The following is a 56,111-nucleotide window of genomic DNA, read 5'->3' as shown; positions in this document are numbered from 1 at the left end:
ATCCCTGCCGATTCGTTTTCAGAGGGCCTACATGGTGAGTGTTGATTCCCCTCCCGGCCGACGTGAACTTCCCTATGCGCGCGTGCTGTTGCTGCCGGCCATACTCATGGCCGCGGCGACCGGGGCCGCCGTCGCCCTGGTGACGGAGCAGGCCCGGCCGGCCGTCGTCTGGTGCGGTGCCGTCGCCACGCTCCTGGTGATCGCCGCGGCGGGCGAAGCGGTCCGCCGCGGCCGCACCCTGCGGGCCCTGCGTGCCGAGCACGCCCGTCACACCGCGTATCTGGAACGGCGCATCGCCGGCCACCAGGAGGAGATGGCCCGCATCGGCGGCGAGATCCTGCCCGCGGCGATCCGCTACATGCGCACGGGCAACACCCCTGAGGAGGTCCTCAGGCACCTCGGCGACCTGGACCCCTCCTACGCCGACCTCGGCGAACCCCAGCGCAGGCTGATCCACATGATCTGCCGCATCGTCGACCACGAGATCGAGATGCGCGAGTCCGGTGAGCGCTCCTTCGTCGACATCGCCCGCCGGGTCCAGGCGATCGTCCACCAGCAGAATAAGGAACTCCGCGAGATGGAGGAGGACCACGGCCGCAACCCCGAGGTCTTCGACGACCTGCTGCGCATCGACCACGGCACCGCGCTGATCGGCCGCCTCGCCGACTCCATCTCCGTCATCGGCGGCGGACGGCCCGGACGACAGTGGCCCGAGCCCGTGGCGCTCTACAGTGTGCTGCGCGGCGCCATGTCCCGGATCCTGGAGTACCGCCGGATCAAGCTCACCTCCATCGCCAAGGTCAACATCAAGGGCACCGCGGTCGAGCCGGTCATCCACGCCGCCGCGGAACTCCTCGACAACGCCACCCGCTACTCGCCGCCCCACGCCAAGGTGCACGTCACCGCGACCGAGGTGCAGAGCGGGGTCTGCATCGAGATCGAGGACGCCGGCGTCAGCCTCAGCGAGGAGTCCCGCGCCCGTATCGAGGGCCTGCTGGAGGACGCCAAGCGCGGCACCGACGTGCAGGACCTCGGCGCCCACCCGCGCCTGGGCCTGGCCGTCGTCGGCCGGCTGTGCACCCAGTACGGCATGGACGTCTCCCTGCGGGCCTCCGCCTACGGCGGAGTCCGGGCCATCCTCATCGTGCCCAGCGACATGATGACCGACGAGCCCGGCGTCGGCCTCGCCCACGGCATCGGCGCGACCTCCATCCCCCGACCGGGCCCGGACGCGCTGCCGGGGCCCAACCGCCCGCCCAAGAAGCGCCGTCCCACCAACCCGCGCATTCCGGCCACGGTCTCCCTGGAGGACGACGTCCCCGTGGTCACCGAGTGGACGGCCGGCGGTCTGCCGCAGCGCCGCCGCCGGGTCCTGAAGCCGCTCAGCCAGCGGCTGGCCGAGCAGGCGGCCTGGGAACGGGAGGAGGCCGAACGCGCGGCCCGTGAGGCCGCCGAGCGGGCCCGCAACGGCTCGCCGGTGGCCGCGGAGCCGGAGCCCGAGAAGGAGAAGGCCGAGGAACTCCCGCCGGGGCACTGGATCGGGGCCTTCTGGGAGGGGCTCAAGGCGCATCCGGGCATCACCCAGGCCCACCAGAAGTCCAGCAGCGAGCCGGCCCACGCCCCGGCAGACGACGAGGGGAACCTCAAGTGATCGAGCAGCAAGGCAAGTTCGACTGGATGCTCAGGGACCTCTACAACGGCGTCCCCGGCATCGAGATGATCGTGGTGCTCTCCGCCGACGGCCTGCGCATCGCCCGCTACTCCGGCGACCCGGACGCCGCCGACCGCGTCGCCGCCGCCTGCGCGGGCCTGCAGAGCCTGGCGGGCGCCGTCGCCCAGGAGATCCCCACCAGCGACGGCGACATGAAGATGGTCCTCATCGAGATGAACGGCGGCTACTTCTACATGATGGCCGCCGGCCCCAACGCCTACCTCGCCGTGCTCTCCGACGTCCAGTGCGAGCCCGGCCGGATGGGCCTCAGCATGGCCGACCTGGTCGCCCGTATCGGCCCCCATCTGACCAGTCCCGCCAGGCGCAACGGGCAGACCGTATGACTCCTCCGCAGCGCCAGAGGCGATCCCCGGGACAGGAGCCGGCCGCCGCGTCCCCCTCGGCGGACACGTCCCCCAAAGAGGGCGAACTCCGCAACCCCGAGCGGCTGTTCGTCATCGGCGGGGAGGCGGACGGCGAGCGAGCCGACATCGACCTGGTCACGCTGATCGTGGCGTGCGCCGATCCTCCGGTGTCCGCCACGCCGGAGCAGGCGGCCGTGCTGCGGCTGTGCTCCGCGCCTCTGTCCGTCGCCGAGCTGTCGGCCTACCTGAGCCTGCCGTTCAGCGTGGTGACCGTGCTGCTCACCGACCTCCTGGCGGCCGAACTGGTGCAGGCCCGCGCCCCGATCGTCCGCCAGAAGGTCGCCGACCGATCCCTCCTCGAAGCGGTGATGCATGGACTTCAAAAGCTCTGACACGATTCCCGGCCCACGGACGGAGGACCGGCTGCCGCACACGGCCGAGGCCGCCGTGAAGATCGTCATCGTGGGCGGTTTCGGCGTCGGCAAGACCACCATGGTCGGCTCCGTCAGCGAGATCAGACCGCTGACCACCGAGGAGACGATGACCCAGGCCGGCATCGGGATCGACGACAACTACGGTTCCGCCTCCAAGACGGCCACCACGGTGGCCATGGACTTCGGCCGCATCAGCATCACCGACCAGCTGGTGCTCTACCTCTTCGGCACACCCGGCCAGGAGCGCTTCTGGTTCCTGTGGAACGGCCTGTTCGAAGGCGCCCTCGGTGCGGTCGTGCTGGTCGACACCCGGCGCCTGGAGGTCAGCTTCGACGTCATGGGACGCCTGGAGGAGCGCGGCGTGCCCTTCGTGGTCGCCGTCAACTCCTTCCCCGACGCGCCTCGTTACCCCGTCGCGGAGCTGCGGACGGCGCTCGACCTGCCCGAGGAGATCCCCATCCTCGACTGCGACGTCCGGCGCCGGGCCTCCAGCCGGGACGTCCTGATGACGCTGATGCGCTTCCTGCACTCCCTCGCCATGAAGGGCGCGCTCACCTGACCCCGCGCGGCCGACCGACCCCCCCTTGACCCACACTTCTGTTGCGGAGCGACACTGTGACGCCTGAACGCCACTCCCCGACCGGAACGGGCGACCCCCTGCTCGAGCCCCCGCCCGGCTGTCCCGCGCACGGCCTCGGACCGGGGGGACTGCACCGGTTGTACGAGGCGGAGGACCTGGACGAGCTGTACGAGCGGCTGCGCGCGCAGCACGGCCCGGTGGCACCCGCGCTGCTCCACGACGACGTACCGATCTGGGTCGTCCTCGGGCACGCCGAGAACCTGCACATGGTGAGCGCACCCGGCCAGTTCTGCCGCGACAGCCGTATCTGGACCCCGCTCAACGAGGGGATGGTCAAGCCCGACCATCCGCTCATGCCGCACATCGCCTGGCAGCCCATCTGCTCCCACGCCGAGGGCGACGAGCACAAGCGGCTGCGCGGCGCGGTCACCGGCGCCATGGCCCCGATCAACTTCCGGGAGCTGCGCCGTCACATCAAGCGCTACACCCAGCGCCTCGTCAACCGGTTCTGCGAGGAGGGCCGCGCCGACCTCGTCGGCCAGTTCGCCGAGCACCTGCCGATGGGCGTGATGTGTCACCTCCTGGGCATGCCGGAGGAGTTCAACGACCGGATGGTGGAGGCCGCCCGCGACACGCTCAAGGGGACCGAGACGGCCATCACCAGCCACGCCTACGTGATGGACGCCCTGGCGCGGCTCACCGCCCGCAGGCGGGCCCGGCCCGAGGACGACATCGCCGGCCGCCTCGTCAACCACCCGGCCGGGCTCACCGACGACGAGGTCCGGGAGCATCTGCGCGTGGTCCTCCTGGCCGGCTACGAGGCGACCGTCAACCTCATCAGCAACGTGCTGCGCGTGGTGCTCACCGACCCGGGGTTCCGGGCCCAGCTCAGCGGCGGCCAGATGACGGTGCCCGAGGCGGTCGAGCAGTCCCTGTGGGACGAGCCGCCGTTCAGCACGGTCTTCGCCTACTTCGCCAAACAGGACACGGAACTGGGCGGCCAGCGCATCCGCAAGGGCGACGGCCTGCTGTTCGGCATCGCACCGGGCAACGTCGATCCGCGCATCCGGCCCGACCTGTCCGCCGGCATGCAGGGCAACCGTTCCCACCTCGCGTTCGGCGGCGGCCCGCACGAGTGCCCCGGCCAGGACATCGGGCGTGCCATCGCCGACGCCGGCATCGACGCGCTGCTGATGCGGCTGCCGGACGTCCAGCTCGACTGCCCCGAGGACGAGCTGCGCTGGCGGTCGTCGATCGCGTCGCGGCACCTGGTGGAGCTGCCGGTGCGGTTCGAGCCGAAGGCGCAGCAGGAGGTGACGCAGGAGCCGAGCCACGCCCCGGTGCAACAGGAGCCGGTCACCTGGCACATCGGCACCCGGGACCAGCCGCAGCCGCCGTCACCGGTCCGGACCGAGGCACCGGCCATGCCCCGGCCGCAGCCCGTGCCGCCCGTGGCGGCGGCCGCCGCGCAGCCGCAGCCGGCGCCGGAGCCGGAGCGTCCCCGGGGTGCCTGGCAGCGCTTCCTGCGCTGGTGGCGCGGCTACTGACGGCCGGCCGGCCCGCCCTCGGCGACCCAGTCGTCGTACGACGACCAGGCCCCGAGACTGCGCCCGCTGCGGAAGCGGTGCTCCTGCCCCGTGACCGGATCGGTGAACTCCAGTGCCCGCGCGAGCAGTTGGAGCGGGCGCCGGAAGTCGCCGGCCGGGACCGGTGCTCTCACCTCCGGGTAGAGCGGATCGCCGAGGATGGGCACGCCGAGGGCGTTCATGTGCACGCGCAGCTGGTGGGTCTGGCCGGTGGCGGGCACCAGCCGGTACCGGCCCAGACCGTCGGCACGGTGGGCGACGAGTTCGACGCGGCTCACGGCGTTGGGCTCTCCGGCGACCTCCCGGGCGGTCAGTACCCCGCGCTCCTTCACGATCCGGCTGCGTACGGTCCGGGGCAGGACGAGTGCGGGGTCGTGGGGGGCGACGGCCTCGTACTCCTTGCGCACCCGCCGGTCGCGGAACAGCGTCTGGTAGGCGCCGCGCTCCTCGGGGCGGACCGTGAACAGGACGAGCCCGGCGGTGAGCCGGTCGAGGCGGTGCGCGGCGGTGAGCGAGGGGATGTCCAGCTCCCGGCGCAGCCGCGCGAGGACGGTCTCGGCGACATGGCCGCCACGCGGGGTGGTGGCCAGGAAGTGCGGTTTGTCGGCGACGACGATGTGCTCGTCGCGGTGCACGACCTCCAGCGCGAAGGGCACCGGCACCTCGGGGGGCAGCTGCCGGTGGAACCAGACGTACATCCCCGGCTCGTACGGGGCGTCCGCCGCCACCGCCCGCCCGTCCGCCCCGACCACCAGCCCGGCGGCGAACATGCCGTCGATCACTCCGGCGCCCGCGCCGGACAGCCGCTCCACCAGGTGCTCGCGCACGGTGGACCACGCCCCGGCGGCGGGCAGCCGCACACGCACCGGATCCACTCCGTGGCGCTGCGGGAGGGGCGAGGGCGGGGGAGGGGTACGGCGTCTCATCGTGTGCCAGCCTACGAGGCGCGGGCGGGGCGCCCGAAAACCGCTGGGCCCGCCGGCGGCCCGTCGGGAAGGATGCGGATCATGCCCTATCTCACCAGCGCGGTTCTCCCCGCCGGCACCCTCTCCCGCATCCCGCAGCCCACCATCTCCACCGGTGACGGCCTGGTCCTGCGCCCGTGGCGGGCCGAGGACGCGCCGGCCGTCCACGCGGCCTTCCAGGACCCGCTGATGCACCAGTGGCACATACGCGCCGCCGAGTCCGAGGCCGAGGTCCGCGGCTGGATCGCCGAATGGCGGGAGGCCTGGGCGCAGGAGCGGAACGTGCAGTGGGCCGTGGCCGACGCGGCCGACGACCGCCTGCTCGGCCGGGTCGCACTGCGCAACGTCCTGCTCGGCGACGGCGTGGCCGAGGTGGCGTACTGGACGGTGGCGGCGGCCCGTGGACGGGGCGTCGCCGCCCGTGCCACGTCCGCGCTCGCCCGCTGGGCCCTGGACGAGACCGGCTTCCACCGGCTGGAACTCAGTCACTCGGTGGCCAACGAGGCGTCCTGCCGGGTCGCGGAGAAGACCGGCTTCGCCCTGGAGGGCACCAAGCGCAGCGCCCTGCTGCACGCCGACGGCTGGCACGACATGCACCTGCACGCGCGCGTGCGCGGCGACTGAGGCGGCTCCCGGCGACCAGGGCGGCTTCCCCGGGGCCGTACGCCGTCCTACGCGGCGGTCGTGCCGTCCTACGCGGCGGTCGCGCCGCCCTCCTGCTCCACCTCGATGCGCGCGTTCCACTCCCGCTTCGAGGCCTGCCAGCCGTCCTCGTTGTGGCCGAGCCGCCAGTAGCCGGAGATGGACAGATCCTCGCGGGGGATCTGGCGCTCGACCCGCAGCAGACGGCGCAGCTCCTTCACGCAGCCCGCCTCGCCGTGCACGAACGCGTGCACCCGGCCCTCGGGGAAGTCCAGGCCCCGCACGGCCTCGACCAGGGCCTGGCCGGTCGGCCGGCCGGCCCGGTGCAGCCAGACGACCTCCACGTCGGAGTCGATCTTCTGCTCCTCCTGGGGCCCGTCGATCTCCACGAAGGCGAACGCGCGGGCCCCGTCGGGCAGCGCCTCCAGGGACCGGGCGATGGCCGGCAGGGCGCTCTCGTCACCGGCGAGCAGGTGCCAGTCGGCGGCGGGATCGGGGGCGTAGGCGCCGCCGGGGCCCATGAACCGCACGGTCTCGCCCGGCTGGACGCGCGCCGCCCAGGGGCCGGCGAGTCCCTCGTCCCCGTGGATCACGAAGTCCAGGGTCAGCTCCCGGTGTTCGGCGTCCCACTGGCGCACCGTGTACGTCCGGGTCACCGGCCACTGTTCGCGCGGGAACTCCTCGCGGATCCGCTCCAGGTCGAACGGCTCGGGGTAGGTCACGCCCTCGGCCGGGAACAGCAGCTTCACATAGTGGTCGGTGCAGGTGTCCGCAGGGAACCCGGCGAGTTCCTCGCCGCCGAGCACCACCCGCTGCATGTGCGGGGTCAGCCGCTCGGTGCGGACGACCTGTGCGGTGAGGGGCTTGCGCGGCCTGCGGCCCGGACGGTCTGCCATGACGGCCTCCCTGGTTCCCTGAGTTAGGTTTACCTAAGTTAGCACCTCTCCCACTCCCGGCACCTCATGGACGAGGGCCGTACACGCGCCCCGCGCGCAGAGTACGGCTTCCCTGCGGCGCCTTCGTGATGCAGCGCGCAGGCGTTGCCCGCGCGGGACGCACCGGTCATGAGGCGAGCGTGGCGAGCAGCCGCTCCAGGGAGCCGCCGAGGCCCCAGCGGGCCGTCAGCGCGGCCAGCGCCTCGGGATCGCGCGGCGCGCGCGGCAGGGCGGTGCCGACCTCCGGCAGCGGTACGTCGTCGGCGACCCGGACGACCTTCGGGGCGACCGCGAGATAGGGCCGGGCCTCGGTCAGCCGCTTGCGCTGCGAGGGCGTGAGCTTCGCCCCCGGGTCGTCCACCGCGGCCAGGATCCCGTCCAGGTCGCCGAACTCGGCGAGCAGCTTGGCGGCCGTCTTCTCGCCGATGCCGGCCACGCCCGGCAGACCGTCGCTCGGGTCTCCGCGCAGGAGCGCGAGATCGGCGTATCCGCGCCCGTCGACGCCGTACTTCTCGCGCAGGACGGCCTCGTCGGTGAGCTGGAGGCTGCCGACGCCCTTGATCGGGTAGAGCACGCGTACGCCGCGGGCGTCGTCGACGAGCTGGTACAGGTCCCGGTCGCCGGTGACGATGTCGACCGGGCCGGTGGCCCGCGCGGTGTAGGTGCCGATGACGTCGTCCGCCTCGTACCCGGGCACGCCGACCCGGGCGATACCGAGCGCGTCGAGGACGGCCTCGATGACGGGCACCTGCGGCGAGAGCGTGTCGGGCACCTCCTCGACGTCCGGTGCCGCCGTCTGCTCCTCGGCGACGCGGTGGGCCTTGTAGGAGGGGATCAGTTCCACCCGCCAGTGCGGTCGCCAGTCGGCGTCCATGCAGGCCACCAGGTGGCCGGGGCGGTGGTCCCGCACCAGGCGGTCGATGAAGTCGAGGAGTCCGCGCACGGCGTTCACCGGCGTGCCGTCGGGTGCCCGTACGGAGTCCGGGACGCCGAAGTAGGCGCGGAAGTAGAGGGAGGCGGTGTCGAGAAGCATCAGTCGTCCGGTCACGCCACGCATCATGCCGCAGGGCGTGTGCCGAGGTGGTGGAGGGTGTGTGAACTGGCTCACTCAGATGTTTGGGTCCGGGGTACCAGGGCAGGCGCGCACCCGGGCCGAAGCTGGTTGATGCATTCAACTGTTAGTGAGGCTTCGGATCCCGGTCCCTGTCCCCGAGGCAAGAGGTAAGCGTGTCAGCCAGGCTTGAGGCCGAGCACCTGTACAAGGTGTTCGGCAGACGACCCGATCAGGCGGTCGAACGACTGCGCAAGGGAGCCGACCGGGAGGAACTGCGTGGCGACGGCACCACGGCCGCCGTCATCGACGCCTCCTTCACCGTGGAGCCCGGCGAGATCTTCGTGGTCATGGGCCTGTCCGGGTCCGGCAAGTCCACGCTGCTGCGCATGCTCAACGGCCTCCTGGAGCCGACCGCCGGGCACGTCCGCTTCGGCGGCCAGGACCTGACCGAACTCGGCGACCGCGGGCTGCGCGAGGTCCGCTCCAAGAAGATCAGCATGGTCTTCCAGCACTTCGCGCTCTTCCCGCACCGCAGCGTCCGCGACAACGCCGCCTACGGCCTGGAAGTGCAGGGCGTGCCCCGCGCCGAGCGCGAACGCCGCGCCGACGAGGCGCTCGCCCTGTGCGGCCTGGCCGGCTGGGAGAAGTCGTGGCCGGACGAGCTGTCCGGCGGCATGCAGCAGCGCGTCGGCCTGGCCCGCGCGCTCGCCACCGACGCCGACCTGCTGCTGATGGACGAGTCCTTCAGCGCGCTCGACCCGCTGATCCGCCGCGACATGCAGGACCAGCTGCTCGAACTGCAGAAGACCCTGAAGAAGACGATCGTCTTCATCACCCACGACCTCAACGAGGCCATGCGTCTCGGCGACCGCATCGCCGTGATGCGCGACGGCAGGATCGTGCAGATCGGCACCGCGCAGGACATCCTCATCCGTCCCGCCAACGACTACGTCGCCTCCTTCACCCAGGACGTCGACCGCTCGCGCGTGCTCACCGCCGGCGCCGTCATGGACACGGAGCTGCGCGGCGACGAGGCCGACTGCGCCTGCGAGACCGCCACGCCCGACACGCCGTTCACCGAGCTGTGCGCGATCAGCGCGCGGGTACCGCACCCCGTGGCGGTGCTCGACGCCGAGCGCGCCCTGGTCGGGGTCGTCCCCAGGCAGCGCCTCGTCGGCTTCCTGGGCGACGAGCAGGCGGAGGCCGGCACCTGCGACAGCCCGCGGGACAAGGGCGGGGAGAAGGTGATGGCCCGTGCCTAGGATTCCGCTCGGCGACTGGGTCAACGACGCGGTCGACTGGCTGCTCGACCACGTGGCGTGGCTCTTCGACTTCTTCAAGACCGTCTTCACCGGCACCTACGACGGCATCAACGCCGTCCTTCAGGCCCCCGAGCCGCTGCTGCTCGTCGGCATCTTCGCGGTGATCGCCTTCTGGCTGCGCGGCACGCTCGCGGGTGTCCTCACCTTCGTGGGGTTCGCCTTCATCGACTCCCTCGAACTGTGGGAGAACGCGATGATCACGCTCTCCCTCGTGCTCGTCGCCACGATCATCGCGCTGGTCATATCGGTCCCGGTCGGCATCTGGGCCGCCCGGTCCGACCGGGTCAGCGGCATGGTCCGGCCGGTGCTGGACTTCATGCAGACGCTGCCCGCGATGATCTACCTCATCCCGGCGATCCTGTTCTTCGGCACCGGCGCCTCCGCGGGCATCGTCGCCACCCTGATCTTCGCGCTCGCCCCGGGCGTGCGCATGACCGAGCTGGGCATCCGGCAGGTCGACAAGGAGCTGGTCGAGGCCGCCGAGGCGTTCGGCACCACGCCGCGCAACACCCTGCTGCGGGTCCAGCTCCCCCTGGCGCTGCCCACCGTGATGGCCGGCGTCAACCAGGTCATCATGCTCGGCCTGTCCATGGCCGCCATCGCCGGCATGGTCGGCACCGGCGGCCTGGGCGGCGACGTCAACGAGGCCATCGGCCAGCTCAACGTGGGCCTGGGCTCCGAGGCCGGCGTCGCCATCGTGATCCTCGCGATCTACCTGGACCGGATGACCAGCGCGCTGGGCACCCAGGTCTCGCCGCTCGGCCGCCGCGCCGCCGCCAAGGCCCGGGCCGCGAGCGGCCTGAAGATCTGGTCCTACCGGCCCCGTCCGCAGGTCGCCGTGATCGGCGTCGTCGTCCTGGCCCTCGTGGCCGGCGGCATGGGCATGTTCGGCGGCTCCGGCGACTCCGAGGCCGTCGCCGACGGCAAGAACGTCGGCCAGGGCAAGAAGGTCACCCTCGGCTACGTCCCCTGGGACGAGGGCGTCGCCTCCACCTTCCTGTGGAAGGAGGTCCTCGAACAGCGCGGCTACGAGGTGGAGGCCAAGCAGTTCGACGCCGGGCCGCTCTACACCTCCCTCGCGCAGGGCGACATCGACATCGTCACCAACTCCTGGCTGCCCACCACCCACGAGCAGTACTGGAAGAAGTACGGCAAGCAGCTCGACGACCTCGGCTCCTGGTACGACAAGACCTCCCTGGAGCTGACCGTCCCCGCCTACATGAAGGACGTCGACTCGCTGGCGGACCTCAAGGGCAAGGCCGGCCGGTTCGGCGGCAAGATCACCGGCATCGAGTCCAGCGCCGGTGAGATGGCCCTGCTGAAGAGCAAGGTCCTCAAGGAGTACGGCCTGGACAAGGAGTACAAGGTCGTCGACAGCTCCACCCCGGCGATGCTGGCCGAGCTGAAGCGGGCCATGAGCAAGCAGGAGCCGATCGTCGTCACGCTCTGGTCCCCGCACTGGGCGTACAACGACTACGACCTGAAGAAGCTGAAGGACCCCAAGGGCGCCTGGGGCGAGGGCGACGGCGTGCACACCCTGTCCCGCAAGGGCTTCGCCGGCGACGACCCCACGGTGGCCACGTGGCTGAAGGACTTCGAGCTCGACGAGCAGCAGCTCACCAGCCTCGAAGCCGAGATCAACAAGGCCGGCAAGGGCAAGCAGCAGGACGCCGTCCGCGCCTGGCTGAAGGACAACCCCGGCACCGTCGACGAGCTGGCGCCCGTGAACTCCGGTTCCGGCGCCACGCCGGCCGAGGCGAAACAGCCGCTGGACGTGGCCTGGTTCCCCTGGGACGAGGACATCGCCGTCACCTACCTCTGGAAGAACGTCCTGGAGCGGCGCGGCTACAAGCTCAACCTGAAGCAGATGGACGTCGGCCCGGTCTACACCGGCCTGGCCTCCGGCGACCTCGACCTCAACTTCGACGCCTGGCTGCCGCACGCCCAGTCGAACTACTGGGAGAAGAGCAAGGAGAACCTCGCCGACCTGGGCACCTGGTACGAGCCGACCTCGCTGGAGATCGCCGTCCCCTCCTACGTCAAGGACGTCAAGTCCATGGCGGACCTCAAGGGCAAGGCCGGCCTCTTCGACGGGAAGATCATCGGCATCGAGCCCGGCACCGGCCAGATGAACCTGCTCAAGACCAAGGTCCTGCCGGGCTACGGCCTGGACAAGGAGTACGAGGTCGTCGACGGCTCCACCCCGGCGATGCTGGCCGAGCTCAAGCGCGCCCTCGCCAAGCAGGAGCCGGTCGCCGTCGTCCTGTGGTCGCCGCACTGGGCGTACAGCGACTACGAGCTGACGAAGCTGAAGGACCCGAAGAAGCTCTGGGGTGAGAACAACACGATCCACACCATCGCCCACAAGAAGTTCCCCGAGCAGTACCCGCAGCTCACCGAGTGGATCAAGAACTTCCGCATGAGCGAGGACGAGCTCGGCACCCTGGAGAGCGAGATCAAGGACCGCGGTCAGGGCCACGAGGAGGAAGCGGTGGCCGCCTGGCTCAAGGAGCACCCGGACGTGGTCGACCGGATGACCCCGCGGTAACCGTCACCGCCCCGAGCACCGTCCCCGAGGGGCGGGTCCGGCCGCGCCGCCGACAGCGCGTGGCCGGGCCCGCCCCTCGGCTCGTGCCCGGCGGGAGCACGGTAAGGATCCGGACAACCACGGAGCGCCATGCCACGGCCCGAACAGGCCGCGAACCGGGTCCCGGAGTCGGACGGGAACACACGGAGCCGCCCGTACCTTGATAGGGAAGAGGCCCCCGCGCGGTGGACGGGCAGGCGATCCCGTGGCGCGAACTGTGAGGTCGCGTCCACCGCAACGTGACGTCGATGTGACGGGCGCATGAAACGGTTTGCCGAACATGCGTAGGGTGCAGAGAACTCATCAGGAGGACTGCGCCCGGGTGAACCGCACGGCGGCGGCGCGGCGACGGGCGAAGGAGGGAGCCGGAGCGATGGGCGACCACAAAGATCAGTCCCTTCGGGTGGGCGCGGCCGTACGGCGACGGCGCCGGGCGCTGGAGCTCACCCTTGCCGTCGTCTCCGCGCGCAGCGGCCTGTCCGTGCCTTTCCTGAGCCAGATCGAGAACGACCGCGCGCGGCCCAGCCAGACCTCCCTGGAGAAGGTGGCCGACGCCCTGCGCACCACCGCCGTGGAGCTGCTCGCCGCCGCCGACCCCGCGTGCAGCGTCGACGTGGTCCGTGCCGAGGAGCCCGATCCGCAGCTGGCACCCCGGGTGCGGTCCCTGGTGCGTGGACACCACCAGATGCACGCCTCGGAGTTCACCGGCGACCACGACGCCGGCCGTGAACTGCAGTACCGCAACGACCAGTTGATGTTCGTCGCCGAGGGTGCGGTGGAGATCGAGGCCGAGGGGCGCGCCTACCGGCTGGGGCGCGGCGACACGCTGTACCTCACCGGTGGGGTGCGGCACCGCTGGCGGGCGACGGTGCCCGACACCCGGCTGATCGTCGTCGCCGTCGCCGAGCACATCGAGGCGGTCCGGGACCGGTCGCGCCGGTGAGCGCGCGGTGAGGGCCGTCTCCCTGGTGCCGTCGCTGACGGAGTCCGTGGCCCGGACGGTCCCCGGCGCCCTGGTCGGCGCCACCGACTGGTGCACGCACCCGGCCGGCCTGGACGTCGTGCGCGTCGGCGGCACGAAGAACCCGAAGACCGAGCGGATCCTCTCCCTCGCCCCCGACCTCGTGATCGCCAACGAGGAGGAGAACCGCGCTGTCGACCTCGACTTCCTGCGCTCGGCCGGCGTCGAGGTCCTGGTCACCGAGGTGCGCACGGTACCGCAGGCCTTCGCCGAACTGGCGCGGGTGCTGGCGGCCTGCGGCGCGGGCTCCCGGCCCCGGTGGCTGGACGAGGCGGAGGAGACGTGGTCGGCGCTGCCGTCGCCGGAGCGCCGCACGACGGCCGTGGTGCCGGTCTGGCGCCGGCCGTGGATGGTGCTGGGGCGGGACACCTTCGCGGGAGACGTACTGGCCCGCCTCGGCATCGACAATCTCTGGGCGCACCACCCCGACCGCTATCCGAAGGTGCCCGTGGAGGACCTGCGGGCGGCTCGCCCGGACATCGTGGTGCTGCCTGACGAGCCGTACCGCTTCACCGCCGACGACGGCCCCGAAGCCTTCCCCGGACTGCCCTGCGCCCTCGTCGACGGCCGGCACCTCACCTGGTACGGGCCGTCGCTGGCCGAGGCGCCCCGGTCGCTGGGCGAGGCCCTGCGAGCAGCGCGCCGCTGACCACTCCGCGCGCGGTGTGCACGGCGGTGGTGGCCCAGGCGGCGACCAGGACGGCGTACAGCACGACGGTGAGTGAGTCGTACACGACCAGTCCGGTGTGCCGGGCCAGCGCCTCGGCGCCGGTGACGCAGGTGCCCACCGGGAAGGTGAACGACCACCACGTCATCGAGAAGCCCATGCCCTGCCGCCGGGCCCGGACGACGTGCGCGGTGGCCAGGCACAGCCACAGCAGCGCGAAGCCCATGACGGGCACGCCGTAGAGCACGGCCAGCACGCCGAAGCCCTCTGCGTGGGCGGCCGGTACGGCACCGGGGGCGACGTCCGCGAACTTGCCGACGGCGGTCGTGGACTGCCCGAGCGGGCCCAGCACCAGGAACAGCGTCGGGGTCAGCGCGAGCGGCAGCGGACCGCCCGTGATCAGCCGGCCGAAGACCACCGGCAGGGTCACCAGGGTCGCGAGCAGACTCAGCCCGAACATCGCGACGCACGCGAACAGCAGCGTCTCGCGCGGCTGCCCCGGTGGCAGGTGCGGGACCAGCAGCGGTCCGACGGCCGCGGACACCATCGGGGCGACGAGCGGCAGCAGCCACACGGGAGACGCCTGCCCCGGCTCGATCCGGTGGCGTACGGCCATCAGGTACGGCACGGCGACCGCCGCCGCCAGCCCGACGACCGTGCCGGCGGTGAACAGCACGGTGTCGAGGGCGACCGCGGCCGGTGTGCCGATCCAGTCCCGGCCGACCGTCAGCGCGCCGCCGCCGACGGCCAGCAGGGCCATCGACAGGCAGCCGTAGAAGGGGGCCGCCGCCGGGTCGAGGAGGTGGGCGCGGGCCTGGTCGCGGTGGTGGCGCCAGTGCAGGGACCGGGCCACGAGCAGCACCGCCAGCAGCACCAGCGACAGCACCCAGACCGCGGTGCAGACGGCACGCAGGCCGGGTACGTGCCCGGGCAGCGCGGCCCCGGCGGTGCCGACGATCGCGGTGCCCATGACGCAGGCGTACCAGTTGGGCCCGAGATGACGGACGGCCGGCGCGCGCCGGGTACGGGTGGCGGTGGGGGAGAGGGGCTGGGCTGCGGTGACCATGGTTCCACGGTCGCGGGGGCCGAGGGCGCTGACCAGGGAGCATGCCTCTATGAGGGCATAAGCTGGAGTTATGAGCAGCAGGAACGGTACCGAGGACGGACAGGGCGACGCGGGACGGCAGGCGGCGGGCTCGCTGGCGCACCGGGTGCCGGATCTCGGGGCGCTGGAGCTGCTGCTGGCGGTGGCGCGGCTCGGGAGCCTCGGGGGTGCGGCGCGCGAGCTGGGCATCACGCAGCCGGCCGCCAGCAGCCGGATCCGCTCCATGGAACGTCAGCTGGGGGTCGCCCTCGTGGACCGGTCGCCGCGGGGTTCCCGGCTCACCGACGCCGGTGCGCTGGTCACGGACTGGGCGCGGCGGATCGTGGAGGCGGCCGAGGCGTTCGACGCGGGCGCGCAGGCGCTGCGGGACCGGCGGGACTCGCGGCTGCGGGTGGCGGCGAGCATGACGATCGCCGAGTACCTGCTGCCGGGCTGGCTGCTCGCGCTGCGCGCCCAGCGGCCGGACACCGCGGTGTCGCTGCTCGCCGGGAACTCGGCGGCGGTGGCGGAGCGGCTGCTGTCGGACGAGGCCGACCTGGGGTTCGTCGAGGGCGTCAGCGTCCCGCCCGGGCTGGACTCCGCCGTCATCGCCCACGACCGCCTGATCGTCGTGACGGCCCCCGGCCATCCCTGGACCCGCCGCCGGCGCCCTCTGACGGCACAGGAACTGGCGGCCACGCCGCTGATCCTGCGGGAGAAGGGCTCGGGCACCCGGCAGGTCCTCGACGCGGCGCTCGGCGGTCTGGCCCGTCCGCTCATCGAGCTGTCGTCGACCACCGCCGTGAAGGCGGCCGCCGTGAGCGGCGCGGGCCCGGCGGTCCTCAGCGAGCTCGCCGTCGGCGAGGAACTGGCGATGCGGCGCCTGGTGAGCGTGCCCATGGCGGACGTCTCCCTCGCCCGCGACCTGCGCGCCGTCTGGCCGACGGGCCACCGCCCGACCGGCCCGGCCCGGCAACTGCTGTCGTTGACACGGGGCTGAGACCGGGGGCTCGGGTGCTGGGCCGGTGGTCGGCCGGGGTGTCTGGTCCGGGGTCGGGTTCGGGGGCGCTTGCTCGTCGTCCGCTTCGGTGCGCTCCGGTGGAGAGTTCACCGCCGCCCGGCCGCCCGGTCCGGCGCGGTCGCCGAGTGGGCGAGGCTGTGCCGGGCGGCCGGCGCGGGTGCGGCTCGTGGCTCGTGCGTCCGCGGGCGGTGGGCCTGCGCCGTGCGATGCCGGTGGGCCGTGTTCGGCAGCACCGGTGGCCCCGCCCGGGCTCGCTGTGCGCGGCGGGCAGGGCCGAGGCGGATGGGTCGGTGGTGCCGGTGGGTGCGGGGAGCGGGCGGCGGGGGCCGGTGGTCGGGGTCGTGCCCGTGAGACGTGTGCGGCCCGGGCCCGTGGTGGGGGTACCGGGCCGGCTAGGCGGGGTGTGCGTCCGGGCCGCCGGGGGCCGGGGACGAGCGGCGTACTCGCTCAGGGGGAGCCGAGGCCGCGTCCACCAGTGCCCGCATCACCCTCACGTCCTCGCCCATCTCCGGATGCCACTGCACGCCGAGCACCCACGCGCCGGCGGACGGCAGTTCCAGCGCCTCCACGGTTCCGTCCGCCGCGTGCGCCGACGCGATCAGGCCCGCGCCGAGCCGGTCCACCGCCTGGTGGTGGTACGTCGGCACGGACGTCTCCTCCGGGACGACACCGGCGTACAGCGTCCCCGGGACCGGCACGACCGGATGGCCGCCGAACACGCCCACCACCTCCGCGTGACCGTCGACGTGCTGGACCAGCGTGCCGCCCAGGGCGACGTTCAGCAGCTGCATGCCCCGGCAGATGCCCAGCAGCGGGACGCGTGCCGCCAGTGCGGCCTCGATCAGCGCCAGCTCCCAGGCGTCCCGGGCCCGGGCGGGCGGTCCGGTGCGCGGGTCGGGCGCGGCGCCGTAGCGGACCGGCTCCACGTCCGGGCCGCCCGCGATCACCAGTCCGTCCAGCCGGGCCACCGCCGCGGCGGCGTGCTCCGGCACGTCCGGCGGCAGCATCGCGGCCAGCCCGCCGGCCCGCTGCACCAGCCGCGGATACCCGGCCGGCAGCAACGCCGCCTCCAGCTCCCACACCCCCCAGCGCGCCCCCGACTCCAGATACGTGCTCACGCCGATCAGCGGCCTGCCCGCCATCCGACCTCCCGCAATGGACTCGCCCCATACCTTTGCCGAGGGTGCCCAGGCACGGCAAGACCGGCGGCCGCTCAGGTCAGAAATCCGCGCAGCAGTGCCGCCGTCCCCGCGCAGTGCTCCCGCGTGATCTCGCGCGCCCCGTCCGCGTCCCCGTCGAGCACCGCCTCGACCAGCGCGGTGTGCTGGCGCTGCGAGTGTTCCAGGTTGCGGACCAGCAGCGGTATGCAGTCCAGGAGGTCGTTCACCGTCGCCCGTACCGCCGCGTACTGTGCGGTCAGCGTCGGCGAGCCGCACAGCTCCGCGAGGGTGAGGTGCAGCAGGGTGTCCCGGCGGCGGTAGTCGGCCAGGGGCGCGTCGTGGGTGCGGGCCAGCGCCCGGCGCAGCCGCCGCGCCCCCTCGTCCGGCAGCCCGTGCGCGGCGCACAGACCGGCCGCGCCCACCTCCAGCACCTCCCGGAAGCGCAGCACGTCCTCCACGTCGACCCCCGCGACCCGGCGGCGCAGCTCGTCCTCGCCGCCCGCGTCGGCCCGCGGCAGCACGAACGTTCCGCCGTACCGCCCGCGCCGGGCCTGGACCAGCCCCTGGTCCTGGAGCACCTTCAGCACCTCGCGCAGCGTCACCCGGCTGATCCCCAGCCGCTCCGCCAGCTCCCGCTCGGCCGGCAGCCGCTCGCCCTCCGGCACCAGACCCAGCCGCAGGACCTGAAGGACCTGCTCCAGCGCCTCCTCGAAGCCGTTGCCCGCCCGCACGGGCCGCAGCACCGTCGCGAGCCGGTCCGACACCGCCCCGCCGGCGTCCCGCGGAATGCCGCCGGTTTCCTCCGGCATGTGGTCGCGCCCCCCTTCCCAACCAATGGTCTCCAGCAATACCTTATGACCGCCGGGGCCGGTCGTCGAAGCCCGCAGCAGCACCGAGGAGGCTCTCCCGTGGCAGACCGCACACCCCCGCTCGGCGTCGAGGAACTGCACGCCCTCGTCGCCGGCGGCGAGATCGACACCGTCGTCCTGGCCTTCCCCGACATGCAGGGGCGCCTCCAGGGCAAGCGGTTCGCCGCGCGCTTCTTCCTCGACGAGGTGCTCCACCACGGCACCGAGGGCTGCAACTACCTCCTGGCCGTCGACGCCGACATGAACACCGTCGACGGGTACGCCATGTCCTCCTGGGACCGCGGCTACGGCGACTTCGCCATGCACCCCGACCCGAGCACCCTGCGCCGCGTCCCCTGGAACGAGGGCACCGCGATGGTCCTCGCCGACCTCGCCTGGAACGACGGCTCCCCGGTCGTCGCCGCACCCCGCCAGATACTGCGCCGCCAGCTCCGGCGCCTCGCCGGCCACGGCCACACCGCGCAGGTCGGCACCGAGCTGGAGTTCATCGTCTTCCGGGACACCTACGAACAGGCCTGGGACGCGAACTACCGCGGGCTGACCCCGGCCAACCAGTACAACATCGACTACTCGGTGCTCGGCACGGGCCGCATCGAGCCCCTGCTGCGCCGCATCCGCAACGAGATGGCCGGCGCCGGCCTCACCGTCGAGTCCGCGAAGGGCGAGTGCAACCCCGGCCAGCACGAGATCGCCTTCCGCTACGACGAGGCCCTGGTCACCTGCGACCAGCACGCGATCTACAAGACCGGCGCCAAGGAGATCGCCGCCCAGGAGGGCATGTCGCTCACCTTCATGGCCAAGTACAACGAGCGCGAGGGCAACTCCTGCCACATCCACCTCTCGCTCGCCGACGACAGCGGCACCAACGCCATGGCGGGCTCCCCGGACGACCCGGGCGGCATGTCCCCGCTCATGCGGCACTTCCTCGCCGGGCAGCTCGCCGCGCTGCGGGACTTCTCCCTGCTCTACGCCCCCAACATCAACTCCTACAAGCGGTTCCAGCCCGGCTCCTTCGCCCCGACCGCCGTCGCCTGGGGCTACGACAACCGCACCTGCGCCCTGCGCGTGGTCGGCCACGGCCGCTCCCTGCGCTTCGAGAACCGGCTCCCCGGCGGCGACGTCAACCCCCACCTCGCGGTGGCGGGCATGGTGGCGGCCGGTCTGTACGGCGTCGAACAGCGACTGGAACTGCCCGAGCCCTGCCCCGGCAACGCCTACACCGCCGGCTTCGAGCACGTACCCACCACCCTGCGCGAGGCCGCCGAGCTCTGGGAGAACAGCACGATCGCCAAGGCCGCCTTCGGCGACGAGGTCGTCGCCCACTACCTGAACATGGCCCGCGTCGAACTGGACGCCTTCGACGCCGCCGTCACCGACTGGGAGCTGCGCCGCTCCTTCGAACGCATGTGAGGCCACCTTGTCCCACGAGTCGCCCGAGCTGTGTGTCCTGAACCCCGCCACCGAGGAGGTCGTCGCCACCGTCCCCGCCGCCTCCGCCGCCGACGTCGACGCCGCCGTCGTACGGGCCGCGCGGGCGCAGACGGCATGGGCCGCGCTCCCGCCCGGCGACCGGGCCCGGCTCCTGCGCCGCTTCGCCGCCGTCGTCGACGGGCACCTGGAGGAACTGGCCCGGCTGGAGGTCCGCGAGGCCGGGCACACCATCGGCAACGCCCGCTGGGAGGCGGGCAACGTCCGGGACCTGCTCGACTACGCCGCCGGGGGAGTGGAACGGCTCACCGGACGGCAGATCCCGGTCGCCGGCGGCCTCGACGTCACGATCCTCGAACCGCTCGGCGTCGTCGGTGTCATCGCACCCTGGAACTTCCCCATGCCCATCGCGGCCTGGGGCACCGCCCCCGCACTCGCGGCCGGCAACGCGGTGCTCCTCAAGCCCGCCGAGACGACCCCGCTGACCGCCCTGCGCCTGGCCGAACTCGCCCTGGAGGCCGGACTGCCGGAGGGACTGTTCCAGGTGCTGCCCGGACACGGCCCGGTCACGGGCGACGCTCTCGTCCGGCACCCGGGCGTCGCCAAGATCGTGTTCACCGGGTCGGGCGCCGTGGGCCGGCGGGTGGCCGCCGAGGGGGCGGCACTCCTCAAGCCCGTCACCCTCGAACTCGGCGGCAAGAGCCCCAACATCGTCTTCGCCGACGCCGACCTGGATGCCGCCGCGGCCGCCGCCCCGATGTCCTTCCTCGACAACTCCGGCCAGGACTGCTGCGCCCGCACCCGCATCCTCGTCCAGCGCGGCGTCCACGACCGCTTCCTGGACCTCCTCGCCCCCGCCGTCGAATCCGTGCTCGTCGGCGACCCCGCCGACGAGCGCACCCAGATGGGCCCGCTGATCTCCCGGAGCCAGCTGGAGCGCGTCCGCTCCTACGTCCCCGCGGAAGCCGACGGGATCCGCGGCAAGGCCCCCGAGGGCCCCGGCTTCTGGTACCCGCCCACCGTCCTCACCGGTGTCGACCCGCACGCGCGCGTGGCCGTCGAGGAGGTCTTCGGACCCGTCGCCGTCGTCCTGCCCTTCGAGGACGAGGCCGACGCGATCCGCCTCGCCAACGCCACCGACTACGGCCTGTCCGGCTCCGTCTGGACCCGGGACGTGGGCCGTGCCCTGCGCGTGTCGAGCGCCGTCCGCGCCGGGAACCTGTCCGTCAACTCCCATTCCAGCGTCCGCTACTGGACCCCGTTCGGCGGGTTCAAGCAGTCCGGCATCGGGCGTGAACTCGGCCCGGACGCGCTGGCCGCCTTCACCGAGACCAAGAACGTCTTCATCAGCAACGTCTTCACCAGCACGGAGGGCTCCGCACAGTGACCGAGGACATCGTTTGCCGCAGGCTGGTCGGCCGTACCGCCGTCGTCACCGGAGCGGGCAGCGGCATCGGCCTCGCCGCCGCCCGCCGGCTCGCCTCCGAGGGCGCGAGCGTCGTCTGCGCCGACGTCGACGAGACACGCGGCAAGGCGGCGGCCGAGGAGGTCGGCGGCACGTTCGTGAACGCCGACGTCACCGACCCCGAGCAGGTCGAGGCGCTGTTCCGGACGGCGTACGACACCTACGGCAGCGTCGACGTCGCCTTCAACAACGCCGGCATCTCCCCGCCCGACGACGACTCCATCCTGGAGACCGGCCTGGAGGCGTGGAAGCGCGTCCAGGAGGTCAACCTCACCTCCGTCTACCTGTGCTGCAAGGCCGCCATCCCCTACATGCGGCGCCAGGGCAAGGGCTCGATCATCAACACGGCGTCCTTCGTGGCCCGTATGGGGGCGGCCACCTCGCAGATCTCGTACACGGCCTCCAAGGGCGGCGTCCTCGCCATGTCCCGGGAACTCGGCGTGCAGTTCGCCCGGGAGGGCATCCGCGTCAACGCCCTGTGCCCCGGGCCGGTCAACACTCCGCTCCTGCAGGAGCTGTTCGCCAAGGACCCGGAGCGTGCCGCCCGCCGCCTGGTGCACATTCCGGTCGGCCGGTTCGCCGAGGCCGAGGAGATCGCCGCCGCCGTCGCCTTCCTGGCCAGCGACGACTCCTCCTTCGTCAACGCCACCGACTTCCTGGTGGACGGCGGGATTTCCGGGGCGTACGTCACACCCCTGTAGACGGCGTCCTACAGTGCCCGCATGAGCATGACGCCACCGCCCGGCTGGTACCGCGACCCGTCGGCCCCGCACCAGGAGCGCTGGTGGGACGGCACGGCCTGGACCGAGCACCGGCGCGCACCCGAGGCCCCGGTACCGCCGGTGCCGGAGCCCGCGCAGCTCTCACGGCCGACCGTGCCGCTGTACACGGGCGGCGGCCCGGGGCAGGGGCAGCCGGCCGGCGGCACCGGCCGCGGGAAGGCCATCGCCCTCACCACCGCCGCGGCCGTCCTGGTCGCGGCGATCGTCACCGGCGTGGTCGTCCTCGGCGACGACAGCGGCGGCCCGGAGGCGCAGACCCCGCAGACCCCGCCGGCCCCGGTGACCTCCAGTGCCCCGGCGCCGACGAGCGGGGAACCCACCCCCTCGCCGACCGCCTCCCAGCCCTCCGCCGACGACCCGGCCGTCGTCGAGGACCAGCTCAACGGCATCACCTTCCCGCTGCCGGACGGCTGGGTCAGGCCCGAGTACGTCACCGAGGACGACGTCATGATGACCACGGACGGGACGTACGAGTGCCCCGGCGACGGCGGCGTGTGCCGGCACGGCCTCGTCATCTCCCGCACGGTCACGGCCAACGCCGAGACGTCCCCGAAGGCCCTCGCCCAACAGGACATCGAGGACGCGGCCGACGACGCCTACGACCGGGACCAGGTCGGCAGCAAGCCCTTCGGCGGCATCGAGTCCCACGAGACCGTGGGCTCCGGACCGGTCGCGGTCGCCGGACGCGCCGGGTACTTCGTGCGCTGGCGCGTGCACACCGCCAAGGGGCCCGGCGGCTACGTGCAGTCGATGGTGTTCCCGTCCACCGTCGGCACCGAGTCCCCGATCCTCGTCCGCTACGTCTTCGACGCGGGCGAGGACGGACCGCCGCTCGCCGACATGGACAGGATCACCAAGGGCATCCGGCCGGCCGGCGACGCGGCCACGGGCGGCGGCGTGGGCAGCAGCATCGGCCCGACGCGGTGAGCGGCGTCGGGCGGCTAGAGGAAGGTGCGGCCCTCGCCGCGGTACGTCGGCACCGTCGCCGTCACCGTGTCCCCCTCCACCAGGTGCAGCGCGTCGAACCGCTCGCACAGCTCACCGGCCTTGGCGTGCCGGAACCACACCTTGTCGCCGATCAGCAGGTCGTCGGCGGGTGAGCCGAGCAGCGGCGTCTGCACCTCCCCGGCGCCCTCCTGGGGGTCGTAGCGCAGCCCCTCCGGGAGGTACGGCACCGGCAGCCGGTCGGCCCCGGCCGCACCGGAGGCCGGGTAGCCCCCGCCGAGGACCGTCACGGCCCCCACCCCGGGCCGCCGCACGACGGGCTGCGCGAACAGCGCCGCCGGACGGCCCCGGAACGACGTGTAGTTGTCGAACAGCCGCGGCACGTACAGGCCGGAACCGGCGGCGATCTCCGTGACCGCGTCCTCCGCGGCGGTGTGCTGCACACTGCCCGTGCCGCCGCCGTTGACGAACTCCAGGCCCGGCACCACGGCCCGCACCGCCCGCACCACCGCCGCGCGCCGCTCGGCCAGTTCACGGCGGGCGGCGGCCTGCATCAGCCGGATCGCCCGCGACCGCACCGGCCGGCCCGCCACCGCGTCCCCGACGCCGGCGACATGCCCCTCGTACGCCATGAGCCCCACGACCTCGAACCCCGGCCGCCGGGCCACCGCGCGGGCCAGGTCGGCGACCTCGGCGGGGGAGTGCAGCGGCGAGCGGCGGGCCCCGACACGCACGCGGCCGCCGAGCAGCCGGAGGGAGGTGTCCAACTCCAGGCAGACCCTGACCACTTCGCGACCGCCGTCCCGTGCCTCGTCGATGAGCCGGAGCTGCGCCGGGTCGTCGATCATCACGGTCACGGCCGCGGCGAGCTTCGGGTCGGCCGTCAGCTCCGCGTACCCGGCGCGGTCCGCCGACGGATAGGCGAGCAGCACGTCCTCGAAACCGGAGCGCGCCAGCCACAGCGACTCGGCCAGGGTGAACGACATGACACCGGCGAAACCCTCCCGGGCCAGGACCCGTTCCAGCAGGGCACGGCAGCGCACGGACTTGCTCGCGACCCGGACCGGCTTCCCGCCGGCCCGGCGGACCAGGTCCTCGGCGTTGGCGTCGAACGCCTCCAGGTCCACGATCGCCACGGGGGCGTCCAGATGGGCGGTGGCCCGGTCGTAACGGGCCCGGTCGGCGGCGCGCGCAGTCATGAACGAAGCCTGCCAGACGGGATTACCGCAGGGTAGGGGGACGTTCCGGGCCAATGCCCCGGGCGCGTGGACTGGTTCCCCTCCGGGCGGGGGCACGCCGTAGAGTGACGCGCACGCACGGCGGCACGGCCCGGCGGGCAGGGCCCAGGGGGCCCGCGCCGGGATGGCGGTCCGTCCGCGCGGGTATGCGTGCCCGGGGACGGCCAGTCCGCGCCGGGCCCGGGCAGGAGAACACCGGCCCGCGTCCAAGGAACGGCCCGGGTACGAGGAAACGGGGGGTGCATGAGCACGGAAGCGCGCCGCGCGTCCTTCCCTCCGCGCCCCTCGTCCCCACCCCCGCACACCGATCCCCCGCCCCGCCCGGCCGTGTCCCGGGACGGAGCGGCGCCCCTGCCGAGCCCCGCTGGCCCCCGAGAGGGGCAGGCACCCACGAACCACGCCCAGCACGCCGTTCCGTCGGCACCGAGCGCGAACCCCGCGCGCCGCGCGTCCGTCCCTCCGCGTCCTGCCATGCCGCCCGTCCCGGGCGCTTCCCGGGACGGTGACGGGGCAGCGGTCCGGGAGCCTCTGCCATGCCCTGGTGGCTCCCGAGAGGGGCAGACGTCCACGGACAACGGCCAGGACGCCGTCCCGTCGGCGCCGAGCGCGGACCCCGCGCGCCGCGCGTCCGTCCCTCCGCGTCCCGCCACGCAGCCCCGCCCGGGCGGCGCTTCCCGGGACGGGGCAGCGGCCCCGGCGCCTCTGCCGCGCTCTGGGGGCCCGCGAGGGGGGCAGGCATCCACGGGCCAGGCCGAGGACGCCGGTCCGTCGGCGCCGAGCGGGGACCCCGGGACCCGCGGGCCCGTCCCCCCGGCCCGGCCCTCTGCCGGTTCCTCGTCCGGATCCCCGGCCACCCGGGCCCCTCACCCGCGTCCCCGGTCCGCCGGGTCCACGCCCCCGCCGCCGCGTGCCTCCGCCCGCTTCCCGGACGCGCCGCCGTCCGTGGGGCCCCGGGTGCCGGGCGGCAGGGGTGCGGCGCCGGTGGCGGGGAGCCGTGACGCCGCCGCTCCCGCGGAGACCCCGTCGGAGACCACCACCCGCCTGCGCCCGGTCCCGGCCGGCCCCGCACCCGACCCCGCGGACACCCCGGCGGCCGCGTCCGCCGCCCCCGACCCGGCTCTGTCCTGGAGCGCCCCGACGGCCCCCGGCGGCACGCTCGGCGCCGCGCGGCCCTTCGTGTCGCTCGGGGAGCCCGAGGGATACGACCGGCACGCCCGCCCGCGCCCGCTCGGCGGACGGCTGCGCACCCACACCCTCGCGGCGGCCGTCTGCCTCGTGCTCGGCGCCGGCCTCGTCACCGGCGCCGTCACCGGGAGCTGGCTCGCCGGGGACTCCGAGGACGGCGACGCGCGCAGCGCGTACACCGCGGCCGGGGACCTGTGGCACAGCGTGCCGGTCGACCGGCTGTTCCCGCCCACCGTGCAGGGACAGGGCGCCGGACCCGGCGGCGCCGACCGCACCTGGGTCCGGATCGCCGTCGCCCCGGACAGCAACTGCGAGAACGCCTTCGACCCGCTGCTGCGCAAGGCCCTCGCCCCGGTCGGCTGCCGCCGCCTGCTGCGCGCCACCTACACCGACGCCACCCAGAGCCACGTCACCACCGTCGGCCTGCTCTTCGCCAAGGCCGACGCCGCCGCCATGACCTCGCTGGCCGACCGGTTCGAGAAGGAGGGCCTCGGCCGCCGCACCGACCTCATGCCGCTGCCGTACGCCGCCGAGGACACCGCCGCCGCCGGCTTCGGCGCGCGGCAGCGTGCCTCGTGGACGGTGTCGGTCCTCACCGACGCCCCCGTCGTCGTCTACGCCGTGTCCGGCTGGGCCGACGGCCGCACCGTCGACGAGCCGCAGTCCGCCGAGGAGGCCACGGAGCCCGACGCCACGACGGCCCCCGCCCAGGCCGGCCTCGGCCACGAGGCGCGGGGCCTCGCCGACCGCGTCGCACGCGCCCTGCGCAAGAACGCCGGCCCGGCCACGGAGCGGCCGTCGTGAAAGCCGCCCGGACCCGCCGCACCGGAGCCCTGAGCCTCCTCCTCGCCGCAGCCCTCGTCCTCGTACCGTCCGCCACCGCGCACGCCGACGGCATACGCGCCAAGCAGTGGGCCCTGGACGCCATGCACACCCAGGAGGCATGGCGCACCACCAAGGGCGCGGGCGTCACCGTCGCCGTCCTGGACACCGGCGTCGAGGCCGACCACCCCGACCTCGCCGGCAACGTCCTCACCGGCAAGGACCTGGTCGGGTTCGGAGCGAGCGAGGGCGACCGGGCCTGGGCCCGGCACGGCACCGCCATGGCCGGGATCATCGCCGGTCACGGCCACGGCCCCGGCGCCGGCGACGGCGTCATGGGCATCGCCCCCGAGGCGAAGATCCTCCCCGTCCGGGTGATCCTGGAGGACGGTGACCCCTCCCGCGCCAAGGCCCGCGAGACCCGCGGCAACGCCCTCGCCGAGGGCATCCGCTGGGCCGCCGACCACGGGGCCGACGTCATCAACCTCTCCCTCGGCGACGACTCGGCCTCCGCCCACCCCGAACCCACCGAGGACGCCGCCATCCAGTACGCCCTGAAGAAGGGCGTGGTCGTCGTCGCCTCCGCGGGCAACGGCGGCGAGAAGGGCGACCACATCTCCTACCCGGCCGCCTACCCGGGCGTGATCGCCGCGACCGCCGTCGACCGCTATGGCACCCGCGCCTCCTTCTCCACCCGACGCTGGTACGCCACGGTCAGCGCGCCCGGCGTCGACGTGATCATCGCCGACCCCGACCACCGGTACTACGAGGGCTGGGGCACCAGTGCCGCCGCCGCATTCGTCTCCGGCGCCGCCGCCCTCGTCAAGGCGGCCCACCCCGGCCTCACCCCGGCCCAGGTCAAGAGGCTCCTGGAGGACACCGCCCGCAACGCCCCCGACGGCGGACGCGACGACTCCCGCGGCTTCGGTTTCGTCGACCCCGCGGCGGCCATCGAGGCGGCCGGCCGTCTGAAGCCGGAGGGCCTGGAACCGGCGGCGCACGGCGAGAAGTACTTCGGCCCCGGACCCGACACCGACGCCGGCGACGACGGCACCTCGGCGTGGGCGGCCCCGCTCGCGGGCAGCGCGGGCGGCGTCCTGATGGTCGCGGCCGTCGTGCTGTGGCGGGGCCGCCGCGAACGCCACGACGACTTCTGACCACCCGTCGCACCCGGCCCCCGGGCCGCACGAGAGGCCGGTGCGGAGCCCGGCCCGCCCCCCGATAGGGTCGAGGCCGTGGCGAACAAGAACATTCCCGACCCCGGCTTCTCCGACGACGACGGCTCCGCCGATCCCGCTCTGAGCGCGGCGCTCGCCGCCTGGGCCGAGGACCGCACCGCCGTGGAACCGGTGCTCCGGGCGCTCAAGGGCGCCCGGCTGCTCGTCCCCGTCGTGGCCGTGCTCGGCGAGGTCGAGGAGGACGAGAACGGACTGCGCCGCGAGAAGACCAGCGACATGGCGGTGCCGACCCTGAAGGCCGGCGATCGCACCGCGCTGCCCGCCTTCACCTCCACCGACTCGCTCGCCCGCTGGGACCCCGAGGCCCGCCCCGTGGCCGTCCCCCTGCACCAGGCGCTGCAGGCGGCCGCGCACGAGAAGGCGGACACGGTCGTCCTGGACATGGCCGGACCGGTGCCGTTCGAGCTGACCGGCGCGGCGCTGCTGGCGCTGGCCGAGGGCCGTACGACGGCCGATCCCCTCGCCGACCCGGCCGTCGTCGACGCCGTACGCGCCGCCGTGGCCGCCGAGCCCGCCGTGCTCCGCGCCCACCTCGGGCCCGGTCAGGCCGACGGCACGCTGGCCCTCGTCCTCGACCCGGCCGCGGCCCCGGCCGAGGCCGCCCGTGCCGTCGCCGGGCGGCTGGCCGCCGACGAGACGCTGAGGGCCCGCCTGGTGCGCGGCCTCGACCTGGCGCTGCTGCCGGCCGGGACGACGCCTCCGGGCGAGCCCCTGTACGTCAAGCGATAGGCGGCGGTCTAGCCGTAGACGGGGCCGGTGTACTTCTCGCCCGGTCCCTGGCCCGGCTCGTCCGGGACGAGCGACGCCTCGCGGAACGCCAGCTGCAGCGACTTCAGGCCGTCCCGCAGCGGCGCCGCGTGGAAGGAGCTGATCTCGGTCGCGCTCGCGTCCAGCAGACCGGCCAGCGCGTGCACCAGCTTGCGGGCCTCGTCCAGGTCCTTGTGCGCCTCGCCCTCCTCGGTCAGACCGAGCTTCACGGCGGCGGCGCTCATCAGGTTGACGGCGACCGTCACGATCACCTCGACCGCCGGTACCTCGGCGATGTCGCGGGTCATGGCGTCGAAGTCGGGCGTCTCAGGAGGGGTCTCACTCATGCCGCACACGATAGGCGCAGCGTGAGCCGCGGCCCCACTCAGTCTCGGTTAGCCGTTCCCCGGCCGAGCTGCTAGCCTTGTGTAACGACCGGTCGGACACGCGTATGCCTCACGGCGGCGGGCCCGACCCACAAGTGGAGGCTCCGAACTCCCACCTGGCCGTCCCCCGGGACGGCGGGTCACCGGTCAGGCGGTCCCGTCCCAGCGTCGGCGACGGCCCGAAATCGCGCCCCGCGGTCCCCGCGGCGGTGCTCCGGTAGCAGTTCCAGGAGCCCCGCCTGTGATCGTCCGGGGCATTTTTTCTGTCTCGGCGCGGTTAGGTCTAACGAACACAGACGTTACGCGGCTGTCCGCCAGACCGTCGCGTGGTGCTACCGAGGAGGATCCATCAGCGCCGAGCCCCGCATCAACGACCGGATTCGCGTTCCCGAGGTGCGACTTGTCGGTCCCAGCGGCGAGCAGGTCGGGATTGTCCCGCTTGCCAAGGCCCTGGAGCTTGCGCAGGAGTACGACCTCGACCTCGTCGAGGTCGCGGCGAACGCCCGTCCGCCCGTGTGCAAGCTCATGGACTACGGGAAGTTCAAGTACGAGTCGGCCATGAAGGCCCGTGAGGCGCGCAAGAACCAGGCGCACACGGTCATCAAGGAGATGAAGCTCCGGCCGAAGATCGACCCGCACGACTATGACACCAAGAAGGGTCACGTCGTCCGGTTCCTCAAGCAGGGCGACAAGGTCAAGATCACGATCATGTTCCGTGGTCGCGAGCAGTCCCGGCCCGAGCTGGGCTACCGACTGCTGCAGCGTCTCGCGGAGGACGTCCAGGACCTCGGTTTCGTCGAGTCGAACCCGAAGCAGGACGGCCGGAACATGATCATGGTCCTCGGTCCGCACAAGAAGAAGACCGAGGCGATGGCCGAGGCTCGCCAGGCGCAGGAGGCCCGCAAGGCGTCCGCGAAGGCCAACCCCGGTCGCTCGCAGAACCCCGCCGATGCCGAGGCCCCCGCCGAGGAGCCTGCCGAGGCGTGATCCCCGGGACGACAGTCCCAGGATGTAACCGATACAAGAGCGACGCTCCACCGTGCCCGGTTCTCGCGACCGGGCACCGGAGCGCCACCGACGAGGAGAGAACGGCGCTATGCCGAAGAACAAGTCGCACAGCGGTGCCAGCAAGCGCTTCAAGGTCACCGGCTCCGGCAAGGTGCTCCGTGAGCGCGCCGGCAAGCGCCACCTGCTCGAGCACAAGTCGTCCCGTCTGACGCGTCGCCTCACCGGCAACGCCGAGATGGCCCCGGGCGACGCCAAGAAGATCAAGAAGCTTCTCGGCAAGTGACGCTCCGGCGCCCACACTGAGCGCCGTACGTCAGGACCGGGACCCATTCGATACCGGGCCGCGTGAGGACCACCGCGGCCCCGCTACAAGGAGTTAAGAAGTGGCACGCGTCAAGCGGGCAGTCAACGCCCACAAGAAGCGCCGGGCGATCCTCGAGCAGGCCTCCGGCTACCGCGGTCAGCGTTCGCGCCTGTACCGCAAGGCCAAGGAGCAGGTCACCCACTCGCTGGTCTACAACTACAACGACCGCAAGAAGCGCAAGGGCGACTTCCGTCAGCTGTGGATCCAGCGCATCAACGCCGCTGCCCGCGCCAACGGCATCACCTACAACCGCTTCATCCAGGGTCTGAAGGCCGCCAACGTCGAGGTGGACCGCAAGATCCTGGCCGAGCTGGCCGTCAACGACGCCGGTGCGTTCGCCGCACTCGTCGAGGTCGCTCAGAAGGCTCTGCCGGCGGACGTGAACGCGCCCAAGGCCGCGTGACGCCGCGCCGGCCCTGAGCCGGCCGACGTGACCGAACGGACCCGTAGGTTCTTCCTGCGGGTCCGTCGTATGTGCGCAGTGCACACGTGTACGCGACATCAGTGCGCAAGCTGCTAGCGAAGGTGAACCCCATGCCCCCCGCCGCCCCCGAGCTCATCTCCCCCCGCTCGCCCCGCGTGGTCGCCGCGCGACGGCTCGCCAAGCGGAACTTCCGGAGCAAGGAGCGGCTGTTCCTGGCCGAGGGGCCGCAGGCCGTGCGGGAGGCGGCGACGCACCGGGCCGACGGCACGTCCACCCTCGTCGAGCTGTTCGCCACCGTCGAGGCCGCCGAGCGCTACGCCGACATCATCGGCGAGGCCCGTACCGCCGGGGCCCGCGTCCACCTCGCCGCCGACCAGGTCATCGAGGACATCTCCACCACCGTCACCCCCCAGGGGCTGGTCGGGATCTGCCGTTTCCTCGACACCCCCTTCGACGAGATCCTCGCCGCCCGCCCCCGGCTCGTCGCCGTCCTCGCCCACGTCCGCGACCCGGGCAACGCCGGCACCGTGCTGCGCTGCGCCGACGCCGCCGGCGCCGAGGCCGTCGTCCTCACCGACGCCTCCGTCGACCTGTACAACCCCAAGGCCGTACGCGCCTCCGTCGGCTCCCTGTTCCACCTGCCCGTCGCCGTCGGCGTCCCCGTCGAGCGGGCCGTGGCCGGGCTGCGGGACACCGGCGTGCGGGTCCTGGCCGCCGACGGAGCGGGCGAGGACGACCTCGACGCCGAACTGGACCACGGCACCATGGGGGGACCGACCGCCTGGGTGTTCGGCAACGAGGCCTGGGGGCTCCCGGAGGAGACCCGCGCCCTCGCCGACGCCGTCGTCCGCGTCCCCATCCACGGCAAGGCCGAGAGCCTGAACCTCGCCACCGCCGCCGCCGTATGTCTCTACGCGTCGGCGCGTGCACAGCGCGCCGCCGGAGGGTGCCGCTCCGTCACCGGGAACTAGTAGGGTGACCAGCTCGGGGACCCCAAAGGAAGTCCGAGAGGTGGGGTACGGGGATGAGCGTCGGCACGAGCAGCGCACCGGGAGCACGCCGGACGGGGTGCCCTCCCGCGCCGCGCCCGCCCGGTGACCCCGCCGGCCTCGGCATCGACCCCGACGAGCTGCCCGACGGCCTCGTCGTCGCCGACGAGCACGGACACGTCGTCTGCTTCAACGCCGCCGCCGCGCGCATCACGGCCGTCCCCGCCGCCGACGCCCTCGGCCAGCGCCTGGAGAAGGCCCTCCCCTTAGAAGACCTGGAGGGCCGGCGCTGGTGGCAGCTGACCGACCCCTACGGCGGCCTCGCCATCCGGGTGCGCCAGCCCGAGCGGAACCTGCTCCTGCCCGGCGGACGCGAAGTCCTCGTCGCCGCCCGCTACGTCCGTGACGAACCGGCCGGCCCCGTCCGCCGTGTCGTCGTCACCCTGCGCGACACCGAGGCCCGCCGCCGCACCGAGCGCGGCCACGCGGAACTGATCGCCACCGTCGCCCACGAACTGCGCTCGCCGCTGACCTCCGTCAAGGGCTTCACGGCCACGCTGCTCGCCAAGTGGGAGCGGTTCACCGACGACCAGAAGCGGCTGATGCTGGAGACCGTCGACGCCGACGCCGACCGCGTCACCCGGCTCATCGCCGAACTGCTCGACATCTCCCGCATCGACTCCGGCCGGCTGGAGGTCCGCCGCCAGCCCGTCGACATCGGCGCCGCCGTCGGCCGCCACATCCAGGCGTACGTCGCCGCCGGACAGCGCGCCGACCGCTTCCTGCTCCGCCTCGCCCAGCCACTGCCCGACCTGTGGGCCGACCCCGACAAGATCGACCAGGTGCTCAGCAACCTCATCGAAAATGCCGTGCGCCACGGCGAGGGAACCGTCACCATCGACATCACGGCCACGGCGTCGCCCCGCGAGGGAGAGGACGTCGGCACGTCGGTCACGGTGAGCGACGAGGGGCCCGGCATCCCGGAGGAGTCCATGAACCGCGTCTTCACCCGCTTCTGGCGGGGCAGCAAGCGCGGCGGCACGGGACTTGGGCTGTACATCGTCAAAGGCATCGTCGAGGCCCACGGCGGCAGCATCACCGTCGGACGCGCCCCCGGTGGTGGCGCGGAGTTCCGATTTACGTTGCCCGTGAGCGCTCCGGCCTACCTGGCCTGAGGCCCGCGGGCTCATTCGCACATCCTCACCCCGTTAGACTCGGCCTTTGGCACCTTTGTGTCCTGCACACGGCCCGCCGAGTCGGCACGGAGTCGGTGACGGGGACCATCAGCCAGCAATCGGAAGCACGGGAAGAGATGTCGGCACCCAATAAGTCGTACGACCCTGTCGAGGTCGAGGCGTTGAAACCGGAAGAGATCGAGCGCATGCGGGACGAGGCGCTCGCCGCCTTCGCCGCCGCGGACTCCCTCGACGCGCTCCAGGAGGCCAAGGTCGCCCACACCGGCGGCACCTCCCCGCTGGCGCTGGCCAACCGCGAGATCGGCGCCCTGCCCCCGCACGCCAAGGCCGAGGCCGGCAAGCGCGTCGGCCAGGCCCGCGGCGCCGTGAACAAGGCCCTCGCCGCCCGCCAGGCCGAGCTGGAGGCCGAGCGCGACGCCCGCGTGCTGGTCGAGGAGGCCGTGGACGTCACGCTGCCCTACGACCGCGTGCCGGCCGGCGCCCGCCACCCGCTGACCACGCTGTCGGAGCGCATCGAGGACATCTTCGTGGCCATGGGCTACGAGGTCGCCGAGGGCCCCGAGGCCGAGGCCGAGTGGTTCAACTTCGACGCCCTGAACATCGGCCCGGACCACCCCGCCCGCGGCGAGGCCGACACGTTCTTCGTCCAGGGCCCCGGCGGCGGCTCCGAGTCCGGCGTCGTGCTGCGCACGCACACCTCGCCCGTGCAGATCCGCTCCCTGCTGGACCGCGAGCTGCCGGTCTACGTGATCTGCCCCGGCCGCGTGTACCGCACCGACGAGCTGGACGCCACGCACACCCCCGTCTTCCACCAGGTCGAGCTGCTCGCCGTCGACGAGGGCCTGACCATGGCGGACCTCAAGGGCACCCTGGACCACATGGTCCAGTCGCTGTTCGGCGAGGGCATGAAGACCCGGCTGCGGCCGAACTTCTTCCCCTTCACCGAGCCGAGCGCCGAGATGGACATGCTCTGCTACGTCTGCAAGGGCGAGTCCGTCGGCAACCCCGACCGGCCCTGCCGCACCTGCTCCAGCGAGGGCTGGATCGAGCTCGGCGGCTGCGGCATGGTCAACCCGCGGGTGCTCACCGCCTGCGGCGTCGACCCGGAGAAGTACAGCGGCTTCGCCTTCGGGTTCGGCATCGAGCGGATGCTGATGTTCCGCCACAACGTCGAGGACATGCGAGACATGGTCGAGGGTGACGTCCGGTTCACCCGGCCGTTCGGGATGGAGATCTGATGCGGGTCCCGCTTTCTTGGCTGCGGGAGTACGTCGACCTGCCGGCCACGGAGACCGGTCGTGACGTGCAGGCCAAGCTGATTTCGGCCGGCCTGGAGGTCGAGACCGTCGAGCACCTCGGCGCCGACCTCAAGGGCCCGCTGGTCGTCGGCCAGGTGCTGACCATCGAGGAGCTGGAGGGCTTCAAGAAGCCGATCCGCTTCTGCACCGTCGACGTCGGGCAGGCCAACGGCACCGGCGAGCCCCAGGAGATCGTCTGCGGCGCCCGCAACTTCGCCGTCGGCGACAAGGTCGTCGTGGTCCTCCCCGGCGCCACCCTGCCGGGCGGCTTCTCGATCTCCGCGCGCAAGACCTACGGCAAGGTCTCGCACGGCATGATCTGCTCCAGCGACGAGCTGGGCATGGGCGACGACGGCACCCACGGCATCATCGTGCTGCCGCCGGAGACCGAGGTCGGCCGCGACGCCATCGAGCTGCTGGAACTGGTCGACGAGGTCCTGGACATCGCCGTCACCGCCAACCGCGGCGACTGCCTGTCCATCCGCGGCGTCGCCCGCGAGACCGCCATCGCCTACGGCCTGCCGCTGCGCGACCCGGCACTCCTCGACGTGCCGGGGCCGAACGCCTTCGGCTACCCGGTGAAGATCGCCGACCCCATCGGCTGCGACCGCTTCACCGCCCGCACGGTGACCGGGCTGAGCCCCGAGGCCCGCTCCCCGATCTGGCTCCAGCGGCGGCTGCAGAAGGTCGGCATGCGCCCGATCTCGCTCGCCGTCGACGTCACCAACTACGTGATGATGGAGCTGGGCCAGCCGCTGCACGCCTACGACCGCGGGCTCGTCCAGGGCACCATCGGCGTGCGCCGGGCCGAGGAGGGCGAGAAGATCGTCACCCTCGACGGCGTCACCCGCACCCTGCACGCCGAGGACCTGGTCATCACCGACGACCGCGGCCCGATCGGCCTCGCCGGTGTCATGGGCGGCGCCAACACCGAGATCGCCGACCACGACGACCTGGAGAACGCCACGTCCGACGTGGTCATCGAGGCCGCCCACTTCGACCAGGTCTCGATCGCGCGCACCGCCCGCCGCCACAAGCTGTCCTCGGAGGCGTCCCGGCGCTTCGAGCGCGGCGTCGACCCGCAGGCCGCGGCAGCCGCCGCCCAGCGCACCGTCGACCTCCTCGTGCTGCTCGCGGGCGGTACCGCCGAGGCCGGCGTCACCGAGATCAGCGCCCCGTCCGCACCGCGCACCATCACCGTCCCGGCCGACCACCCGGACAAGGTCGCGGGCGTGACGTACGGCCGTGAGACCGTCGTCCGCCGCCTCCAGGAGGTCGGCTGCGACGTGTACGGGCAGGACGAGCTGATCGTCACCGTGCCGTCCTGGCGGCCCGACCTCACCGACCCGAACGACCTCGCCGAAGAGGTCATCCGCCTGGAGGGCTACGAGAACCTGCCCTCCACCCTGCCGAGGCCGCCGGCCGGGCGCGGCCTGACCTCCCGGCAGCGGCTGCACCGCCGGGCCGGCCGGGCGCTGGCCGGGGCCGGTTACGTCGAGGCGCTGAACTACCCGTTCATCAGCGAGCAGGTCTTCGACCAGCTCGGCCTGGACGCCGACGACCCGGCCCGCCGTGTCGTCAGGCTGGTCAACCCGCTCAGCGACGAGGAGCCGGTGCTGCGCACCTCGCTGCTGCCGGGTCTGCTCGGCGCGCTGCGCCGCAACGACGGCCGTGGCAGCCACGACCTGGCGCTGTTCGAGACCGGGCTGGTCTTCCACCCGCGCGACGAGCAGCGGGTCGCCGCCAACCTGCCCGTCGACCGGCGCCCCGGCGACGAGGACCTGGCCGGGCTGAACGCCGCGCTGCCCGACCAGCCGCGGCACGCCGCCGTCGTCCTGGCCGGAGCCCGCGAGCAGGCCGGCTGGTGGGGCAAGGGCCGCCCGGCCGACTGGGCCGACGCGGTCGAGGCCGCCCGGACCGTCGCCCGCGAGGCCGGTGCCGAACTGACTGTCCGCAAGGGCCAGTACGGGCCGTGGCACCCGGGCCGCTGCGCCGAGCTGGTCGTCACCGTCGACGGCGAGGACCGGATCGTCGGCCACGCCGGCGAGCTGCACCCGCGCGTCCTGAAGGCCCTCGGCCTGCCCGCGCGCACCTGCGCGATGGAGCTGGACCTGGACACCGTGCAGCGGGCCGGCGACGGCATCCCGCAGGCACCGGGCATCTCCACCTTCCCGGTCGCCACGCAGGACGTCGCCCTGGTCGTCGACGCGTTCGTCCCCGCGGCGGACGTCGAGGCCGCGCTGCGCGAGGGCGCCGGCGAACTGCTGGAGTCGATCCGGCTGTTCGACGTCTACGACAACGCGGAGCAGCTCGGCGAGGGCCGCAAGTCCCTGGCGTACGCGCTGCGCTTCCGCGCCGCCGACCGGACACTGACCGTCGACGAGGCGTCGGCCGCCCGCGACGCGGCGGTTGCCCTCGCGGGTGAGCGCACGGGGGCGGTGCTGCGGAGCTAGGCGCGCGACGCCCTCCGGGGCGCCGCCGTCACTCTCACTCATTCGGGTGACAATCCCGGGCGAACTGGCCCTTCCGGGCCATGCCGTCGACAGAATCGGACCGGCCTTTCGGGGCCGGTCCGATTCTGTCAGGGCCTGACTGGGGGGCCATGGGCATGATCCGCATCAAGGCTGGGGTCCCCCGCAGGACGCGGCCCCGCACGCACTCCCGGCCGCCCGCCCGCCCGCGCCGGCGTCCGCTGTCCCGGGCGTTCGCGCTGGGGCTGCCCACGGCCTGGGGCGCCACGGCGCTCACCTTCAAGCTGGCCTGTCCGCTCGCCCAGCAGTACGGGCTCGGAGCCCGCATCGTCACCGGCGCCGTGTTCTTCGCCGTGGGCACCGGTCTGGTGCTCCACGTCCGGCGGACGCTGCTGCGGGAACTGCGTCAGGTCCGCCGGGTCGCGGGCGCGGCGCAGAGCGCGCTGCTGCGGCCGCTGCCCCCGCACATCGGCGGCCTGGACGTGGCCGCCGTACAGCTCTCGGCCGACCGCGGCGCCACGATCGGCGGCGACCTGTACGAGGCGGTCGGCACCGAGCACGGCGTACGGGTGGTGATGGGCGACGCGCGGGGGCACGGGCTCGCCGCCGTGGGCACGGCCGCCGCCGTCCTCGGCAGTTTCCGGGAGGCGGTGTACGACGAGCCGGACCTCGGCGGCGTGCTGCGCCGACTGGAGCGGGCCCTGGCCCGTCATCTGCGCGCGCGGTCCTCCGACGGCCCGGACGCCGAGGAGTTCGTCACCGTCCTGCTGCTGGAGATCCGCCCCGACGGCGAGGTGCGCGCGCTGAACTGCGGCCATCCGTGGCCGTACGTACTGCGGGACAAGGACATCGAACCCCTGGCCCGCGCCGACCCCCTCCCGCCGCTCGGCCTGTTCCCACTGCCTCCCGAACTGCCGACCGTGGACTGCCGGCACCTGCTCCCGGGCGAGGCGCTCCTGTTGCACACGGACGGGGCGGAGGATGCCCGAGATGCCCGCGGCCGGTTCTTTCCGCTGCCGGAGGTACTGGCCGAGGCCATGGGCGAACAGCCGCGCTCACCCGAGGCCGTCCTGCGCGACATCGTCACCGCACTCCTGCACCACACGGATGGTGCCCCCGCCGATGACGTCGCCTTGCTCATGCTGAGCAACGACGGCGCCCCGTCAGGGGCGCGGGACGCCGGCATCAGCGGCTCCGCCGCGCGGGCGTGACAAGCCACGACGGCGCCGCGGCCGACAACGCACCTGTGACGCCCGGCGCGTAGTCACCCGCGTTGCCGGCGGAGCCGTCCGCCCCGCCACGGAGTGTCGGGCAGGCAGCTGGGCGGACGGCGCGCAATCGGGCCGCCGCACTGTACGAGGGGGAGCCGGCGGCCCGGCCGGCCTCTTTCGAGGCAGTTCAGTCAACCGGTAAGGAACTGTGCGCAACAGCGCGCGCACAGCATGGATTCGCGTACTCCGTTCACACCCCGTGTGAAGACCGGCCCACACCCGAACGGCAAGCCACTACTCTGACGGCACCGAGTCACTCCGGGGGGCACCCATGCAGCCCAACACTCTGCTCGACGCGATCCTGGACGAGGCCGGGATCTCGCACGCGGGACTGGCCGCGCACGTCAACCAGGCGGGACGGGCCCGCGGGCTCTCCCTCAGGTACGAACACACCGCCGTCGCCCGGTGGCTGAAGGGGCAGCGGCCGCGCGGCCAGGTGCCCGACCTGATCTGCGAGGTCCTCGCGGCCCGGCTGCACCGGCCCGTCACCCTCGACGACATCGGTCTCGGCGTGCCCGGCGAGCCGGCCGCCGCGCACACCGGCTCGCTGTCCGGGTTCGTCGAGCGGGCCACCGCGCTGTGGCGCTCCGACCAGCAGCAGCGCCCGCACATCCTGGGCGCGCCCGCGCTCACCGGCACGCCCGCCGTGATGCCGGTGTGGGAGTGGGAGAACCCGCCCGAGGACGTGGACGTCTCCCGCGGCGGCCGGCACCGGGTCACCGCGGCCGACCTGGAGATGCTGCGCTCGGCCCGCACGCACTACGAGCAGATGTACCGGAAGGCCGGCGGCGTGGCGACCCGCGCCCGCATCGTCGGCTTCCTCAACTCCGAGGCCGCCCCGCTGCTGCGCGGCGGCTACACCGATGCCACCGGCCGCCAGCTCCACCGGGCCACCGGCGGGCTGGTCGCGGTCGCCGGCATCTGCGCGTACGACTCCGACGCGCACGGCCTCGCCCAGCGCTACTTCCACCAGGCCCTCAGGCTCGCGAAGGCGAGCGGCGACCGGGGACTCGGCGCCTACGTCATCGCGCTGCTGGTCAACCAGGCGCTGTTCATGCGCGAGTACCGGCAGGCCGTCGCCTTCGCCGAGGCGGCCCTGCGGGCCGCCGGCCGGCACATCACCCCGGCGCTCGCCTCCGACCTGTACGCGATGCAGGCGAAGGCGTACGCCCACCTCGGCGACGGCACGAGCGCCCTGTCCTGCATCCGCCGGGCCGAGCAGGCCGCGGAACGCATCCGGCGCGGATACGAGCCCGACGAGACCGGCTACGTCCAGCCCGGGCTCGTCAACGTCCAGGTGGCGGAGGCGCTGCTCAGTCTCGGCGAAGTGGCGGCGGCGGCCGAGCACGCCGCGGCGGCCGTCGGCAACCCGGCGCACGACCGGGGCCGGGTGCACCGGCTGGCCATGCTCAGCACGATCGAGCTGCGCCGGGGCAACGCCGACAAGGCGGTGGCCACGGCCGTGCAGATGGCCGAGCAGGCCCGGGGGATGGAGTCCCAGCGCCTGCGCGACAGACTCCGGGCGGTGCGCGACCACCTGGTGCGCAGCGGCTGCGCGGGCACGGCCGAGGCGGCCGAGCTCATCGACGGGGCACTGCGCGTACCGCTGTAACGCCGTGCGCCCGTGACGGGTCCGCTGCGCCCGCCGCTGCGCCGTGAGCGGTTGCCGTGCGCCTGCTGTCAGACCGTTCCGGCTGCGATATTGCCATCTACTCAGCGGAAGGTGGCAGAACCGTGCAGTGGACGAAACAGAACGAACAGCCTGTGTACTCAAACCGCTGGTTCAGCGTCAATCTCGCCGATGTCGCGCTACCGGACGGCCGCCATCTCGACCACTTCCTCATACGGATGCGGCCGGTCGCCGTCGCCACGGTGGTCAACGAGGCCAACGAGGTCCTCCTGCTGTGGCGGCACCGCTTCATCACCGACAGCTGGGGGTGGGAACTCGCGGCCGGCGTCGTCGAGGACGGCGAGGACGTCGCCCGCGCGGCGGCCAGGGAGCTGGAGGAGGAGACCGGCTGGCGGCCGGGACCGCTGCACCACCTCATGAGCGTGGAGCCGTCCAACGGGCTCACCGACGCCCGGCACCACATCTACTGGGCCGACCAGGGCGAGTACGTCGGACACCCCGTGGACGACTTCGAGTCGGACCGCCGGGAATGGGTCCCCCTCAAGCTCGTTCCCGACATGGTCGCCCGCGGGGAGGTCCCGGCCGCCAACATGGCGGCCGCGTTGCTCCTGCTGCACCACCTCCGGCTCGGCCAGGACACCGGGCCCTGAGTCCCCCCGCCGCCGCAGGGCCGGTGGCCTAGCGGCCGAGCGCCTGCCAGACGGCGACGACGAGGGCCCCCACCGCGGTGACGGCGGTGACCGCGGGCAGCGGCCAGCGGGCGTGCTCCAGGGTGACGAGGCGGGTGCTCAGCTCGTCCAGTTCCTTGGCGGTCTCCTCGGTGCGGTGGCTGAGCAGGGCCAGTCCGCCCTCGACGCGGGCGTAGGCGACGTCGAGGCGGCGCCGTAACTCTGCGAGTTCTCCAGGGACGGCGGGTTGCCCGGGATCGGCGGTCACGAATCCGCTCCTTTCGTGGTCGAACGGTTGTTGGATCACATCCCTTGCATGCGCATGGTGAGTCAACCCCCCTGGTGGGCGCGTGGGGAGAGTGTGCGAGGGGCATATGCGTGCCCGGTGCGCACACGGTGTGTGAATGCCGCGGGCCCGGCACCTCGCCAGGTGCCGGGCCCGCGCAGCGGTCGCTGCGTGTAGTCAGCCGTAGGTGTAGAAGCCGGAACCGGTCTTGCGGCCGAGCCGGCCCGCGTCGACCATCCGCTGGAGCAGCGGGGGAGCGGCGTACAGCGGCTCCTTGTACTCCTCGTACATCGAGTGCGCGACCGAGGCCACCGTGTCCAGGCCGATCAGGTCGGACAGCTTCAGCGGGCCCATCGGGTGGGCGCAGCCCATCTCCATGCCGTTGTCGATGTCCTCGCGGCTGGCGATGCCCGACTCGAACATCCGGATCGCGGAGAGCAGGTACGGGATCAGCAGCGCGTTCACCACGAACCCGGAGCGGTCCTGGGCGCGGATGGCGTGCTTGCCGAGCACCTTCTCCGTGAAGAGCTGGGCCCGGCTGAGCGTGCCCTCGGAGGTGGTGAGCGCCGGGATCAGCTCGACGAGCTGCTGCACGGGGGCCGGGTTGAAGAAGTGGATGCCGATGACGTGGTCCGGCCGCGAGGTGGCGACCGCCAGCTTCACCAGCGGGATCGAGGAGGTGTTGGAGGCCAGGATCGCGTCCGGGCGCGTCACGATCTGGTCGAGCACCTGGAAGATCTCGGTCTTGACCTGCTCGTTCTCGACCACGGCCTCGATCACCAGGTCGCGGTCGGCGAACTCGCCCAGATCGGTGGTGAAGCTCAGGCGCGCCTGCGTCGCGTCCCGCTCCTCCTCGGTGATCTTGCCGCGCTCGGCGGCCTTGGCGAGGGAGTTGAACAGCCGGGTCCGGCCGATCTCCAGGGCCTCGCCGGTGGTCTCGGCGACCATGACCTCCAGGCCGGAGCGGGCGCACACCTCGGCGATGCCCGCCCCCATCTGACCGCAGCCGACCACGCCGACGCGTGCGATATCTCCCGAGATGCCGGTCACATCGTCCCTTTCGCTGATCTACGGCTGAGGCAGGTCCGCCGGGGTCCCCGGCGCCTGCTCCGATCGTGCACGTTACCCCCGAAGTGCCGCCGATCCCTCGTCCGGGTCGGGCATGCTGGGCTTCCGTCCACGATCCGTGACCGTACGGATCCCCAGCGTTGTGGAGGTCTCCCCATGGGCCGTGTCTCGCGTCGTGCCTTCGCGGTGGCGGCGTTGTCGGCGCTCACGACGGCGTCACGGGCGTCGGCGGTGCCGTCGGCGGACCCCGCCCCCGGGGCCCCGGGCCGGGCCCTCACCGAGATGCGGGGCATGTGGCTGGCGACCGTGGTCAACCGCGACTGGCCCACCCGGCAGGGGCTGAGCGCGTCCGAGCAGCGCGCCGAGCTGATCGGCCACCTCGACACGGCGGTCCGGTACCGGCTCAACACGGTGATCCTCCAGGTCCGCCCGACGGCCGACGCCCTGTGGCCGTCGGCCCACGAGCCGTGGTCGCAGTACCTGTCCGGCAGCCAGGGCCGCGCCCCGGGCTGGGACCCGCTGGGCACGGCCGTGAAGGAGGCCCACGCGCGCGGCCTGGAGCTGCACGCCTGGTTCAACCCGTACCGCGTCGCCGTGCACGACGAGCCGACCCGGCTCATCCCGTCCCACCCCGCCCGCCGGCACCCCGACTGGGTGGTGCCGTACGGCGGGAAGCTCTACTACAACCCGGGGCTGCCCCAGGTCCGGGCCTTCGTGCAGGACGCGATGATGGACGCGGTGGCGAAGTACCCCGTGGACGGCGTCCACTTCGACGACTACTTCTACCCGTACCCGGTGGCGGGCCGGACCTTCGACGACGCCGCGGCCTACCGGGCCCACGGCGGCGGCTTCTCCAGCAGGGCCGCGTGGCGGCGGGACAACATCGACCGGCTGGTGCGCGAGACCGCGGCCCGCGTCAAGAAGATCCGGCCCACGGCCCGCTTCGGCATCAGCCCCTTCGGGGTGTGGCGCAACGCGGCCACCGACCCGCGCGGCTCGGACACCCGGGCGGGCGTGCAGACGTACGACGACCTGTACGCGGACACCCGCAAGTGGGTGCGGGAGGGCTGGATCGACTACATCGTCCCGCAGCTGTACTGGAACATCGGCCTGGCCGCCGCCGACTACGCCAAGCTCCTGCCCTGGTGGGCCGACGTGGCCAAGGGCAGCCGCACCAAGCTGTACGTGGGAGAGGCCCTGTACAAGGCGGGCGACCCCGCACAGCCCGCCGCCTGGCAGGACGCGGCCGAGCTGTCCCGTCACCTGACACTGGCCGAGCGCCATCCCCAGGTGCGCGGGCACGTCTTCTTCGCGGCGAAGGATCTCGCGGAGGACCGGATCGGCGCGATGGCACGCGTGGCCGCCGACCATTACGGGCGGCCGGCCGACCCCCCGCGCTGAGTCACGTCCGTATCTCCTTGTGCCGGATCTCGGTGTCGGGGCCGGGGGAGCACACGGCCTCGTGCCCGTCCTCGAAGCGGACGCGGTACGGGGGGTTGCCTTCCTGGCCCATCACTTCGACGATCTCGCCGACCTTGTCGTGCTGGCCGACCACCCGGCCGTGCTGTACGAGCTGGTCGCCCTTGGTTGCGTGCATCTGCGAGGCCTCCTCACCTGTGTGCCGCTCAGCCTCGGGCCCGCTGGGTGACCGCGATGCACACCAGCACCGCGGCCGCCGTCAGCGGGGCGGCCACCGTCAGGTGCTCGCCCAGGAGCAGCACCGACCACACCAGTGTGAGCAGCGGCTGGGCCAGCTGCAACTGGCTGGCCTTCGGAATGCCGATGACCGCCATGCCCCGGTACCAGACGACCAGGCCGAGGAACTGCGAGCCCGCCGCCACCCACAGCAGTCCCGTCACGCTGTGCGCCGTCAGGTGGACGGGCTCGTACGCCAGCGCCACCGCGGCCGCGGGCACGGCGAGCGGCACGCACAGCACCAGCGCCCAGCCGATGACCTGCCAGCCCGGCATCACCCGGGCCAGCCGGCCGCCCTCGGTGTAACCGGCCGCGCACACCAGCAGCGCCGCGAAGAGGTAGGCGTCGGCCGAGGTGAGGGCGCCGCCGCTCTGCTGCACGGTGAAGGCGACCACGGCCGCGGCGCCCGCCAGGGCCGCGATCCAGAAGGTGCGCGAGGGTCGGGTGCCCATGCGCAGGGCGGACAGCAGCGCGGTCGTCAGCGGGAGCAGGCCGACCACGACGGCCGCGTGCGCGGTGGTCGAGGTCTGCAGGGCCAGCGTGGTGAGCAGGGGGAAGCCGAGGACCACCCCGCCGGCCACCACCGCGAGGCCCGCCCAGTGCCGCCGGTCGGGCAGCGCCGCCCCGACCGCCAGCAGACAGCCGCCGGCGATCAGGGCGGCGAGGACGCTGCGCACGGCCACCAGGGACCAGGGCCCGAAGCCCTCCAGGCCCCAGGCGGTGGCGGGGAACGTGAGGGAGAAGGCGGTGACGCCGAGGGCCGCCTGGAGGGTGCCGACGGACGCACGCGCCGGGGCGGACGCTTCCGCCGTGCCACGGGCCCCGCTCGGGTCGCTGACCGCTATCTTCGACGGTTCGGTAGCGCTACTCTGTGCTCTCATGCATGAGCGTAGCAGTGTCGGTGAGCTGGCGAACCAGTTGCGGCGGGAGCTCGACCGCTACTCGCCGGGAGGAAAGCTCCCGTCCAGTCGAGCCCTCGTCGAGAGGTTCCGGGTGAGCCCGGTGACCGTGTCGCGCGCCCTGGCGCAGCTGGCCGCCGAGGGGCTGGTGGTCACCCGGCCCGGCGCGGGAGCCTTCCGGGCCCGGCCGCGCCCCTCCGGCGGGCCCGCCGGGGACACCTCCTGGCAGGAGGTCGCGCTCAGCGCCGACGGCGCCGCCGATCTCGTACCGCGCTCGGTGGACGCCTCCGGTGTGCTGGCCTCGCTGACCGCTCCGTCGCCCGGTGTGGTGGAGTTCAACGGGGGCTATCTGCACCCGTCGCTGCAGCCGGAGCGGGCGATGGCGGCGGCGCTCTCGCGGGCGGGCCGCCGCCCCGGCGCCTGGGGCCGCCCGCCGATGGAGGGGCTGTTCGAGCTGCGGGAGTGGTTCGCGCGCAGCATCGGCGGGGCCGTCACGGCCGCCGAGGTGCTGGTCACCGCCGGCGGCCAGTCCGCGCTCACGACCGCCCTGCGCGCGCTGGCGCCGCCCGGCGCTCCCGTCCTCGTCGAGTCGCCCACCTACCCCGGCATGCTGGCCATCGCCCGGGCGGCCGGCCTGCGCCCGGTCCCCGTCCCCGTGGACGCCGACGGCGTGCGGCCCGCCCTGCTCGCCGACGCCTTCCGTGCGACCGGCGCCCGCGTCTTCGTCTGCCAGCCCCTGTTCCAGAACCCGACCGGCGCCGTGCTCGCCCCCGGGCGGCGCGGTGAGGTGCTGCGCATCGCGCGCGAGGCCGGCGCCTTCGTCGTCGAGGACGACTTCGTACGACGGCTGGTGCACGAGGACGCGGGGCCGCTGCCGCGTCCCCTCGCCGCCGACGACCCGGACGGCGTCGTCGTCCACGTCGGCTCCCTGACCAAGGCGACCTCGCCCAGCTTCCGGGTGAGCGCCCTGGCGGCCCGCGGCCCCGTGCTGGAACGGCTGCGGGCCATCCAGGTCGTCGACACCTTCTTCGTGCCCCGGCCCCTCCAGGAGGCGGCGCTCGAACTCGTCGGCTCGCCCGCCTGGCCGCGTCATCTGCGTGCCCTGTCGGCGGAGTTGAAGGCACGCCGGGACATGATGACGTCCGCGCTGCGGCTGCACCTGCCGGACCTGTCACTGCCCCACATCCCGTCCGGCGGCTACCACCTGTGGCTGCGGCTGCCCGACGGCATGTCCGAGCCGGCGCTGACGGCGGCGGCCCTGCGGGCGGGCGTCGCGGTCACGCCCGGGCGCCCGTACTTCAGCGCGGAACCCCCCGCCGCACACATCAGGCTGAGCTTCGCGGCGGTCGCGGGCGGCGAGGAGATCGCCGAGGGCGTACGGCGCCTGCGCACGGCCTGTGCCGAGGTGGCGGCGCCCCCGGCCACGCGATAAACGGTCGACGCCGGCCCCCCGGCCTGCGAGCATCCGGGCATGACCGACACGCCGAGCCTGCCCGAGGGCTACGAGATCTCCACCGACCCCGAACGGATCGACGCCGGACGCGTGCACCACTGGCTGTCCGGCGACGCATACTGGGCGATCGGCCGCCCGCGCGAGAAGCAGGACCGGGCGATCGAGGGATCGCTCAACTTCGGCGTGTACGAGGCGCTGACGGGCGAGCAGGTGGCGTACGCCCGGGTCGTCACCGACCGGGCGACCTTCGCGTGGCTGTGCGACGTGTACGTCGACCCCTCGGTGCGGGGCAAGGGTCTGGGAACGGCGCTGGTCGGAGCCGTGCGCGAGCACCTGCGGCCGTACGGCCTGCGGCGCATCCTGCTCGCCACGCACGACGCGCACGGCGTCTACGAGAAGCTGGGCTTCGCGGCGCTGGAGCGGCCGGACCAGTGGATGGCGCTCGCCTTCGACCGGTGAGCCGCGGCGTACTCAGGGTGACCCACAGGTAACACCCCTTGACCAGCGTACTTCCGCGGCCCACCATCACCGCATGGCGCTTCGGGTCACGTTCGTCGCGGCCGCACGCAGCTCCCCGCTGCTCGCGGAACGCTTCGAGGACGACCGGCCGCTGGACGGGGCCGGCTGGGAAGAGGTGCTGCGTGCCGCCGGCGGGCTGCTGCCCCTCGCGGCGGCCGAACTGCGCTACTGCTCGCCCACGCCCCGCAGCCGCGCCACCGGTGACGCCCTCGGCTACGCCCCCCTCGTCCAACTGGCCCTGCGCGAGTGCGACATGGGCCGCTGGCGCGGCATGACGCTCGGCGAGGCGATGGCCCGGGAGCCGGAGGCGGTGGACGCCTGGCTCGCCGACCCGCGCTCCGCCCCGCACGGCGGCGAGTCACTGCTGGGCCTCATCACCCGCGTCGGCGGCTGGCTCGACACCCGGCCCGGCGAGGCCGACGGCAGCATCGTCGCCGTGGCCGAGCCCTCGGTGATCCGGGCCGCGCTGGTGTACGCCCTGAAGGCGCCGCCGGCGACCTACTGGAACCTGGACGTCCGCCCCCTGTCCACGACCACCGTCACCGGCCGCGCGGGCCACTGGAACCTGCGGTTCGACGGGGCGGCCTAGGTGAACTGTCCGGCACGCCGGCCGGCGAGCCGGTCGCGTGGCGTCTTCCTCGCTCCGGGCCCTCGCTCCGGCGACGCGGGCCCGCGTGCGTCCTGCGGACCCACGCGCAGGGTGCCGTGCGGGGCCCTCTTCACGGGCCGGGCGGGACGGTGCGGGGCGGGGACTGGGGCTCGCGGGTGAGGTCCGTGGTCAGCAGCAGGTCCTTGGCCGGGCCGCGCACGCGCCACACGGTCCGCCAGTGGTCGCGGTCCCGGACGGTGAACTCGCCGCGGTAGAGGTCCGCGGCGCAAGGGTGGTCGGCCACGTGGTGCCCCGAGGACAGGTCCAGGGCGTGGAACGGGCGGCCGTCCGCGAAGCGCACGTCGGCCGCGGCCGGCGTGGCGCCCGGCTCGAAGCGCAGCGTCCGCTCGGCGGGACGGGTCACGCCGTGCCAGGTGAAGGCGCCGGACTCCCGGCTCAGCAGCCCCCCGCCCGCCGACGCCTCGAACACGGTGGTCCCCTCGAAGCGGCCCTCGTCGCCGCTCGCCAGATCCCGCACGGACCGCTCGGTGCGCCACCGCCCCGCGAGATACGCCAGCACGTCCGGCACCGGCCACAACTCGCCCATTTCCCGCCCGCTTTCCGTCCCGCGACCCGTTGGTTGCTGCGCGACCCATTGACGCGCTTGCACCCCCTCCCTATCTTGCCGTTCGAAGTGCTGATCAATGTCCGATATTTCGAACGACCGTAAGAGCCGCGGAGTATCCATGTCACGCACCCGCCTGAGACTCGGTCTCGGCGTCACCGCCCTTCTGACGGCCTCGGCCCTGCTGCCGACGCCCGCGCAAGCGGAGGCCGTCACCGACTACGCGATCACCCTCGACCCGGCCGCGCGCGGAGCCGCGATCGACGACACCATGTACGGCGTCTTCTTCGAGGACATCAACCGGGCCGCCGACGGCGGCCTGTACGCCGAGCTGGTGCAGAACAGGTCCTTCGAGTACTCCACCGCCGACAACTCCTCGTACACCCCGCTCACCGCCTGGACGGCCGACGGCACCGCCGAGGTCGTGAACGACGGCGGACGGCTCAACGAACGCAACCGCAACTACCTCTCGCTGGGGGCCGGTTCGTCCGTCACGAACGCCGGTTACAACACCGGCGTCCGCGTCGAGAAGGGCAAGCGGTACGACTTCTCGGTGTGGGCCCGCGCCGAGAGCGGCACCACCCTCACCGTCACCCTCAAGGACGCCGCGGGCACCCTGGCGAACGTCCGCCAGGTCGCCGCGAAGGGCGGCTGGCGCAAGTACACCGCCACCTTCACCGCGACCCGGACCAGCAACCGCGGCCGCCTCGCCGTCGCCACCACCGCGCCCGTGGCGCTCGACATGGTGTCGCTGTTCCCGCGCGAGACCTACAAGAACCAGCCGAACGGCCTGCGCAAGGACCTCGCCGAGAAGATCGAGGCGCTCAACCCGGGCTTCCTGCGCTTCCCCGGCGGCTGCCTGGTCAACACCGGCTCCATGGAGGACTACAGCGAGGCATCCGGCTGGCAGCGCAAGCGGGCCTACCAGTGGAAGGACACCATCGGCCCGGTCGAGGAGCGCGCCACCAACGCCAACTTCTGGGGCTACAACCAGAGCTACGGCCTCGGCTACTACGAGTACTTCCGCTTCGCCGAGGACATCGGCGCCATGCCGCTGCCCGTCGTCCCCGCCCTGGTGACCGGCTGCGGCCAGAACAAGGCCGTCGACGACGAGGCGCTGCTGAAGCGGCACATCCAGGACACCCTGGACCTCATCGAGTTCGCCAACGGCCCGGCCACCTCGAAGTGGGGCAAGGTCCGCGCCGAGATGGGCCACAGCAAGCCCTTCGGCCTCACCCACATCGGGGTCGGCAACGAGGAGAACCTCCCGAGGGAGTTCTTCGCCCGCTTCCAGCAGTTCCGGGCCGCCATCGAGGCGAAGTACCCGGACATCACCGTGATCTCCAACTCCGGCCCGGACGACTCCGGCACGACCTTCGACACCGCCTGGCAGCTGGGCCGCGAGGGCAAGGTCGACATGGTCGACGAGCACTACTACAACAGCCCGCAGTGGTTCCTGCAGAACAACGACCGCTACGACTCCTACGACCGCAAGGGCCCCAAGGTCTTCCTCGGCGAGTACGCCTCCCAGGGCAACGCCTGGAAGAACGCCCTGTCCGAGGCCGCGTACATGACCGGCCTGGAGCGCAACGCGGACGTCGTCAAGCTCGCCTCCTACGCCCCGCTGCTCGCCAACGAGGACTACGTGCAGTGGCGGCCGGACCTGATCTGGTTCAACAACCGCGCCTCCTGGAACTCGGCCAACTACGAGGTCCAGAAGCTGTTCATGAACAACACCGGCGACCGGGTCGTCCCGTCGAAGGCCACCGGCACCCCGGACGTCAGCGGCCCCATCACCGGCGCCGTCGGCCTGTCCACGTGGGCGACCAGCGCGGCGTACGACGACGTGAGGGTCACCTCGGCGGACGGGACGGCGCTGCTGACCGACGACTTCTCCGGTGACGCCTCGAAGTGGACGCACTCCGGGGCCGGCTCCTGGACCGTCCAGGACGGCCAGTACGTCCAGACCGACGCCGCCGCCGAGAACACCATGGTCACGGCCGGCGACCCGGCCTGGAAGGACTACGACCTGCACGTGAAGGCCACCAAGAAGTCCGGCAAGGAGGGCTTCCTGATCGCCTTCGGCGTCAAGGACACCGGCAACTACTACTGGTGGAACCTGGGCGGCTGGAACAACACCCAGTCCGCCGTCGAGCAGGCCTCGGACGGCGCCAAGTCGACGCTGCTGACCAAGGCCGGCTCGATCGAGACGGGCCGCGCCTACGACATCGACATCAAGGTGCGGGGCCGCCAGGTCACCCTCTACCTCGACGGCCAGGAGTGGGGCAGCTTCACCGACGACAAGCCGGCCGAGCCCTTCCGCCAGATCGTCACCGAGGACGCGCGCACCGGCGAGCTGATCGTCAAGGTCGTCAACGCCCAGGACCGGGCCGCGCGCACGGCCGTCGACCTCGGCGGCGCCAAGGTCGCCTCCAGCGCCCGGGTCACCACGCTGGCCGCCGACCAGGACGCGGTGAACACCGAGACGGACACGCCGGTCACCCCGGTGACGTCCACCTTCCGGGGGGTGGCACCGGAATTCACGTACACCTTCCCGGCGAACTCCGTGACGTTCATGAGGATCAGGCAGGGATAGCGCGGTGCGGTGGGCCTCCGTTCCACCCCCGTGGGGACGGCGGCCCACCGCTGCGCCGGGCGGACACGGCCTAGCGTGCCGCCCGCAGGCTGTAGCGGCCGTCGACCACCTCCATGTCGGCGGCCGGTGCCATGCACCTGGTCAGCAGCGGTTCCCCCTTGGCCGTCGCTCCGGACAGGCCGACGCGGGCGGTGCCGCCCGGGGGGACGTGGAAGCTCACACCCATGCGGGTGTGCGGCTCCAGCTCCGTGCGCCAGACATGGCCGGGGCTCGTGCGGACGAGCCGGCCGGTCACCGTGGCGGTGGGACCGCCGGTGGTGAGGCAGTCCACCTCGAAGTCGCCCCAGTGATCCCGGCCGCCCACGACGTGGGAGATGCGGAAGGTGCCCCAGGAGCGGACGGGGAAGCTGCCCGGGCCGTAGGCGGCATGGGCGTCGACGCTCACCCGGACCTCCTCCTCGGCGACCGGGTAGCCGAGCCGCGCCGTCCCCTGGAGCGAGGCCGCGGCGGACCTGGGCGGTGCGGTCGTCTCGGGCGGTACGGGCGTCGATGCGGCGGCCGGGACCGCGACCGCGGCGACGAGCGCGAGAACGGCGGCGGCGCGCAGGGTGTGCTTCAGCACGACAGGGCTCCCATCGATGAGGGGTCCGGGATTCACGGACACCTCGATCGTCCTGGTCGCCCGCTTCCCGGACGTCCCCCGGGAGGCGGGTCCGTCTCCGTCCGCCGGGTGAGGCGTCCTCCGACCCGAGGCCGAGCACCCGCCGGTCACCTTCATTGCATAAAAGTGCGGTGCAGCGTATAGTCATGCCATCCAGGAGGAGGATTCCATGGCAGTACGTGCGGCAGTGGCCGGAGCGAGCGGATACGCGGGCGGGGAACTGCTGCGCCTGCTGCTCGCACACCCCGAGGTCCGGATCGGTGCCCTGACCGGCAACTCCAACGCCGGACAGCGGCTCGGCGCGCTGCAGCCGCACCTGCTGCCCCTCGCCGACCGCGTCCTGGAGCCGACCACGGCCGAGGTCCTCGCCGGGCACGACGTCGTCTTCCTCGCGCTGCCGCACGGCCAGTCCGCCGCCGTCGCCGAGCAGCTCGGGCCGGACGTCCTGGTCGTCGACATGGGCGCCGACTTCCGGCTCAAGGACGCCGGCGACTGGGAGAGGTTCTACGGCTCCCCGCACGCCGGCACCTGGCCCTACGGCCTCCCCGAACTGCCGGGTGGCCGCGCCGCGCTGGAGGGGTCCAAGCGCATCGCGGTGCCCGGTTGCTACCCCACCGCCGTGTCGCTGGCGCTCTTCCCCGCCTACGCGGCCTCCCTCGCCGAGCCCGAGGCCGTGATCGTCGCCGCCTCCGGCACCTCCGGCGCGGGCAAGGCACCCAAGCCGCACCTGCTGGGCAGCGAGGTCATGGGCTCAATGTCGCCGTACGGCGTCGGCGGCGGCCACCGGCACACCCCCGAGATGATCCAGAACCTCGGCGCGGTGGCCGGCGAGCCCGTCACCGTCTCCTTCACCCCGACCCTCGCGCCGATGCCCCGCGGCATCCTCGCCACCTGCAGTGCCAAGGCCCGCGACGGTGTCACCGGCGAGTCCGTCCGCGCCGCCTACGAGAAGGCCTTCGCCGACGAGCCCTTCGTCCACCTGCTTCCCGAGGGCCAGTGGCCCGCGACGGCGTCCGTCCACGGTTCGAACGCCGTTCAGGTGCAGGTCGCGTACGACGCGGCCGCGGGGCGGATCATCGCGATCAGCGCCATCGACAACCTGACCAAGGGCACCGCGGGCGGTGCCGTCCAGAGCATGAACATCGCCCTGGGTCTCGACGAGACCACCGGACTGACGACGATCGGAGTTGCGCCGTGAGCGTGACGGCAGCGAAGGGATTCACGGCGGCGGGCATCGCCGCCGGGATCAAGGAGAACGGCAACCCCGACCTGGCCCTCGTGGTCAACAACGGCCCCCGCCGCGCCGCCGCGGGCGTCTTCACCTCCAACCGCGTCAAGGCCGCCCCCGTCCTGTGGTCCGAGCAGGTCCTCAAGAGCGGGCAGCTGGCGGCCGTGGTCCTCAACTCCGGCGGCGCCAACGCCTGCACGGGACCGAAGGGCTTCCAGGACACCCACGCCACCGCCGAGAAGGCCGCCGAGCTGCTGGGCGTGGGCGCGGGAGAGGTCGCCGTCTGCTCGACGGGACTCATCGGCGTCCTGCTCCCCATGGACAAGCTGCTCCCGGGCGTCGAGACGGCCGCCGGCCTGCTCTCCGAGCACGGCGGCGAGAAGGCCGCCATCGCCATCAAGACCACCGACACCGTGCACAAGACGTCCGTCGTCACCAAGGACGGCTGGACCGTCGGCGGCATGGCCAAGGGTGCCGGCATGCTCGCCCCGGGCCTGGCCACCATGCTCGTCGTCCTCACCACGGACGCCGACCTGGACGCCGGGACGCTCGACAAGGCGCTGCGCGCCGCCACCCGGGTGACCTTCGACCGGGTCGACTCCGACGGCTGCATGTCCACCAACGACACCGTCCTGCTGCTGGCCTCGGGCGCCTCGGGCATCGCCCCGGAGTACGCGGAGTTCGCCGAGGCCGTCCGCACCGTCTGCGACGACCTCGGGCAGCAGCTCATCCGGGACGCCGAGGGCGCCAGCAAGGACATCAAGGTCGAGGTGGTGAACGCCGCGACCGAACAGGACGCCGTCCAGGTGGGCCGCACCATCGCCCGCAACAACCTCCTCAAGTGCGCCATCCACGGCGAGGACCCCAACTGGGGCCGCGTCCTGTCCGCCATCGGCACCACCGACGCCGCCTTCGAGCCCGACCGGCTCAACGTCGCCATCAACGGCGTCTGGGTGTGCAAGAACGGCGGCGTCGGCGAGGACCGCGAGCTGGTCGACATGCGCTACCGCGAGGTGCACATCGTCGCCGACCTCGCGGCCGGCTCCGAGACCGCGACCATCTGGACCAACGACCTCACCGCCGACTACGTCCACGAGAACAGCGCCTACTCCTCATGAGCACTACGCGTAAGCACACCGCCCTGCCCAAGGCGCAGACCCTCATCGAGGCGCTGCCGTGGCTCGTCCGGCACAACGGCAAGACGGTCGTCATCAAGTTCGGCGGCAACGCCATGGTCGACGAGGACCTGAAGGCCGCGTTCGCGCAGGACGTCGTCTTCCTCCACCACGCCGGCCTCAAGCCGGTCGTCGTGCACGGCGGCGGACCGCAGATCAGCGCCGCCCTCGACAGGCACGGCATCGTCAGCGAGTTCAAGGCCGGCCTGCGCGTCACCACAGAGGACGCCATGGACGTCGTACGCATGGTGCTGGCCGGGCAGGTGCAGCGCGAGCTGGTCGGGCTGCTCAACCAGCACGGACCGCTGGCCGTGGGGCTGACGGGCGAGGACGCGCACACCATCACCGCCACCAAGCACCAGCCCGAGATCGACGGCGAGTTCGTCGACATCGGACGGGTGGGCGAGATCACCGAGATCGACACCGGCGCCATCGAGGCGCTGCTCGCCGACGGCCGCATCCCGGTCGTCTCGTCGATCGCCCGCTCCCAGGACGATCACCATGTCTACAACGTCAATGCTGATACGGCGGCTGCGGCACTCGCTGCGGCACTGGGCGCCGAGACCCTCATGGTCCTCACCGACGTCGAGGGCCTCTACGAGGACTGGCCGAACTCCGACGAGGTGATCAGCCGCCTCACCGCTTCCCAGCTGGAGAAGCTGCTGCCGGAGCTGTCCTCCGGCATGGTCCCGAAGATGGAGGGCTGCCTGCACGCCGTGCGCAACGGCGTGACCACCGCCCGCGTCATCGACGGCCGGGTCCAGCACTCGATCCTGCTGGAGATCTTCACCGACGAGGGCATCGGCACGATGGTCGTGCCCGACGAGAACGAGGGGGATGCCGTATGACCAACCAGGAACTGACCGCGCGGTGGCAGAGCGCGCTCATGAACAACTACGGCACCCCGAGGCTCCCGCTGGTCCGCGGTGAGGGCGTGAAGCTCTGGGACGCCGACGGCAAGGAGTACCTGGACTTCGTCGGCGGCATCGCGGTCAACGCGCTCGGTCACGCCCACCCGGCCGTGGTCGAGGCCGTGAGCCGGCAGATCGCGTCGCTCGGCCACGTCTCCAACCTGTTCATCGCCGAGCCGCCCGTCGCGCTCGCCGAACGGCTCCTCACGCACTTCGGCCGCGACGGCAAGGTCTACTTCTGCAACTCCGGCGCGGAGGCCAACGAGGGCGCCTTCAAGATCGGCCGGCTGACCGGGCGGACGCACATGGTCGCCACGCAGGGCGGCTTCCACGGCCGCACCATGGGAGCCCTGGCGCTGACCGGCCAGCCCGGCAAGCAGCAGCCGTTCCTGCCGCTGCCCGGCGACGTCACGCACGTGCCCTACGGCGACGCCCAGGCCCTGGCCGCGGCGGTCACCGAGGAGACGGCCCTGGTCGTCATCGAGCCGATCCAGGGCGAGAACGGGGTCGTCGTGCCGCCCGCCGGGTACCTCAAGGCGGCGCGTGCCATCACCGCCGCCACCGGTGCCCTGCTGGTGCTGGACGAGGTGCAGACCGGCATCGGCCGGACCGGGCACTGGTTCGAGTACCAGGCCCACGAGGGCGTCCTGCCCGACGTCGTCACCCTCGCCAAGGGGCTCGGCGGCGGGCTGCCGCTGGGCGCCACCGTCGCCTTCGGCCGGGCCGCGGAACTGCTCCAGCCCGGCCAGCACGGCACGACCTTCGGCGGCAACCCGGTCGCCTGCGCCGCCGGACTCGCCGTCCTGGACACGATCGCCGGCGAGGGACTGCTGGACAACGTCAAGCGGCAGGGCGAGAAACTGCGCGGCGGGATCGAGGCCCTCGGCCACCCGTTGGTCAGCCACGTCCGGGGCGCGGGACTCCTCCTGGGTATCGTGCTCACCGAGCCGCTCGCGCCCAAGGTGCAGCAGGCGGCTCAGGACGCCGGAATCCTCGTGAACGCGCCCGCACCCGATGTCGTACGGCTGATGCCGCCGCTGACCCTCGGTGACGACGCGGTGGACGCCTTCCTCGGGGCTCTGCCCGGCATCCTTGACCAGGCCGACGCGGCCCATGGGGACGGACGATCCGGAGAATGAGACGACGATGAGCCAGGCGCAGGACCACGAGCAGACCGCAGGGCCTGCCGTACCGCAGACCCGCACCGCACGCCACCGCCGGATCGTGGACATCCTCAACCGGCAGGCGGTCCGCTCGCAGAGCCAGCTGGCGAAGCTGCTCGCCGACGACGGGCTGACCGTCACCCAGGCGACGCTCTCGCGCGACCTCGACGAGCTGAACGCGGTGAAGATCCGCAACAACGACGGCGACCTGATCTACGCGGTACCCAGCGAGGGGGGCTTCAGGACCCCTCGGGCCCCGCTGGGGGAGTCGGCGAAGGAGGAGCGGATGCGGCGGCTGTCGCAGGAGCTGCTGATCTCCGCCGAGGCCTCCGCCAACCTCGTGGTCCTGCGCACCCCTCCGGGCGCCGCGCAGTTCCTGGCCTCGGCGATCGACCAGGCGGAGCTGCACGACATCCTGGGGACGATCGCCGGCGACGACACGCTGCTGCTCATCAGCCGGGACCCGACGGGCGGCCAGGCACTCGCGGATCATCTGCTGCGGTTGGCCCAGAACGGGCACTGAGCGCCGCGACGGCTCGTGCCGTCGGCGGGTACGGGTGCCCGGCGGCCGTTCGCGCAGTTCCCCGCGCCCCTGACGCGTTGCAGCGTGGCCGGCCCCAACGGCCCCGCAGCTGCGGGCAGTCGTGCCTCCCCCAGTGCCTGAACGGCCTGGGAGGTACCCCCAGGGCGGCACGGGTGGGCGATGGGGGTCCCCCCGCTCGAGCGAAGCCGAGAGCGGGGGAGGCACCCCGCCAACGCGGGCGAGTGGAACGCCGGTACCCCAGCAGCGGCGCCGGTCACCAGGAAACGGCGCTCACCCCAGCCACCCCGCCAGACCCCCCGTGCACCGCACCTCGTCCCCCGCAGTAACCAACAGCGCCTCCACCCCGTCCAGGGACTCCAGCCACCGCAGCCCCTCCCGCGACCCCATCGCGAACGCCGCCGTCGCCCAGCAGTCCGCCCAGGTCAGCCGCGGCGCCACCACGGTCACGGCCACCAGGTCGGTCACCGCGGAGCGACCCGTGCGCGGATCGACGATGTGCGCCCCCCGCTCGGCGGTGCCGGACGTCGCGACGGCCAGCTCGTCCGCCCCGGCGGCGGAGACGACCGCCGCGAGGCCCCCCGGCCGCAGCGGGTCGGACACCCCCACCCGCCACGGACGCCCGCCTCCCGGCGCACCGAGGAGCTGGACGTCCCCGCCACCGTTCACGCTGACCCCGAGCGCGCCCGCGGCCAGCACCCGCCGTGCCGCACGCTCCACGGCCCAGCCCTTGACGATCCCGGTCGGGTCGAGGCGGCCCGCGTACGACGTGCTGAACCAGCCCTCGCTCACCCGCTCCGCCTCGGCCGCGAGCGCCAGCACCTCGGCGACCTCCGCGGCGCACTCGGCGGCGGCCGGCTCGCCCCGGGCCAGCCGGGAGACCTGACTGTCCTCCCGGTAGGTGCTGAACACCTCGTCGGCCCGGTGCAGCCCGGCGACCGCCTCGTCGAGCGCCGCACGAACGGCATCGGGATCCCCGCCGCGGACGTCGAAGGAGAAGACGGTCCCCATCGTCTCCTCCACACGCCGCACCGCGGCGGGAGCCTGCGAGGACCCGGCCACCCCCTCAGCCACGGGCCCGGTCCAGGGCGGACTGGAGGGACCGCTGGTATCCGGTGCTGGTGTAGGTGGCTCCGGAGACGGT

53 protein-coding genes are annotated in these 56,111 nt (G+C 73.0%); 38 read left to right on the top strand and 15 right to left on the bottom strand.

The window, feature by feature from the left end; genetic code table 11:
• The first annotated feature begins 31 nt into the window (after window positions 1-31).
• Genes H0H10_RS33455 through H0H10_RS33435 form a run of 5 tightly spaced genes read left to right on the top strand, consistent with a single transcriptional unit; the run spans window position 32 to window position 4,637 of the window.
• Complete coding sequence (locus H0H10_RS33455; protein WP_188184934.1) at window positions 32-1,651, top strand: ATP-binding protein; 1,620 nt, start codon at window positions 32-34, stop codon at window positions 1,649-1,651.
• Window positions 1,652-1,677: 26 nt separating this feature from the next.
• Entirely contained in the window at window positions 1,678-2,055 is a 378-nt protein-coding gene (locus H0H10_RS33450) for a roadblock/LC7 domain-containing protein (RefSeq protein WP_223180835.1), read from the top strand.
• Window positions 2,052-2,468, top strand: a complete 417-nt coding sequence (locus H0H10_RS33445; protein WP_188184932.1) for a DUF742 domain-containing protein — start codon at window positions 2,052-2,054, stop codon at window positions 2,466-2,468. The genes H0H10_RS33450 and H0H10_RS33445 overlap by 4 nt, the downstream gene beginning before the upstream one ends.
• A complete protein-coding gene (locus H0H10_RS33440; protein WP_188184931.1) occupies window positions 2,449-3,069 on the top strand; it encodes a GTP-binding protein in 621 nt (206 codons plus the stop codon). Before H0H10_RS33445 ends, H0H10_RS33440 begins: the two co-directional genes overlap by 20 nt.
• Window positions 3,070-3,125: 56 nt before the next feature.
• Window positions 3,126-4,637 (top strand): cytochrome P450, encoded by a 1,512-nt coding sequence (locus H0H10_RS33435; protein ID WP_188184930.1) that lies wholly within the window; start codon window positions 3,126-3,128, stop codon window positions 4,635-4,637.
• Here H0H10_RS33435 and H0H10_RS33430 read toward each other — a convergent pair.
• A complete protein-coding gene (locus H0H10_RS33430) occupies window positions 4,631-5,602 on the bottom strand; it encodes an RluA family pseudouridine synthase (RefSeq protein WP_188184929.1) in 972 nt (323 codons plus the stop codon). The two genes, H0H10_RS33435 and H0H10_RS33430, sit on opposite strands and share 7 nt — an antisense overlap.
• Before the next feature lie 81 nt (window positions 5,603-5,683).
• Between H0H10_RS33430 and H0H10_RS33425 the strand changes: the two genes are divergently transcribed.
• Complete coding sequence (locus tag H0H10_RS33425; protein WP_188184928.1) at window positions 5,684-6,265, top strand: GNAT family N-acetyltransferase; 582 nt, start codon at window positions 5,684-5,686, stop codon at window positions 6,263-6,265.
• A gap of 68 nt (window positions 6,266-6,333) precedes the next feature.
• Here H0H10_RS33425 and H0H10_RS33420 read toward each other — a convergent pair whose 3' ends face one another.
• Together H0H10_RS33420 and H0H10_RS33415 are read right to left on the bottom strand one after the other, a co-directional pair.
• Complete coding sequence (locus H0H10_RS33420; protein WP_188184927.1) at window positions 6,334-7,179, bottom strand: siderophore-interacting protein; 846 nt, start codon at window positions 7,177-7,179, stop codon at window positions 6,334-6,336.
• A 166-nt stretch (window positions 7,180-7,345) separates the two neighbouring features.
• Window positions 7,346-8,266, bottom strand: coding sequence for a 5'-3' exonuclease (locus H0H10_RS33415; RefSeq protein ID WP_309141948.1), 921 nt, complete (start codon window positions 8,264-8,266; stop codon window positions 7,346-7,348).
• 179 nt (window positions 8,267-8,445) lie between these two features.
• On the opposite strand from H0H10_RS33415, the gene H0H10_RS33410 reads away from it, so the two are divergent.
• The 4 genes from H0H10_RS33410 to H0H10_RS33395 all read left to right on the top strand — a co-directional run bounded on the left by H0H10_RS33410 (window position 8,446) and on the right by H0H10_RS33395 (window position 13,851).
• The gene (locus H0H10_RS33410; protein ID WP_188184925.1) at window positions 8,446-9,534 is read left to right on the top strand and encodes a quaternary amine ABC transporter ATP-binding protein; all 1,089 of its coding nucleotides are present in this window, start codon (window positions 8,446-8,448) and stop codon (window positions 9,532-9,534) included.
• Entirely contained in the window at window positions 9,527-12,142 is a 2,616-nt protein-coding gene (locus tag H0H10_RS33405; RefSeq protein WP_188184924.1) for an ABC transporter permease/substrate binding protein, read from the top strand. The genes H0H10_RS33410 and H0H10_RS33405 overlap by 8 nt, the downstream gene beginning before the upstream one ends.
• Window positions 12,143-12,554: 412 nt before the next feature.
• Window positions 12,555-13,124 (top strand): helix-turn-helix domain-containing protein, encoded by a 570-nt coding sequence (locus tag H0H10_RS33400; protein WP_188184923.1) that lies wholly within the window; start codon window positions 12,555-12,557, stop codon window positions 13,122-13,124.
• 7 nt (window positions 13,125-13,131) lie between these two features.
• Window positions 13,132-13,851 carry a helical backbone metal receptor gene (locus tag H0H10_RS33395; protein ID WP_188184922.1) on the top strand — a complete coding sequence of 240 codons (720 nt, stop codon included), beginning with the start codon at window positions 13,132-13,134 and terminating at the stop codon, window positions 13,849-13,851.
• Here H0H10_RS33395 and H0H10_RS33390 read toward each other — a convergent pair.
• A complete protein-coding gene (locus H0H10_RS33390; protein WP_188184921.1) occupies window positions 13,778-14,935 on the bottom strand; it encodes a TDT family transporter in 1,158 nt (385 codons plus the stop codon). The genes H0H10_RS33395 and H0H10_RS33390 overlap by 74 nt on opposite strands.
• A 70-nt stretch (window positions 14,936-15,005) precedes the next feature.
• Between H0H10_RS33390 and H0H10_RS33385 the strand changes: the two genes are divergently transcribed.
• A complete protein-coding gene (locus H0H10_RS33385; protein ID WP_188184920.1) occupies window positions 15,006-15,953 on the top strand; it encodes a LysR family transcriptional regulator in 948 nt (315 codons plus the stop codon).
• Between the two features lie 413 nt (window positions 15,954-16,366).
• Here H0H10_RS33385 and H0H10_RS33380 read toward each other — a convergent pair whose 3' ends face one another.
• Complete coding sequence (locus H0H10_RS33380) at window positions 16,367-17,116, bottom strand: gamma-glutamyl-gamma-aminobutyrate hydrolase family protein (RefSeq protein WP_188184919.1); 750 nt, start codon at window positions 17,114-17,116, stop codon at window positions 16,367-16,369.
• Between the two features lie 71 nt (window positions 17,117-17,187).
• Window positions 17,188-17,943, bottom strand: a complete 756-nt coding sequence (locus tag H0H10_RS33375; protein ID WP_188184918.1) for a FadR/GntR family transcriptional regulator — start codon at window positions 17,941-17,943, stop codon at window positions 17,188-17,190.
• A gap of 99 nt (window positions 17,944-18,042) precedes the next feature.
• Between H0H10_RS33375 and H0H10_RS33370 the strand changes: the two genes are divergently transcribed.
• The 4 genes from H0H10_RS33370 to H0H10_RS33355 are packed head-to-tail and all read left to right on the top strand — an operon-like array spanning window position 18,043 to window position 22,605.
• Window positions 18,043-19,413, top strand: coding sequence for a glutamine synthetase family protein (locus H0H10_RS33370; RefSeq protein ID WP_188184917.1), 1,371 nt, complete (start codon window positions 18,043-18,045; stop codon window positions 19,411-19,413).
• A gap of 7 nt (window positions 19,414-19,420) precedes the next feature.
• Window positions 19,421-20,818, top strand: coding sequence for an aldehyde dehydrogenase family protein (locus H0H10_RS33365; RefSeq protein ID WP_188184916.1), 1,398 nt, complete (start codon window positions 19,421-19,423; stop codon window positions 20,816-20,818).
• The gene (locus H0H10_RS33360; RefSeq protein ID WP_188184915.1) at window positions 20,815-21,597 is read left to right on the top strand and encodes a 3-oxoacyl-ACP reductase; all 783 of its coding nucleotides are present in this window, start codon (window positions 20,815-20,817) and stop codon (window positions 21,595-21,597) included. The genes H0H10_RS33365 and H0H10_RS33360 overlap by 4 nt, the downstream gene beginning before the upstream one ends.
• A gap of 27 nt (window positions 21,598-21,624) precedes the next feature.
• Complete coding sequence (locus tag H0H10_RS33355) at window positions 21,625-22,605, top strand: DUF2510 domain-containing protein (RefSeq protein WP_188184949.1); 981 nt, start codon at window positions 21,625-21,627, stop codon at window positions 22,603-22,605.
• Window positions 22,606-22,619: 14 nt separating this feature from the next.
• On the opposite strand, the gene H0H10_RS33350 is transcribed toward H0H10_RS33355, so the two are convergent.
• The gene (locus H0H10_RS33350) at window positions 22,620-23,822 is read right to left on the bottom strand and encodes an amino acid deaminase/aldolase (protein WP_188184914.1); all 1,203 of its coding nucleotides are present in this window, start codon (window positions 23,820-23,822) and stop codon (window positions 22,620-22,622) included.
• A 1,020-nt stretch (window positions 23,823-24,842) separates the two neighbouring features.
• On the opposite strand from H0H10_RS33350, the gene H0H10_RS33345 reads away from it, so the two are divergent.
• The 3 genes from H0H10_RS33345 to H0H10_RS33335 all read left to right on the top strand — a co-directional run bounded on the left by H0H10_RS33345 (window position 24,843) and on the right by H0H10_RS33335 (window position 27,835).
• A complete protein-coding gene (locus H0H10_RS33345) occupies window positions 24,843-25,850 on the top strand; it encodes a hypothetical protein (protein ID WP_309141947.1) in 1,008 nt (335 codons plus the stop codon).
• Window positions 25,847-27,025, top strand: a complete 1,179-nt coding sequence (gene mycP / locus H0H10_RS33340) for a type VII secretion-associated serine protease mycosin (protein WP_188184913.1) — start codon at window positions 25,847-25,849, stop codon at window positions 27,023-27,025. Before H0H10_RS33345 ends, mycP begins: the two co-directional genes overlap by 4 nt.
• A 78-nt stretch (window positions 27,026-27,103) precedes the next feature.
• Window positions 27,104-27,835, top strand: a complete 732-nt coding sequence (locus H0H10_RS33335) for an SseB family protein (protein WP_188184912.1) — start codon at window positions 27,104-27,106, stop codon at window positions 27,833-27,835.
• 8 nt (window positions 27,836-27,843) lie between these two features.
• Here H0H10_RS33335 and H0H10_RS33330 read toward each other — a convergent pair whose 3' ends face one another.
• Window positions 27,844-28,200: a DUF1844 domain-containing protein gene (locus H0H10_RS33330; protein WP_188184911.1), complete on the bottom strand. Its 357-nt coding sequence runs from the start codon at window positions 28,198-28,200 to the stop codon at window positions 27,844-27,846.
• Window positions 28,201-28,587: 387 nt separating this feature from the next.
• Here H0H10_RS33330 and infC point away from each other — a divergent pair, with 387 nt between their 5' ends.
• The 10 genes from infC (at window position 28,588) to H0H10_RS33280 (ending at window position 39,540) form a co-directional block, all read left to right on the top strand.
• Window positions 28,588-29,226 carry a translation initiation factor IF-3 gene (gene infC, locus H0H10_RS33325; RefSeq protein WP_141309452.1) on the top strand — a complete coding sequence of 213 codons (639 nt, stop codon included), beginning with the start codon at window positions 28,588-28,590 and terminating at the stop codon, window positions 29,224-29,226.
• Window positions 29,227-29,335: 109 nt separating this feature from the next.
• Entirely contained in the window at window positions 29,336-29,530 is a 195-nt protein-coding gene (rpmI, locus tag H0H10_RS33320; RefSeq protein WP_007829094.1) for a 50S ribosomal protein L35, read from the top strand.
• A 100-nt stretch (window positions 29,531-29,630) separates the two neighbouring features.
• The gene (gene rplT, locus H0H10_RS33315; protein WP_055492778.1) at window positions 29,631-30,014 is read left to right on the top strand and encodes a 50S ribosomal protein L20; all 384 of its coding nucleotides are present in this window, start codon (window positions 29,631-29,633) and stop codon (window positions 30,012-30,014) included.
• 131 nt (window positions 30,015-30,145) lie between these two features.
• Window positions 30,146-31,006, top strand: coding sequence for a TrmH family RNA methyltransferase (locus tag H0H10_RS33310; RefSeq protein ID WP_188184910.1), 861 nt, complete (start codon window positions 30,146-30,148; stop codon window positions 31,004-31,006).
• A 53-nt stretch (window positions 31,007-31,059) separates the two neighbouring features.
• On the top strand, window positions 31,060-32,199 hold the full coding sequence (locus tag H0H10_RS33305) for a sensor histidine kinase (RefSeq protein WP_188184909.1): 1,140 nt from the start codon (window positions 31,060-31,062) through the stop codon (window positions 32,197-32,199).
• Between the two features lie 137 nt (window positions 32,200-32,336).
• A complete protein-coding gene (gene pheS / locus H0H10_RS33300) occupies window positions 32,337-33,458 on the top strand; it encodes a phenylalanine--tRNA ligase subunit alpha (protein WP_188184908.1) in 1,122 nt (373 codons plus the stop codon).
• A complete protein-coding gene (gene pheT / locus H0H10_RS33295; protein WP_188184907.1) occupies window positions 33,458-35,971 on the top strand; it encodes a phenylalanine--tRNA ligase subunit beta in 2,514 nt (837 codons plus the stop codon). The genes pheS and pheT overlap by 1 nt, the downstream gene beginning before the upstream one ends.
• Before the next feature lie 155 nt (window positions 35,972-36,126).
• On the top strand, window positions 36,127-37,200 hold the full coding sequence (locus H0H10_RS33290; RefSeq protein WP_188184906.1) for a PP2C family protein-serine/threonine phosphatase: 1,074 nt from the start codon (window positions 36,127-36,129) through the stop codon (window positions 37,198-37,200).
• A gap of 331 nt (window positions 37,201-37,531) precedes the next feature.
• A complete protein-coding gene (locus H0H10_RS33285) occupies window positions 37,532-38,872 on the top strand; it encodes an NsdA family TPR-like regulatory protein (protein WP_188184905.1) in 1,341 nt (446 codons plus the stop codon).
• Between the two features lie 122 nt (window positions 38,873-38,994).
• Window positions 38,995-39,540, top strand: coding sequence for an NUDIX hydrolase (locus H0H10_RS33280; protein ID WP_188184904.1), 546 nt, complete (start codon window positions 38,995-38,997; stop codon window positions 39,538-39,540).
• Between the two features lie 28 nt (window positions 39,541-39,568).
• Here the strand turns inward: H0H10_RS33280 and H0H10_RS33275 are convergent, their stop codons facing one another.
• Both H0H10_RS33275 and H0H10_RS33270 read right to left on the bottom strand, forming a co-directional pair.
• Complete coding sequence (locus H0H10_RS33275) at window positions 39,569-39,826, bottom strand: hypothetical protein (RefSeq protein WP_188184903.1); 258 nt, start codon at window positions 39,824-39,826, stop codon at window positions 39,569-39,571.
• Between the two features lie 195 nt (window positions 39,827-40,021).
• Window positions 40,022-40,894 (bottom strand): 3-hydroxybutyryl-CoA dehydrogenase, encoded by an 873-nt coding sequence (locus H0H10_RS33270; RefSeq protein ID WP_309141946.1) that lies wholly within the window; start codon window positions 40,892-40,894, stop codon window positions 40,022-40,024.
• A 174-nt stretch (window positions 40,895-41,068) separates the two neighbouring features.
• Here H0H10_RS33270 and H0H10_RS33265 point away from each other — a divergent pair, with 174 nt between their 5' ends.
• Window positions 41,069-42,313, top strand: a complete 1,245-nt coding sequence (locus H0H10_RS33265) for a glycoside hydrolase family 10-like protein (protein WP_188184902.1) — start codon at window positions 41,069-41,071, stop codon at window positions 42,311-42,313.
• A 1-nt stretch (window position 42,314) separates the two neighbouring features.
• Here H0H10_RS33265 and H0H10_RS33260 read toward each other — a convergent pair whose 3' ends face one another.
• Complete coding sequence (locus H0H10_RS33260) at window positions 42,315-42,509, bottom strand: DUF1918 domain-containing protein (protein ID WP_188184901.1); 195 nt, start codon at window positions 42,507-42,509, stop codon at window positions 42,315-42,317.
• Window positions 42,510-42,537: 28 nt separating this feature from the next.
• Complete coding sequence (locus tag H0H10_RS33255) at window positions 42,538-43,488, bottom strand: DMT family transporter (protein ID WP_188184900.1); 951 nt, start codon at window positions 43,486-43,488, stop codon at window positions 42,538-42,540.
• Between H0H10_RS33255 and H0H10_RS33250 the strand changes: the two genes are divergently transcribed.
• From H0H10_RS33250 to H0H10_RS33240, 3 genes are all read left to right on the top strand, one after another.
• Window positions 43,487-44,938: an aminotransferase-like domain-containing protein gene (locus H0H10_RS33250; protein WP_188184899.1), complete on the top strand. Its 1,452-nt coding sequence runs from the start codon at window positions 43,487-43,489 to the stop codon at window positions 44,936-44,938. The genes H0H10_RS33255 and H0H10_RS33250 overlap by 2 nt on opposite strands.
• 39 nt (window positions 44,939-44,977) lie before the next feature.
• Window positions 44,978-45,418 carry a GNAT family N-acetyltransferase gene (locus H0H10_RS33245; RefSeq protein WP_188184898.1) on the top strand — a complete coding sequence of 147 codons (441 nt, stop codon included), beginning with the start codon at window positions 44,978-44,980 and terminating at the stop codon, window positions 45,416-45,418.
• A 73-nt stretch (window positions 45,419-45,491) separates the two neighbouring features.
• Entirely contained in the window at window positions 45,492-46,067 is a 576-nt protein-coding gene (locus tag H0H10_RS33240; protein WP_188184897.1) for a histidine phosphatase family protein, read from the top strand.
• 130 nt (window positions 46,068-46,197) lie between these two features.
• Here H0H10_RS33240 and H0H10_RS33235 read toward each other — a convergent pair whose 3' ends face one another.
• Window positions 46,198-46,674 (bottom strand): DUF6314 family protein, encoded by a 477-nt coding sequence (locus H0H10_RS33235; protein ID WP_188184896.1) that lies wholly within the window; start codon window positions 46,672-46,674, stop codon window positions 46,198-46,200.
• 139 nt (window positions 46,675-46,813) lie between these two features.
• On the opposite strand from H0H10_RS33235, the gene H0H10_RS33230 reads away from it, so the two are divergent.
• Window positions 46,814-49,288, top strand: coding sequence for an alpha-L-arabinofuranosidase family protein (locus H0H10_RS33230; RefSeq protein WP_188184895.1), 2,475 nt, complete (start codon window positions 46,814-46,816; stop codon window positions 49,286-49,288).
• A gap of 70 nt (window positions 49,289-49,358) precedes the next feature.
• On the opposite strand, the gene H0H10_RS33225 is transcribed toward H0H10_RS33230, so the two are convergent.
• Window positions 49,359-49,910, bottom strand: coding sequence for a hypothetical protein (locus H0H10_RS33225; protein WP_188184894.1), 552 nt, complete (start codon window positions 49,908-49,910; stop codon window positions 49,359-49,361).
• A 208-nt stretch (window positions 49,911-50,118) separates the two neighbouring features.
• Between H0H10_RS33225 and argC the strand changes: the two genes are divergently transcribed.
• From argC to H0H10_RS33200, 5 genes are read left to right on the top strand one after another with little or no spacing between them, the layout of a single operon-like run.
• Window positions 50,119-51,147, top strand: coding sequence for an N-acetyl-gamma-glutamyl-phosphate reductase (gene argC, locus H0H10_RS33220; protein ID WP_188184893.1), 1,029 nt, complete (start codon window positions 50,119-50,121; stop codon window positions 51,145-51,147).
• Entirely contained in the window at window positions 51,144-52,295 is a 1,152-nt protein-coding gene (gene argJ / locus H0H10_RS33215; protein ID WP_188184892.1) for a bifunctional glutamate N-acetyltransferase/amino-acid acetyltransferase ArgJ, read from the top strand. The genes argC and argJ overlap by 4 nt, the downstream gene beginning before the upstream one ends.
• On the top strand, window positions 52,292-53,200 hold the full coding sequence (gene argB, locus H0H10_RS33210; protein WP_188184891.1) for an acetylglutamate kinase: 909 nt from the start codon (window positions 52,292-52,294) through the stop codon (window positions 53,198-53,200). The genes argJ and argB overlap by 4 nt, the downstream gene beginning before the upstream one ends.
• Window positions 53,197-54,402, top strand: a complete 1,206-nt coding sequence (locus H0H10_RS33205; RefSeq protein WP_188184890.1) for an acetylornithine transaminase — start codon at window positions 53,197-53,199, stop codon at window positions 54,400-54,402. Before argB ends, H0H10_RS33205 begins: the two co-directional genes overlap by 4 nt.
• A gap of 7 nt (window positions 54,403-54,409) precedes the next feature.
• A complete protein-coding gene (locus H0H10_RS33200; protein WP_188184889.1) occupies window positions 54,410-54,949 on the top strand; it encodes an arginine repressor in 540 nt (179 codons plus the stop codon).
• Between the two features lie 291 nt (window positions 54,950-55,240).
• Here H0H10_RS33200 and H0H10_RS33195 read toward each other — a convergent pair whose 3' ends face one another.
• Window positions 55,241-55,978 carry an FAD:protein FMN transferase gene (locus tag H0H10_RS33195; protein ID WP_188184946.1) on the bottom strand — a complete coding sequence of 246 codons (738 nt, stop codon included), beginning with the start codon at window positions 55,976-55,978 and terminating at the stop codon, window positions 55,241-55,243.
• Between the last annotated feature and the right edge of the window lie 133 nt (window positions 55,979-56,111).

The sequence above is a fragment of the Streptomyces griseicoloratus genome, from assembly GCF_014534645.1.
GTDB lineage: Bacteria > Actinomycetota > Actinomycetes > Streptomycetales > Streptomycetaceae > Streptomyces > Streptomyces griseicoloratus.
Note: the sequence above shows the minus strand (reverse complement) of the source record. Positions and strands in the feature narration are given on the sequence as shown.

Bases quoted from the DNA above. Each gene is read 5' to 3' on its own strand.
- H0H10_RS33455 (WP_188184934.1), top strand. From the start codon at position 32: ATGGTGAGTGTTGATTCCCCTCCCGGCCGACGTGAACTTCCCTATGCG.
- H0H10_RS33450 (WP_223180835.1), top strand. From the start codon at position 1,678: ATGCTCAGGGACCTCTACAACGGCGTCCCCGGCATCGAGATGATCGTG.
- H0H10_RS33445 (WP_188184932.1), top strand. From the start codon at position 2,052: ATGACTCCTCCGCAGCGCCAGAGGCGATCCCCGGGACAGGAGCCGGCC.
- H0H10_RS33440 (WP_188184931.1), top strand. From the start codon at position 2,449: ATGGACTTCAAAAGCTCTGACACGATTCCCGGCCCACGGACGGAGGAC.
- H0H10_RS33430 (WP_188184929.1), bottom strand. From the start codon at position 5,602: ATGAGACGCCGTACCCCTCCCCCGCCCTCGCCCCTCCCGCAGCGCCAC.
- H0H10_RS33425 (WP_188184928.1), top strand. From the start codon at position 5,684: ATGCCCTATCTCACCAGCGCGGTTCTCCCCGCCGGCACCCTCTCCCGC.
- H0H10_RS33420 (WP_188184927.1), bottom strand. From the start codon at position 7,179: ATGGCAGACCGTCCGGGCCGCAGGCCGCGCAAGCCCCTCACCGCACAG.
- H0H10_RS33400 (WP_188184923.1), top strand. From the start codon at position 12,555: ATGGGCGACCACAAAGATCAGTCCCTTCGGGTGGGCGCGGCCGTACGG.
- H0H10_RS33390 (WP_188184921.1), bottom strand. From the start codon at position 14,935: ATGGTCACCGCAGCCCAGCCCCTCTCCCCCACCGCCACCCGTACCCGG.
- H0H10_RS33385 (WP_188184920.1), top strand. From the start codon at position 15,006: ATGAGCAGCAGGAACGGTACCGAGGACGGACAGGGCGACGCGGGACGG.
- H0H10_RS33380 (WP_188184919.1), bottom strand. From the start codon at position 17,116: ATGGCGGGCAGGCCGCTGATCGGCGTGAGCACGTATCTGGAGTCGGGG.
- H0H10_RS33375 (WP_188184918.1), bottom strand. From the start codon at position 17,943: ATGCCGGAGGAAACCGGCGGCATTCCGCGGGACGCCGGCGGGGCGGTG.
- H0H10_RS33355 (WP_188184949.1), top strand. From the start codon at position 21,625: ATGACGCCACCGCCCGGCTGGTACCGCGACCCGTCGGCCCCGCACCAG.
- H0H10_RS33350 (WP_188184914.1), bottom strand. From the start codon at position 23,822: ATGACTGCGCGCGCCGCCGACCGGGCCCGTTACGACCGGGCCACCGCC.
- H0H10_RS33330 (WP_188184911.1), bottom strand. From the start codon at position 28,200: ATGAGTGAGACCCCTCCTGAGACGCCCGACTTCGACGCCATGACCCGC.
- rpmI (WP_007829094.1), top strand. From the start codon at position 29,336: ATGCCGAAGAACAAGTCGCACAGCGGTGCCAGCAAGCGCTTCAAGGTC.
- H0H10_RS33310 (WP_188184910.1), top strand. From the start codon at position 30,146: ATGCCCCCCGCCGCCCCCGAGCTCATCTCCCCCCGCTCGCCCCGCGTG.
- H0H10_RS33305 (WP_188184909.1), top strand. From the start codon at position 31,060: ATGAGCGTCGGCACGAGCAGCGCACCGGGAGCACGCCGGACGGGGTGC.
- pheS (WP_188184908.1), top strand. From the start codon at position 32,337: ATGTCGGCACCCAATAAGTCGTACGACCCTGTCGAGGTCGAGGCGTTG.
- pheT (WP_188184907.1), top strand. From the start codon at position 33,458: ATGCGGGTCCCGCTTTCTTGGCTGCGGGAGTACGTCGACCTGCCGGCC.
- H0H10_RS33290 (WP_188184906.1), top strand. From the start codon at position 36,127: ATGATCCGCATCAAGGCTGGGGTCCCCCGCAGGACGCGGCCCCGCACG.
- H0H10_RS33285 (WP_188184905.1), top strand. From the start codon at position 37,532: ATGCAGCCCAACACTCTGCTCGACGCGATCCTGGACGAGGCCGGGATC.
- H0H10_RS33265 (WP_188184902.1), top strand. From the start codon at position 41,069: ATGGGCCGTGTCTCGCGTCGTGCCTTCGCGGTGGCGGCGTTGTCGGCG.
- H0H10_RS33260 (WP_188184901.1), bottom strand. From the start codon at position 42,509: ATGCACGCAACCAAGGGCGACCAGCTCGTACAGCACGGCCGGGTGGTC.
- H0H10_RS33250 (WP_188184899.1), top strand. From the start codon at position 43,487: ATGCATGAGCGTAGCAGTGTCGGTGAGCTGGCGAACCAGTTGCGGCGG.
- H0H10_RS33255 (WP_188184900.1), bottom strand. From the start codon at position 43,488: ATGAGAGCACAGAGTAGCGCTACCGAACCGTCGAAGATAGCGGTCAGC.
- H0H10_RS33245 (WP_188184898.1), top strand. From the start codon at position 44,978: ATGACCGACACGCCGAGCCTGCCCGAGGGCTACGAGATCTCCACCGAC.
- H0H10_RS33240 (WP_188184897.1), top strand. From the start codon at position 45,492: ATGGCGCTTCGGGTCACGTTCGTCGCGGCCGCACGCAGCTCCCCGCTG.
- H0H10_RS33235 (WP_188184896.1), bottom strand. From the start codon at position 46,674: ATGGGCGAGTTGTGGCCGGTGCCGGACGTGCTGGCGTATCTCGCGGGG.
- H0H10_RS33230 (WP_188184895.1), top strand. From the start codon at position 46,814: ATGTCACGCACCCGCCTGAGACTCGGTCTCGGCGTCACCGCCCTTCTG.
- argC (WP_188184893.1), top strand. From the start codon at position 50,119: ATGGCAGTACGTGCGGCAGTGGCCGGAGCGAGCGGATACGCGGGCGGG.
- argB (WP_188184891.1), top strand. From the start codon at position 52,292: ATGAGCACTACGCGTAAGCACACCGCCCTGCCCAAGGCGCAGACCCTC.
- H0H10_RS33205 (WP_188184890.1), top strand. From the start codon at position 53,197: ATGACCAACCAGGAACTGACCGCGCGGTGGCAGAGCGCGCTCATGAAC.
- H0H10_RS33200 (WP_188184889.1), top strand. From the start codon at position 54,410: ATGAGCCAGGCGCAGGACCACGAGCAGACCGCAGGGCCTGCCGTACCG.
- H0H10_RS33195 (WP_188184946.1), bottom strand. From the start codon at position 55,978: ATGGGGACCGTCTTCTCCTTCGACGTCCGCGGCGGGGATCCCGATGCC.